Raw genomic sequence first — 54,814 nt, forward strand, 5'->3', positions numbered from 1 at the left:
GTGACGGATGACCATTTCTTTCTGGTGCCGAAGGTCGTCGAATAACAGGTCGTGAGCCCATGTGTCTGCTGTGTAACGATGAGAAGGTCTATCGGACCTATATGGATCACCTCGACGCGTTGAAGCGACGGGGGGAGACTGTGGATCCCGACAAGGTATTGGACGCCGTCTTCGAGCAGCTTCAGGCGGAAGAAAAGGTTCGCGCCACCGATCCCCGAAACGACAGGACGCTGTCGCCATTTTTTTGCAGCGCGGTTGATAAATGACGGATTTGACGTCGCTTACGCTGGCCGAGGCCCGTGATGGTCTCGCGACCAGGTCGTTCACTGCGATTGAGTTGACCGACGCGCATCTGGCGGCAATGGAGGGCGCGCGCGCCCTCAATGCCTATGTGCTCGAGATGCCGGAGCGGGCGAGGGCGATGGCGCGCGAGGCTGACGCGCGGATTGGCAAAGGCGAGGGCGGGCCGCTCAACGGCATTCCGCTCGGCGTCAAGGATCTGTTCGCGACCGAAGGAACGCGGACCACGGCATGCTCGCAAATTCTCGACGATTTCAAGCCGCCCTACGAATCCACCGTGACGTCGCAACTCTGGCGCGACGGCGCCGTGATGCTTGGAAAACTCAATAACGACGAATTCGCGATGGGGTCGTCGAACGAGACCTCGCGCTTCGGTCCCGTCATCAATCCGTGGCGGCGGCAGGGGTCTGATGCGAAGCTGGTCCCCGGCGGTTCGTCGGGCGGGTCGGCTGCGGCGGTGGCGGCCCGACTGTGTCTTGGCGCGACTGCGACCGACACCGGCGGTTCGATTCGCCAGCCCGCCGCCTTCACCGGCACCGTGGGCCTCAAGCCGACCTATGGACGCTGCTCGCGCTGGGGCATCGTCGCGTTTGCATCGTCGCTCGATCAGGCTGGGCCGATCGCGCGCACCGTGCGCGACGCGGCTATCCTGATGCGCTCGATGGCCGGCCACGATCCGAAGGATACGACCTCGGTCGATCGCGAAGTTCCCGACTACGAAGCTGCGGTCGGCAGATCCGTGAAAGGAATGAAGATCGGCCTTCCCAGGGAATATCGGCTCGACGGCATGCCCGCGGAGATCGGGAGACTGTGGACGCAGGGCGCCGAGTGGCTGAAAGCCGCGGGCGCCGAACTGGTCGAGGTCTCGTTGCCGCATACGAAATACGCGCTGCCCGCTTATTACATCGTGGCGCCCGCAGAGGCGTCGTCGAACCTCGCGCGTTACGATGGCGTTCGTTACGGCGCGCGCGTCGACGGCCGCAATCTCGTCGAAATGTATGAGAATACGCGCGGGAAGGGCTTTGGCGCGGAGGTCCGCCGTCGTATCATGATCGGCACCTATGTCTTGTCCGCAGGTTACTACGACGCCTATTACCTTCGTGCGCAAAAGGTCCGGACCTTGATCAAGAAGGATTTCGAGGATTGCTATGCGGCGGGGGTCGATGCGATCCTGACACCCGCGACGCCATCTGCCGCCTTCGGCATCGGCGAGAAGGCTGGCGCCGATCCTATCGAGATGTATCTTAATGACATCTTCACCGTGACGGCGAACATGGCGGGCCTGCCGGGCATCGCCGTACCTGCGGGCAGGGATGCTCATGGACTGCCGCTTGCATTGCAACTGATCGGCCGTCCGTTCGACGAGGAGACGCTCCTTTCGCTTGGCGAGATCGTCGAGCAGGCGGCAGGGCGCTTTATGCCGGAGGTGTGGTGGTGACGCCGGAAGCTTTCAAGGCCAGCCTGACAAACGCCGAGCCACCGCCGGGCGTTTCGGCACCGCTTGCGGCATTGTGGTGGGCCGCCAAGGGTGACTGGAACAAGGCGCACGTCACCGTGCAAAACAAGCTGGGCACGGACGCCGCCTGGGTGCACGCCTATTTGCATCGGCTCGACGGACGCGAGATCAGCAATGCCGCGTACTGGTATCGCCGCGCGGACAAGCCGTTCGCGAAAAGTTCGTCCGAGGACGAGTGGAACCAGATTGTCGTGGAATTACTGGGCGGCGAGGGCGGCTAGACAGACGGGGCGGGCCGGGACAGCATGAGCGAGACTGTCCGGCTCTGCGCATCAATGGCGACATCGGCGGGGACGATTGCACGGCCATGCGTTCAGCATTTGCGATCATTGGATTTTGCGCGGTGCTGCTTGGCTGCGCGTCGATCCAGAACACGCCGGTCAACCAGCCGGGCAGCAGCGCCGAGCTCGCGGGCCAGCTTCACGAAAACTTCGAGGAGCGCGCCGCTTCCGACGATGACCTGGTCGGGCTGTCGTTCTCGGGCGGCGGAACGCGGGCCGCGGCCTTTTCCTTCGGCGTGCTGGAGGAGTTGGCGCAAATACCGGCGCGCGGTGGCGGAGGCGTGTCGATGCTTGATCGCATCGATTTCATTTCCGGCGTGTCTGGCGGCTCGGTTACGGCGGCATATTTCGGGCTGCGCAAACGCGCGGCGCTTGCCGACTTCCGTGAAAGATTTCTGCTGCGCAACGCGGAGGAAGGGCTTCAGACCGACCTCAATCTTGCCACGCTCGGCAAGGCGTTTGCCGGCGGCATCAATGACTCCAGCGGCCTGCCGCGCTGGCTCGATGCCAACCTGTTTCATGGCGCGACCTTCGCCGATCTTCGCAAGACGGTGCGCCCGCGAGTCTGGATCAACGCCTCCGACATCTACAATCGCACGCCCTTTGTTTTCGGTGTGACCGCGTTCAGCGCGATGTGCAGCGATCTCGGATCCTATCCGCTGGCGAACGCGGTGGCCGCGTCGGCAGCGGTGCCTGTTGCGTTCGCGCCGGTGGTGATCCAGACCTTTCCGGGCCGGTGCAAGGATCCGCTGCCGGCCTGGATCGTGAAGGCGCGCGACAACCGCAACGCGCCCCCGATGCTGAGCGCGTTTGCGAAAGCGGTCAGTCGCTATCACGATGGCGAAATTCCCTATATCAAGCTGCTCGACGGCGGCTTGGTCGACAACTACGGCTTGGCCGGTTTCACCATTGCGCGGCTGTCGGCGAGCACGCCCTATGGACCGCTGTCGCCCGATCAGGCCGTCAAGATACGGCGCGCGCTGTTTCTGGTGATCGATGCGAAGACCGGCCTCGCCGGCAACTGGATCAATACCATTGAAGGCCCGAGCGGCGTCGACCTGGTCAAGGCCGCCGCGGACACCGCGATCGATGCCAGCGTCGGCGCGGGCTATACCGCCTTCGAGCGAACCATGGGCGACTGGCAGACGGCGCTGATCCGCTGGCGCTGCGGCCTGTCGGCCGCCGATCGCGCCCGTTACGGCGCGCGCCCGGGTTGGAATTGCCACGATTTGAAATTGTTCGTGGGACGGATCGGCTTCGATCAACTTGATCCCGCGCGTGCCGCGAGCCTGGAGACCGTTCCGACCCGCTTCCATCTGCCGCCGCAACAGGTCGATGACGTGATCGCCGCCGGGCGCGACGCGTTGCGGGCGAGCCCCACCTTCCGCGCGTTTGCCGGCAGCAGGTGAGCGGGCGCAAGCGGCCGACTCAATTGATTTGGACGGGGGTTTTCCCGTCGCAACCTCCGGGGTAAAAGCCGCGCATGAACGCACCTGTCAAACCGTCGAACCTGATCAAGGGCGCCACCGGCGAGTGGGAGATCGTGATCGGGCTCGAAGTCCACGCCCAGGTCACATCCAACGCAAAGCTGTTCTCCGGCGCGTCGACTGCCTTCGGCGGCGATCCCAACAGCCACGTCTCGCTGGTCGACGCCGCGATGCCCGGAATGCTGCCTGTCATCAACGAGGAATGCGTCCGGCAGGCGGTGCGGACCGGATTGGGACTGAACGCCCGGATCAATCTGCGCTCGGTGTTCGACCGCAAGAACTATTTCTATCCCGACCTGCCGCAGGGCTATCAGATCAGCCAGTACAAGTCGCCGATCGTCGGCGAGGGCGAGGTCGTGGTCGATCTCGCCGATGGCACGAGCATCACGGTTGGGATCGAGCGGCTGCATCTCGAACAGGACGCGGGCAAGTCGCTGCACGACCAGCATGCCGACATGAGCGCGATCGATCTGAACCGCTCCGGCGTGGCGCTGATGGAAATCGTCTCCAAGCCGGATATGCGCTCGTCGGAACAGGCCAGAGCCTATGTGACGAAACTGCGGTCGATCCTGCGCTATCTCGGCACCTGCGACGGCGACATGGAGAAGGGCAGCCTGCGCGCCGACGTCAACGTCTCGGTGCGCCGGCTAGGGCAGCCCTTCGGCACCCGCTGCGAGATCAAGAACGTCAATTCCATCCGCTTCATCGGTCAGGCGATCGAACACGAGGCGCGACGCCAGATCAGCATCCTCGAGGATGGTGGCAGCATCGACCAGGAAACCCGGCTGTTCGATCCGGACAAGGGCGAGACCCGCGCGATGCGCTCCAAGGAAGAGGCGCACGACTACCGCTACTTTCCGGATCCCGACCTGCTGCCGCTGGAATTTTCGCAAGACTTCGTCGATGCGCTGAAGGTCGACCTGCCGGAATTGCCCGACCAGAAGAAGACGCGCTTCATCGGCGACTTCGGTCTGACGCCCTACGACGCCGCCGTGCTGGTCAGCGAACACGAGAGCGCCAACTTCTATGAGGCGGTGCTGGCGGGGCTTGCGAATGCGCGCCGCGACGGAAAGCTGGCTGCCAACTGGGTGATCAACGAACTGTTCGGGCGGCTCAACAGGGAAAGCCGGGGAATTGCGGAATCGCCGGTATCGGCATCGCAGCTCGCCGCGATCCTAGACCTGATCGGCGAAGGCACCATTTCCGGCAAGATCGCCAAGGATCTGTTCGAGATCGTCTGGACCGAGGGCGGCGACCCGCGGGCGCTGGTCGAAGCGCGCGGGATGAAGCAGGTCACCGACATGGGTGCGATCGAGAAGGCGGTGGATGACATCGTCGCCGCCAATCCGGACAAGGCCGCGCAGGTCCGCGACAAGCCGCAGATGATCGGCTGGTTCGTCGGTCAGGTGATGAAGGCGTCCGGCGGCAAGGCCAACCCGCAAGCCGTGAACGATCTGCTCAAGACCAAGCTCGGTCTGTAGTCGTCATCCGCCCCGCTGCCGTCGATCGGTGCTTCAACATTGCGTTCGTCTGCATGTGCGCAGTCTGTCGGCGATGCGATGCATGCTGGTCCGGCGCGTGGCCGCATTGTCCGAAGGATGCAGGATGCGGAGCGAGACGTTGGGCGATGCTACGCTCCGTCTGCTCGCCGAAATTGCAGTCGTGTGTGCGCGCGTTGTACGCCGGCATCACACCGTGATGACGTGACGATAGCTGCTCTGGTTTTGCGAATCGGATTTCACGATTCGCAAAAAGCGCAGCTTCACGGGCACCGAATGGCAATTTCCCGGATTGGCGTGAAAATATTTTTGTTGCCAAAAGTTGCGACTCGGAGTCCGCGCTACGACGATCGTCACGGGCGCAGCGACTCGGCGTCGTGGGTCACACGCGTCTGTCGTTACGTTGCGAAGTGCAGAATGATGCTGCGGCACAGCCACTTCCTGAAATGTCGACATTTGTCGATGCAGGTTTTTCGCTGGTTGAGCTCGCTGCTCATCGCCGAATATGCGCAGCATTCTAAAATGCGTCGTCGCTGCGGCGGCATTTGTCTGTCAACACTTCCTTAAGTGGGACACTGTTTTTTTCAATGTGTTGGTGTATTCGAAGGATGTGCATTTCGATTCCCGAGTGCACGCAGCGACTAAGCCATCTCACTAACCCCTGGAGGGCAACATGGCCAAGAAGGCGAAGAAGGCAAAAGCTAAGAAGGTCAAGAAGGCGAAGAGCGCGGTGAAGAAGACTGCGAAGAAGACCCGCAAGGTCGCCAAGAAGAAGAAGTAAGCTCGCGTGATGGAATCGCCGGCGGATGCCGGCGACGTCGCAAGAGCCGAAGAGAGTTTGCCTCCAAGAGCAGATTTTCAATCCAGGCTCCGGTCGACGAGAGAGGGTGTCGGCGAGACATCAGGTCAAACGGTCGGATCGTCTGTCCCGGGAGCTCCCCGTGACAACCGGTCCGAGGGAAGATCACGGTGAGTTCACCTGGGGTCTTCGTTCGATGCGGATGTCAATGTCCGCAGTCACCAGCGGCCTCGGCTGCGGTGAGAGTTGGTCCTGACGTGTTCACCGACGCCCTCGTCCTGCCGCCGGCGTGGCTCAGCCCCGGTGTTGCTGTTTCCCCATTGTTTGAATCGTTGCCGCCACCGCGGTGACCGCGGTTTCACCGCGATGCGCGTTCAGCGCTGCCGGACCGGGCTCGGCTCTGGCGATGGTTACCGGTTTGCCAAGCACGACAGTAAACCGAATTCCGCGGAATCAGGAAAGTCTCCGAAAAACAAAGACTTTTTCGATTCCACCGGGTGGTCCTCGCACTGAGCGTTCACGTTCGATTCATCGCAATGCTTAAACTGCTCTTCAAATTTTACCGCCATGGTCTGCGCGTCTGGACGGCACGCCGGTGAACGGCGGTCGGGACCAGCGGGGACGACGACAAGTGGATGGGGCCGCGCTCGAAGCAGGGCGGTTATAAAAAGGAACAGAGGAATGTTTCAGGGGCATATCGATTTCGAGACGGCAGCGCCGGTAGGCGCTGACACCATTCAGAATATTCTGTTCGAACGCGGTTTGTACTGGGCGAGCGGCCGGGCCGGTCTGGTCGACCTGGTGGCCGCGCACAAGTGGTTCAATCTCGCAGCGCTCAAGGGCCATACCGAAGCGATCGCGATGCGTCGGGAAATCGCGGCGCTCATGTCCGAGGCCGAGATTGTCGCAGCACAGCGCGAGGCGAGGGCCTGGATGACCGTGCATTGATCCGCTCTCAGGCGCAACTTCCGGCAAGCCTCACGGACGGTTCGGCTTGGTCCTGGCTATAACGCGGCGCCATGCTTCGTCCCCGTCGCTATCGCGACAAGGGACTCGCGTTATTCGTGCGGTTTGCGAAATCCGTTTTGAATTGGAAATCAGCGAGCCGTTTTGAGTCGCATCTTTTAAGCGGGGCAGGCGCCCTGCAGGACGCCGTTCGCCTGACCATAGAAGCCGGCGGCTCCTGCGGAGTTCCCCAGCGAGTTCAGGATGTCGCCGACCGATATGTAAATCTTGCTGACGGCAATCGCAGTCCGGCAGTCCATGCCGCCGGCAACTGCTTCGAGATTGGTGTCGTTCAGTTCGCGCATCTCGGTGTGCATGTCTCTCTCCTGTTTTGAAGGAGAGGCCGTCCCCTCGTGATCAACGTCGCAGGAGTACGACGCGCCGGTCTTCGTCGCTGTGACGGATGTCACAAAGCGGACAGGGCACCCGCGAGTTTGAACCGCGAGGTCGATCGTTGCTGACCTGAAATCTGACCTAGCCGTCGCTCTATATATAGATGCCGAACGAGTGGCCGAGAGCTCTCGCCAACGAGAAGCCGGCACGGGTCAATGTCCCGTTGTTGTAATTCTGATCCCACTGGTTGATCACAACCAGCGCGACTGCCAGCGCGAAAATCATCTTCATGATGGTACATTGACACCAGAGTCTTAAGATTAAATTAGGACTGGCGGCTGTTGGGTCCGGGTGCTGTTTTCGAACATTCCCGGCAGAGAAGGTGCCTGGTCGAAGTAGGGCCAATACCGGCAGAGAAGGTGCTGTCCTAATGCTGACGTCAAAATGAAAAAGGCCGCCCACTGAGGCGCCTTGCGGGTTCCAAAATGGGTGAACGATCAAGGGCTCCAGAGACGGACGAAGACGCCGCAAAGCTCTCCTTGAATGAGCTTAATGAATGGATCAGCCGCGCTGAGTTTCGCGCATGTCGTCTCAGTCTGTCAGCTTCGCTCAAGAAGTCTGCAATGAAACGACTCGTCTGGCTGGAATCTCGGCGCGAAACGTTGCATGGCGTCCCGGCTCCTAAACGTGGACGTTTTTGAACTTAGGACACTTTCCAAATCAACTTAGGACACTGAGGGTCAAATACGGACAGTACCGTAGAGAAGAAAAGAACATATTGCGAACTTAGAACAAATAGGGTACATGTGGTTTCACCTCATCATCCACGGCCATTCGTTGTCCCGTCTGCGAATCCCGTTCATAAGGAGCCCGGCCCATGTCCCAAGCTGCCCTGCGTATCGTCGAAGGATCTTCCATGGATAAGTCGAAGGCCCTATCCGCCGCGCTCTCCCAGATCGAGCGCCAGTTCGGCAAGGGCTCGGTGATGAAGCTCGGCAAGAACGACAAGTCGATGGACGTCGAGGTGATTTCCTCGGGTTCGCTCGGCCTCGACATCGCGCTCGGCGTCGGCGGCCTGCCCAAGGGACGCATCGTGGAAGTCTACGGTCCGGAGTCCTCGGGCAAGACCACGCTGGCGCTGCATGCGGTCGCCGAGGCGCAAAAAAAGGGCGGCATCTGCGCCTTCATCGACGCCGAGCACGCGCTTGACCCGGTCTATGCCCGCAAGTTGGGCGTCAATGTCGACGATCTCCTGATTTCGCAGCCCGATCACGGCGAGCAGGCGCTGGAAATCGCCGATACGCTGGTGCGCTCCGGCGCGGTGGACGTGCTCATCATCGATTCGGTCGCAGCGCTGGTGCCGCGCGCCGAACTCGAGGGTGAGATGGGTGACGCGCTGCCCGGCCTGCAGGCGCGGCTGATGAGTCAGGCGCTGCGCAAGCTCACCGCCTCCATCAACAAGTCCAATACCATGGTGATCTTCATCAACCAGATCCGCATGAAGATCGGGGTGATGTACGGATCGCCGGAAACCACCACGGGCGGCAACGCGCTGAAGTTCTATGCGTCCGTGCGCCTCGACATTCGCCGCATCGGCGCGATCAAGGAACGCGACGAGGTCGTCGGCAACCAGACCCGCGTCAAGGTGGTGAAGAACAAGCTCGCGCCGCCCTTCAAGCAGGTCGAGTTCGACATCATGTACGGTGAAGGCATCTCCAAAATGGGAGAGATCCTCGATCTCGGCGTCAAGGCGGGCATCGTCGAAAAATCCGGCGCCTGGTTCTCCTATGATAGCCAGCGCATGGGGCAGGGACGCGAGAACGCGAAGGCGTTTTTGCGGTCCAATCCCGACATCACCGCCAAGATCGAAATGGCGATCCGGCAGAATTCAGGGCTTATCGCCGAGCAGATTCTGGCCGGCAGCCCCGAGCGTGATGATGACGAGGAGGAGCCGGCCGAGGACTGAGGTTGGTCGGTTGGGTATTTCCGGGACGCGGGCTGGTGCAGCCCGGGTACGGTGCGATCCGCAAAGACGGGAATCCTTTGTGGAAGCGTCTCGCGCCTCTCGGAAGCAACGGGCGCTGTGGATGTTGAGTTGCCGACATCCCCAGCGTCCGTTTTTGTTTTTCATCCCTCGGGAGACATCTTCAGCACGCAACGGCTTTGCTTACGCAACTCCGTGGTCGAGCGGAAAGCACATGCGAGCGGAGGCGAAACACAAAAGTCGTCATCGCCGCGAAAGCGGAATACCCGGTAATCATATTGGGCTTGAGGTCGACCGGGCACGCTTTGGTTACGGGACCGCTCGCCGGAGCCTGTCATCGGACCGGCGAAGCCGGCTCCTTCGAGGCGACGTCGCCTCGATTTCAGCCATAGCATTTCAGCCATGGCGTTTCGAGCGAAGCCTCCGGCCTGGCCCGAGGATAGATGCCGGCTTGCGTCAAGAAAACGCGTCAAAACAAAATCATGAGCCTGGCTTCTGATTTCGTCAGAAGCCAACTCTTGGATGGCGATGACCTTGTTACTCCGCAGCCTGGGCGTAGTCTTCCAGCGGCGGACATGAGCAGACCAGGTTGCGGTCGCCGTAGGCATTGTCGACCCGTCCGACCGGTGGCCAGTATTTGTCCGAGCGCGATGTGCCGGCCGGAAAGCAGCCCTGGGCGCGGCTGTAGGGCCGCGACCAGTTATCCTCGGCGATGTCGTGCACCGTATGCGGCGCATGGCGCAGTGGCGAGGACTCGACGCTCCAGTGTCCGGCCTCGATCTCGGCGATCTCGTTCCGGATCGCGATCATGGCGTCACAGAATCGATCGAGCTCTGCTTTTGCCTCCGATTCGGTCGGCTCGATCATCAGCGTTCCCGGCACCGGAAAACTCATGGTCGGGGCGTGGAAGCCGTAGTCGATCAGCCGTTTGGCGATATCGTCGACGGTCACGCCGGTTTTAGCCTTCAGCGGGCGGGTATCGATGATGCATTCATGCGCGACGCGGCCCTTCACGTTGCGGTACAGCACCGGAAAGTGCGGATCGAGGCGCTGCGCAATATAGTTGGCGTTGAGGATGGCGACTTCGGTGGCCCGCGTCAGGCCTTCGCCACCCATCATCAAAATGTAGATGTAGGAGATGGTCAGGATCGAGGCCGAGCCGAACGGCGCGGCCGAGACCGGTCCGACCGCGGACGGTGTTGCGCCGTCGGTTACGGGATGGCCGGGAAGGAAGGGCGCGAGGTGCGCCTTCACGCCGATCGGGCCCATGCCCGGGCCGCCGCCGCCATGTGGAATGCAGAAGGTCTTGTGCAGGTTGAGGTGGCTGACGTCGGCGCCGTAATCGCCGGGCCGCGACAGGCCGACCTGCGCGTTCATGTTGGCGCCATCGAGATAGACCTGACCGCCATGGCCGTGCACGATGTCGCAGATGTCGCGGATATGCTCTTCGAACACGCCGTGGGTCGAGGGATAGGTGATCATGATCGCGGCGAGCCGGTCGGCATGCTGCGCCGCCTTAGCCTTGAGATCGTCGACATCGACGTCGCCCCGCGCATCGCAGGCCACCACCACGACCTCCATCCCCGCCATGTTGGCGGAGGCCGGATTGGTGCCGTGCGCGGAAGAGGGGATCAGGCACACCGTGCGGTGGCTGTCGCCGCGCGCCGCGTGATAGCCGCGGATCGCCAGAAGCCCGGCATATTCGCCCTGTGCGCCGGAGTTCGGCTGCAGCGAAATCGCATCATAGCCGGTGATGTCGAGCAGCCATCGTTCGAGTTGTTCGAACAGCGCATAATAACCCTCCGCCTGCTCGGGCGGCGCGAACGGATGCAAACTCGCGAATGCAGGCCACGTCAGCGGAATCATTTCCGTGGTGGCGTTGAGCTTCATCGTGCAGGATCCGAGCGGGATCATCGCGCGATCGAGCGCGAGATCGCGGTCGCTGAGCTTTCGCATGTAGCGCAGCATCTCGGTTTCAGAGCGGTGCGCGTGAAACACCGGATGGGTCAGATAGGATGTCCTGCGCCCGAGCTCGGCAGGCAGCAGGTCGGAGGCGTGGGGTTCGACGTCGGCATAAGACAGCGCGCCGCCGAATGCGCGCCACACCGCTTCGACGATCTCCGGCGTGGTGAGCTCGTCGAGCGCGATGCCGAGCGTACGGTCGGCGTTGATCCGCAGGTTGATGCCCTGGCTGAGCGCACGGATGACGATCTCGTCCTGTCGGTCGTCCGCCTTCACGATGAGCGTATCGAAGGTTGCGCCGTTGAGCGGCGCGAAGCCGAGCCGCGTCAGGCCGGCCGCCAGCGTCGCGGTATGATGATGCACGGTGCGCGCGATCTGCGCCAGCCCTTCGGGACCGTGATAGACCGCGTACATCGACGAGATCACCGCCAGCAGGACCTGCGCGGTGCAGATGTTGGAGGTGGCTTTCTCCCGGCGGATGTGCTGTTCGCGGGTCTGCAGAGCGAGTCGATAGGCCGGCGCTCCGCGGGAATCCACGGAGAGGCCGACGATGCGGCCGGGCAGCAATCGCTTCAGCGCGTCGCGCACCGCCATGTAGGCCGCGTGCGGCCCGCCATAGCCCATCGGCACGCCGAAGCGTTGCGCCGATCCGACTGCGATGTCGGCGCCCAGTTCGCCGGGCGAGGCCAGCAGCGTCAGCGCCAGCAAGTCGGCCGCGATCACGGCGAGACCGCCCTTGGCCTTGATCGCGGCGATAGCCGGACGCAGGTCGCGCACCACGCCCGATGTGCCGGGATATTGCAGCACCGCGCCGAACACGTCCGCTTTGTCGAGATCGTGCAGCGGATCGCCAGTGACGAGCGTCCAGCCGAGAGGTTCCGCGCGGGTCCGCAGCACCGCGAGCGTCTGCGGATGCACCTCGTGATCGACGAAGAACGCTTTCGTTTTCACCGTTGATGCGCGCTCGGCCAGCGCCATTGCTTCCGCCACCGCGGTCGCCTCATCGAGAAGCGAGGCGTTGGCGACGTCGAGCCCGGTGAGGTCGCAGATCATGGTCTGGAAGTTGAACAGCGCTTCCAGCCGGCCCTGGCTGATTTCCGCCTGATAAGGCGTGTACGCCGTATACCACGCCGGATTTTCCAGGATATTGCGCTGGATCACCGTCGGCAGGATCGTGCCGGAATAACCTTGCCCGATCAGCGAAGTGAAGGCCTGGTTGCCTGCGGCGAGCTCCCGCATGTGCGCCAGCACTTCGATTTCGCTCAGGCCCTCGCTCAAGCCTTCGCCGAGATCGAGCGGAGTGCTCTGCCGGATCGCGGGAGGCAGCGCCTCGTCGATCAGCGCCGCGAGGCTCTTCGCGCCGACTGTGCCCAGCATCGCGTCGATGTCGCGCGGCGAGGGGCCAATGTGGCGGCGCGCGAAAGTGGTAGCGGGCTCTTCACGGACGGTCATCGAAATGCTCCTCGATGCAAATTGCAAATATTGAATAGCCGGGCTTGACGAAAAGGTTCACGCCGTATGCGCCTTGTAGGCGTCCTCATTCATCAGGCCCTTGAGCTCGCTCTTGTCGGCGATTCTGAGCTTGAAAATCCACGCCTTGCCGCCGGCATCGGAATTGATCAGCGCCGGCTCCGCGCTGAGTGTGTCGTTGACTTCGAGAACTTCACCCGTGATCGGCGCGTAAACATCCGAGGCCGCCTTGACCGATTCCACGACCGCCGCGGGTTCGGCCTTCTTCAACTGGCGTCCGACTTTCGGCAGTTCGATGAACACGACGTCGCCAAGCTGCGACTGCGCATGATCGGTGATGCCGACGGTCGCGGTGTCGCCATCGATACGGAGCCATTCGTGGTCGGCAGTATACAAAACGGTCATGACAAATCCTCAACGCTTGTAATTATGTGGAACGAAAGGCATCGCGGACACCCGCAGCGGTAGCCGCTGTCCGCGTACGTCAGCAAAGACCAGACCGCCGACTGCGGCGTGCGAGGTCGGCAGATAACCCATCGCCACCGGCGCGTTCAGGCTCGGTCCGAAACCGCCCGATGTCACGGCGCCGATCGGGTCGGCGGAATTCGCGTCGGCAAACAGTCGTGCGCCTTCGCGCACCGGCGTGCGGCCTTCCGGCAGAAGTCCGATGCGGCGGCGGGCGGCGCCCTGCTCGAATTGGGAAAGGATCACGTCGGCTCCGGGAAAGCCGCCCGCGCGCGCTCCGCCGCTGCGACGGCTTTTCTGCACCGACCATTCCAGCGCGGCTTCGACCGGCGTCGTCGTGGTGTCGATGTCATGGCCGTAAAGGCAGAGCCCGGCCTCGAGCCGCAGGCTGTCGCGGGCGCCGAGGCCGATCGGCATCACGTCCGGATCATCGAGCAATGCCGTTGCCACCGCTTCGGCCTGCGCTGCGGAAATCGAGATCTCGAAGCCGTCTTCGCCGGTATAGCCGGAACGCGAGATGAAGCAGTCGGCGGTGCCGCCGGCTATTCTGATCGGATGCGGCCCGGCTTCCATGAAGCGCATCGCGGGCGCCTCAGGGCAAAGCTTCGCCAGCACGGCCGCCGCTTTCGGGCCCTGCAGCGCGACCAGCGCACGGTCGGACAGCACGTCGATGGAGCAGGCGTCGGCAAGTTGCTCGCGCAGATGCGTCTCGTCGGCAGCCTTGCACGCGCCGTTGACCACCAGGAACAGGTGGTCGCCGAAATTGGCCACCATCAGGTCGTCCAGCAGTCCGCCGGCTGCATTGGTGAATTGGGCATAACGCTGCCGTCCCGGCGCGACCGCCACGATGTCCTGCGGCACCAGGCGTTCCAGCGCGAGCGCGGCATCCTCGACTTTTCCGGATTTTGGCCGCAGTGCGACCTGGCCCATATGCGAGACGTCGAACAGGCCGGCGGCGGCGCGGGTGTGGAGATGTTCCTTCAGCACGCCGGCAGCGTACTGCACCGGCATGTCATAGCCCGCGAACGGCACCATCTTCCCGCCGCGCGCCAGATGCAGGGCGTGCAGGGGGGTTCTTTGCAGGGTCGGCGCTTCGGAGACGTGCGTCGCCATCAGGGGTCCTTGCGGTTGAAAGGGACGATTCCCTGAAAACCCGTAAAAACCCCATCTGTCGCTGTGCCTGAGAGTATTATCCCGTCGGCGGACCCTGACCGCACACGGTCGAGGGTCTCTTTCCAGATGTTAACGAGTCGCGCGGTCCGTTTGCCTGAGAGTTTCCGGGGCGGTTGCTCCTTCGGCGCCGGCCTGCTTCCATTCCAGGAAGCGGCCGATCTCTCCCGGCGCGACTTCAAAACAGATAGGACGAAAACACGCCTTCAACAAGACTGTCAACGCGGATGCAGCATTTTCAACGGATGTTATATTTAATGCGGCCAAGTCACTGATCCTCCTGCACACTTTCTGGACAGCCCGGCCACCCCCGTCTAAAAGCGGTCGCTGGACAAGATGCGACTGCTAATTCGCGCCTATTCTGCTTGCAAAGCCGGTATTGCCTTTGCGGAATATGCGCTCAGGGCCGCGAGCCCTTAAATTTGCGATGGAACACAATGAGCGGCGTTAACGACATCAGGTCGGCGTTTCTGAATTACTTCGCGGCCAACGGCCACGAGATCGTGCCCTCGTCGCCGCTGGTTCCGCGCAACGATCCCACATTGATGTTCACCAATGCGGGCATGGTGCAGTTCAAGAACGTTTTCACCGGCGTCGAGAAGCGGCCTTATCATCGCGCGACCACCTCGCAGAAATGCGTCCGCGCCGGCGGCAAGCACAACGACCTCGACAATGTCGGCTACACCGCGCGCCACCACACCTTCTTCGAGATGCTCGGCAACTTCTCGTTCGGCGATTATTTCAAGGATCGCGCCATCGAACTGGCATGGAAGCTGGTAACCGAGGAGTTCGGCCTGCCGAAGGACCGGCTGACCGCCACCGTCTATATCGACGACGACGAGGCGTTCGGTCTTTGGAAAAAGATCGCGGGTTTGCCGGACTCGCGCATCATCCGCATCAGTGGCGCGGATAATTTCTGGCAGATGGGCGATACCGGTCCGTGCGGTCCGTGTTCGGAGATCTTCTACGATCACGGCGACAAGATTCCCGGAGGGCCTCCGGGATCGCCGGACGAGGACGGCGACCGCTTCGTCGAAATCTGGAACCTCGTGTTCATGCAATACGAGAAGCTGCCGGACGGCAGCCGTCTCGATCTGCCCAAGCCCTCGATCGACACCGGCGCGGGGCTCGAACGCGTCGCCGCCGTGCTTCAGGGCAAGCACGACAATTACGACATCGACCTGTTCGTTGCGCTGATCCGCGCTGCGGCCGATCTCACCGGCACGGACCCGCACGGTCCGATGAAGGCGTCGCTGCGCGTGATCGCCGATCACCTGCGCGCATCGTCGTTCCTGATCGCCGATGGCGTGCTGCCGTCGAACGAGGGGCGCGGCTATGTGCTGCGCCGGATCATGCGGCGCGCGATGCGCCACGCGCAACTGCTCGGGGCGAGGGAGCCGTTGATGTGGCGCCTGGTCGGGGTACTGGTGCGCGAGATGGGCGAGGCCTATCCCGAATTGCAGCGCGCGCGGGCCCTGATCGAGGAAACGTTGCGGCTGGAGGAGACGCGCTTCCGCAAGACGCTGGAGCGCGGGCTCTCCATTCTGGATGAGAAAAGCGCGTCGCTGAAGAAGGGCGACATGTTCGACGGCGAGACCGCGTTCACGCTGTACGATACCTACGGCTTCCCGCTCGACCTGACGCAGGACGCGCTGAAATCACGCGGCATCGGCGTCGATCTGGCGTCGTTCACCGATGCGATGGAGCGGCAGAAGGCCAAGGCGCGGGCGTCGTGGTCGGGCTCGGGCGAGGCGGCGACCGAGGCGATCTGGTTCCCATTGCGCGAAAGATTCGGCGCCACCGAATTTCTCGGCTACGAGACCGAAACCGCAGAAGGCGTGATCGCTGCGCTGGTGAAGGACGGCAGGGAAATCGACAGCCTCAAGGCCGGCGAGAGCGGTGCGATCGTTCTGAATCAGACGCCGTTCTACGGCGAGTCCGGCGGCCAGGTCGGCGACACCGGCATTCTGACCGGCGAGGGCGTTCGCGTCCGCATCACGGACACGCAGAAAAAAGCGGGCGATCTGTTCGTGCATCTCGGCGCCGTCGAGCAGGGCACGCTCACGCCAGGCATGGCGCTGACGCTGGAGGTCGATCACGCACGGCGCTCCGCGATCCGCGCCAACCATTCCGCGACCCATCTGCTGCACGAGGCGCTGCGTCAGGTGCTCGGCGATCACATCGCGCAGCGTGGCTCGCTGGTCGCGCCCGAGCGGCTGCGCTTCGACTTCGCCCACAACAAGCCGATCAGCGCGGATGAACTGCGCCGCATCGAGGACATCGCCAACGACGTCGTGCTGGAAAACGGCGAGGTGACGACGCGGCTGATGGCGGTGGATGACGCCCGCGAGGCGGGCGCGCGGGCGCTGTTCGGCGAGAAGTATGGCGACGAGGTGCGTGTGGTGTCCATGGGCGGCACGGGACGGCAGGGCGCGGCGAGCAATGCGCTCGGCTGGTCGGTCGAGCTTTGCGGCGGCACCCATGTGAAACGCACCGGCGATATCGGCCTGATCTCGGTGATCGGCGAAAGCGCGGTGGCGTCGGGCGTGCGCCGCATCGAGGCGCTGACCGGGCATCATGCGCGCCGCCATGCCAACGACGCCATCCAGCTTGCGAAAACCGCCGCCGGCGAGTTGCGCACCACGCTCGACGACATGCCGGCGCGGATCGCCTCGCTGATGGAAGAGCGCAAGAAGCTCGAGCGCGAACTGTCCGAGGCGCGCAAGAAAATCGCCATGGGCGCCGGGACTGCGAGCGCGTCGTCCGGCACGGCGGGCGTGCGAGACGTCGGCGGCATCAAGCTGATGGCGCGTTCGGTCGAAGGCATCGAGATCAAGGATCTCAAGAACCTCGCTGATCAGGGCAAGAAGCAGATCGGCTCGGGCGTCGTTGCGTTGGTCGCGACCAGCGACGACGGCAAGGCGAGCGTCGTGGTCGGCGTGACGCCCGATCTGGTGACGCGGTTCTCGGCGGTCGATCTTGTCCGCAAGGCGTCCGAAGTGCTCGGCGGCAAGGGCGGCGGCGGCAAACCTGATATGGCGCAGGCTGGCGGTCCCGACGGCGCCAAGGCGGGCGCGGCGCTCGACGCCATCGCCGCTGCAATGGGTGGGTAATTCGGTTCCGATCCAGAGGCGTTCGGATCGGTGCGGCGATGGGTAGCCGATAACCGTGTGGCATCCTGCTCGCATATGCAACAATATGCCCCATGCAACACAACACGCCCCTGATCTCCACCGTCGTGATCGGCCTCGTGCTGGCGTTCGTTCTCGGCGCGCTGGTGCAGCGTGCCAAGGTATCGCCGCTGGTCGGTTATCTGCTGGCGGGCGTCCTGATGGGACCATTCACGCCGGGATTCGTCGCCGACCAGAACATCGCCAATGAACTCGCCGAGATCGGCATCATCCTGCTGATGTTCGGCGTCGGGCTGCACTTCTCGCTGAAGGATCTGTGGTCGGTGCGGGCGATCGCCTTGCCCGGCGCGGTGGTGCAGATCACGGCGGCGACGGTGATGGGCTGGGCGCTGGGCTGGGTGCTCGGATGGAGCACGGGCAAGGGCATCATGTTCGGTATCGCCCTCTCCACCGCGTCCACCGTGGTGCTGCTGCGCGCCATGCAGGAGCGGCGGCTGATCGACACCGAACGCGGACGCATCGCAGTCGGCTGGCTGATCGTCGAGGACATCGCCATGGTGCTGACGCTGGTGCTGTTGCCGCCGCTCGCCGGGCTGATGAACGGCGAGGCCGCGACAACCGTGGCGCTGTCGGCGCTGGCCTGGCCGATGGCGTTGACGCTCGGAAAGGTCGCCGCTTTCGTCGCGCTGATGCTGGTGGTCGGCCGCCGCGTCATCCCGTGGATCCTGCACTATGTGGCGCACACCGGCTCGCGCGAACTGTTCAGGCTTGCGGTGTTCGCCATTTCGCTCGGCGTGGCGTTCGGCGCGGCGACGCTGTTCGACGTATCGTTCGCGCTCGGCGCATTCTTCGCCGGCATGATCCTCAGCGAGTCCGAACTGAGCCAGCGCGCCGCCAGCGAGACGCTACCGCTGCGCGATGCGTTCGCGGTGCTGTTCTTCGTTTCGGTCGGGATGCTGTTCGATCCGTTGATCATTATGAAGGAGCCGCTGCCGCTGCTGGCGACGCTGTTCATCATCCTGTTCGGCAAGTCGCTGGCGGCCTATGCGATCGTGCGTGTGTTCGGTTATTCCAACTCGACCGCGCTGACGATCTCCGCCAGCCTGGCGCAGATCGGCGAATTCTCGTTCATTCTGGTCAGCCTCGGCGTCAGCCTGTCGCTGATGACCGATCGCGGGCGCGATCTGGTTCTGGCAGGCGCCATCATCACCATCATGCTCAATCCGTTGTGGTTCGCGGTGCTCGACCGCGTGATGGCGCGTGTCGAGAAAAAGAATGGCGAAAAACCTTCGAATGATTCCGAGGAAGAAGCGCCGCATGTGCCGCTGCCGGTGTCGGCGTTGACGGGCCATGTCGTGCTGGTGGGACATGGCCGCGTCGGCAGCGTCGTCAGCCGCGCGCTGCGCGAGGCGGGGACGCCGCTCCTCGTCATCGAGGACAACCCCGGCACCGTCGAGCGGCTCAAGCAGGAAGGCGTGGAAGTCATAACCGGCAACGCCGCGGCGCCCGGCATGCTGCAGGGGGCCAATGTCGGCGCTGCGCGGGGTCTTCTGGTCGCTATCCCGGACGGTTTCGAGGGAGGCCAGATCGTCGCCAAGGCGCGCGCCATCAGTGAAAGCCTGCCGATCATCGCCCGAGCCCATTCCGAAGAGGAAGTCGCTCATCTCAAGTTTCACGGCGCGACATCGGTCATCATGGGCGAAACCGAAATCGCCCGCGCGATGCTGGCGCAGACCGCCAATGCTGCGATCCTGCCGGAGAGCCGCCCTGCCGCCGATGCGGCTACCCCTCCCGACAGCAATCCGAATTCGGCAGAGGGGAGCGCGCCTTCGGCGGCGTGAACGTTTGATTCTGATCCATCAGATCGATGCGAATGCTGTGTTCGGCCTGTTTTCTCTCCCACGAGGGAGAGGATTGGGGAGGCGACGCGTTACGATTCCGCCATCGCCCTGGTCAGGTTGTCCGCCACCTTGTCGAGGAAGCCGGTGGTGGACAGCCAGCGCTGGTCGGCGCCGACCAGAAGCGCGAGGTCCTTGGTCATGAAGCCGGACTCGACGGTCTCGACGCAGACCCTTTCGAGCGTGGTCGCGAAATCCGCCAGCGCCGCGTTGTCATCGAGCTTGGCGCGATGCGACAGGCCGCGGGTCCAGGCGAAGATCGAGGCGATCGAGTTGGTGGACGTCTCCTTGCCTTTCTGGTGTTCGCGGTAGTGCCGCGTCACGGTGCCGTGGGCGGCTTCCGCCTCGACGGTCTGGCCGTCCGGGGTCAGCAGCACCGAGGTCATCAGCCCGAGCGAGCCGTAGCCCTGCGCCACCGTGTCCGACTGCACATCGCCGTCGTAGTTCTTGCAGGCCCAGACATAGCCGCCGGACCATTTCAGCGCGGAAGCGACCATGTCGTCGATCAGGCGGTGCTCGTAGGTCAGCTTGCGGGCCTCGAACTGCGTCTTGAACTCGCGGTCGTAGATGTCCTGGAAGATGTCCTTGAAGCGGCCGTCATAGACCTTGAGGATGGTGTTCTTGGTCGAGAGATAGACGGGGTAGCCGCGCAGCAGGCCGTAGTTCAACGAGGCGCGGGCGAAATCGACGATCGAATCGTCGAGGTTGTACATCTCCATCGCGACTCCGGGGCCGGGCGCCTTGAACACCTCGCGCTCGATCACCGTGCCGTCCTCGCCGACGAACTTCATGCTCAGCGTGCCCTTGCCGGGGAACCTGATGTCGGTGGCGCGATACTGGTCGCCGTAGGCGTGGCGGCCGATGATGATCGGCTTGGTCCAGCCGGGGACGAGGCGGGGCACGTTCTTGCAGATGATCGGCTCGCGGAAGATCACGCCGCCGAGGATGTTGCGGATGGTGCCGTTCGGCGACTTCCACATGTGCTTGAGGCCGAATTCCTTCACCCGGGCCTCGTCGGGGGTGATGGTCGCGCACTTCACGCCGACGCCGACCTTCTTGATGGCGTTCGCCGCGTCGATCGTGATCTGGTCGTCGGTCTTGTCGCGGGATTCCATTCCCAGGTCGAAATACATCAGGTCGATATCCAGGAACGGATAGATCAACTTCTCTTTGATGTATTTCCAGATGATCCGGGTCATCTCGTCGCCGTCGAGATCGACGACCGGATTGGTCACCTTGATTTTTGCCATTTGGGAATCGGGCCGTTTCGGGAGGGAAGCCTGCAAGTGTCCCGGCTATAGCATCAGGGCGGCGCAGGCGAAAGCCGAATGGGCGGCATTACCGCACTGATTTTCCAGATGTTCTGACGTTTTCGCGGCAATTCCGACTGAAACTTGGCCGTCCGCATTCATCCTTCGCTGCAAGTTCAACTCGATTCCATAAGTGCGTTATTTGACTTGAGAAAAATCCGGAAAGGCGCAATCGAGAGCGCGGCGACCACGCCCTTGAACCAGAATCTCAGGCTTGAACGGAAAGACGAGGCGAGATGTCGGGCACCGACAGGACGAAAACCGGCATCGCCGAGACCGGCTTCACCGTTATTCTGGTCGAGCCGCAGCTCGGCGAGAACATCGGCATGGCGGCGCGCGCCATGGGCAATTTCGGTTTGACACGGCTCCGCATCGTCAACCCGCGCGACGGCTGGCCGAATGTCGCGGCGCAGCGCGCGGCGGCGGGCGCCGATCACATCATCGGCAAGGTGGAGCTGTTCGATACGGTCGCTGACGCCGTGGCCGATTGCACGCTGCTGTTCGCGACCACCGCGCGCGCCCACGATCAGGCCAAGCCGATCGTCGCGCCGGAGGCGGCCGCCCTTGAGGCCAACGCGCAGATCGCGGCAGGTGGTCATGTCGGCATCTTGTTCGGGCGCGAGCGCGCCGGCCTTCTGAACGAGGAAGTGGCGATGGCCGATCGCATCATCACCTATCCCGTCAATCCGGGCTTCGCCTCGCTCAACCTGGCGCAGGCCGTGCTGCTGATGGGCTACGAATGGTTCAAGCTGGTGACGAAGGGCGAACTGCCGTTCGCGATGCCGGAGCGTTCGGAGCGGGCCTCGCAACATCAGATGGAGGCGTTCTTCGACAATCTCGTCACTGAGCTCGACAAGGTGGAATTCCTCCGCCCGCCGGAAAAGCGCGACACCATGCTGGTGAACCTGCGCAACATCTTCACCCGCATGGAGCCGACCAAGCAGGACATGCACACGCTCCATGGCGTCGTCATGGCGATCGCGGAAGGGCGCAAGGGACCGGCCAAGGGCGGCGTGCTCGACGGCGCGCAGGCGACGCGGCTGCGGGCGCTCTTGGCCGAGCAGGGGCCGGGGGGAGCATCCGCCGACAGCAGCAGCACGGTACGCGGGCTGGCGCGGTTGCTCAGACGAAATCCCACCGATGCCGAGCGCATCCTGTGGCAAGCGTTGACGCGCGACCGCCGCTTCGCCGGCCTGTTCAAGCGACAGACACCCGTGGGGCGGCACATTCCGGATTTCGTGTCATTCGCCGAGCGCATTGCGATCGAACTGGTCAATGCGAACGAGAGCGACGCCATCGTCCGTGACCGCGCCACGCGTGCTGCGTGGCTGGCCGAACGCGGCTATCGCGTCGTGGAGATCGAGGCTGTGGCGGTGGAGGCGGATTTGGCGGGTGTGTTGGATGATCTGGCGGTAAGGGTAGTGACTGGTGAGGGCGCAAAGTTTTAGGCACGATCGATATGGACATGGACATCGCGCATCACTGATGCCGTTCGTTTTGCGAATTGAAATTTTCCACGAACTGAGCCGCCTGTTGAGGATGCGAAGGCAAATCGAAAAATTGCTTTAAGCTGCGCACTCGGATCAGCGTCGGTGAGTCGCCCTAGAAATTTTCCGCTGCATTTCTGAAGAAAAGCCAATTCTTGCTCTTCAAATGTGGATAGCAGAACGGTATCGGCACAGGGAATTAGACCCTTGATCGCTGCCTTGCAATGAATAGCAAAATTAATGGAAGAATTATCAATTCTTTGGTGCACGATGAGTAGGTCGACATCACGAGGCGAAGAATTCTGATCAGAAAAGAATGATCCAAATCCATAAAGGTCGGCTATCTCCATCACAACCAGCCATTCGTTTTAAATATCTCATGTTCTGCTTCGGTTAAGTAATCCCATAGGTTGGCTTTATTGAGCGCTGACATGAAACCTCCAATCGTGAACAAACCCACCTTCTCGCTCCGGGTGAGGCGTTTAGCGACCATCGTGTAACCGCACCAAGCCGAGTTAATTACGATTGCGTCGAGTCTGCCCAAAGCTTGGGTGCTTTCTACGTATTCAGCGGCACCAAAACTGTAACATTCGCAGATGAATATTCTGAGCGTCTTTCCAAGGCCGGTAGTAATATCATAGATTCCGTCACCGTGCGCCTTGAGGCTGGCGATCCTACTATGTGCATTCATGCGTTGTTCGAAAAACGCGAAGTGACCGTAGTATGGTGGCCACGGAAATTTGTCGCTATACCCGGACATCGGCCAATCTTGTAATCATAGCGTCAAATTCTTCTGGAAAGCGGACAACTCCCTCATACGACACCTCATCTGTGACCCATCCTTCATAGCTACGAGCATGAAGGGAGAACTTCTTTAGAACCACTTGCTCTGCGGCCGCAAATAACCGGCTATTGGCTTCAATGATTTTCACGATCTTCCGGTTGTTAGGAGTAATCGTCGAGAGCCTTTCAGACATCCACACGCCATGAGCGTCACTATCGGGATTTCTGCGAGCGACCTCTGATCCGGGGCCAAATGACAAAAACACGTTGTGATTTTCTTTTAGAAGAGGATACACGTAAGCAGCAACCTCTTGCTTGTTCTGGAAGCTACGGATCTCCAATCGCCCGTTTACGTAACCCTCGTGGTGTGATTTCATTTTGTGAAGTGTTTCGACTGAATATTTTTTCAGATTCTCTGGCCTGTCGATCAATGTGTGATGGTTAGGACAGAGCAGAATAAGATTCGTGTAATCGTTCCTTTGTTTCTCGGTCTGCGATCCATCATAGCGGTTGGCACCGGGCTTTTCGCCACAGATGTGAGCCATTTCTCCAATGGTGTATTGCGCAGCCTTTGCTGCTTCGTCAGTGCAAAGGCGGCATTGGCAGCCTGGGAACGCACACCGTCCGGCACCATTCGCCCATAGGATTTTCATGCTCTTCTGCGTTATTGACATAGGTTTCGACAATTTTTGGTGACTTGTTAAATCTCTCAACTCGGGTCGCGAAGCGCAATCCATTCCGCAACGCCTTGCATGCAACCTCCTACGAAGCCGCAGCGGCGCATCTCAGTGTGGCACGGAGTGCGCGTCTCATCTAAGGCACGCCCAATATTTTTCCAAAAATCACGTATGCTCCCGATTGCGCCGGGGCTGCCGCCTCTTCTTCCTCTCTCTCAACGCCGGGTGATCCTTTTCCACCGGCAGATTCGCTTCGATCACCAAATCCAGCGCCTCCTTTGGCGCGCGGTGGAGGTCGACGCCGCCGCGGCGCATCTCCTTCAGCGCGGCGCGGATCGCCGCGTCTTCTTCCATCACCTCGAAGCCGGTGCGGGCCCGCCCGATCAGCAGCTTGCGGCGCCGGTTGCCCTGCAGCGTGACGCGCGCCATTCGCACGGCCTGCAGCGCCTGCATCAATTTGTCGATGTCCGTGTCCGGGTTTTCCTCCAGCTCGCGCGTCATCCGTTCGGCGATCGCCACGAGCCGGCCGGTCAGGAGACTCAGTTTCATGGCCGGGCCAACGCGCCAGAGCGAGGCGATCGCGGGATTGAGCGGCGCGCCGAGCGGCCGAAACCAGCGATTATGCCGCTGCCAGACGGAGATGGTCGCCTGCTTCACGCCCGTCCGGCGCGCGATCTCCATCTGCGAGAGCGTCGTCGTCTCGAGCAGGTGGCGCACCCGCCGGACGGTTTCATCCGGATAGGGCCGGCCCCTGCCGCGCCTGCCGCGTTTTGCAACGGCGGGCGGACCTGCAACGGTCGAGCCCTCGGCGGGTTCGTCCGGCGTGACGCGGAAGCGGTTGAGGGCGGGAGGGGTGCGAGGCAGGACCATGATGCGGAATATAATCCTATAACCCGGCGACGGCAAGGGCTGGTTCGGCTTGAGGATGCGCGTCCCGTCTCGGGCGCATTTGCGCGCGCGACGGGCGTGCCCGCTCATGCGGCATTCGTTGCGCAAATTCTGGTCAGTCGCTCGCCGCCCGCGCCGATTTTTCAGGTCAATCGCTGCCTCGTCCATGGCACGGGCATTGCTTGGCCATTGTCCCAGACGTTTTCAGACGGGAGGACATGATGAAGCGTTCCGACCTCACCGAAAAGATTCTCGACATCAAGCGCGAGAAGGAATGGAGCTGGAAATACATCGCCGGCGAGATCGGCGGGTTTTCGGAAATCCTGATCGTCAGCGCGCTGCTCGGCCACATGAAGCTGACCAGGCCACAGGCTGCGGCGGCCGGAAAGCTGTTCGGCCTCTCCAAGACGGAAATCGCGATGCTCAACGAGGTGCCGATGCGAGGGCAGGGCACGTCGATGCCGCCGACCGATCCCTTGATCTATCGGTTGTACGAACTGGTCATGATCAACGGACCGGCGCTGAAGGCGCTGATCGAGGAGGAGTTCGGCGACGGCATCATGTCGGCGATCGACTTCGACCTGGATATCGCGCGCGTCGCCAATCCCAAGGGCGATCGCGTCAAGATCGGCATGTCCGGCAAGTTCCTGCCGTTCAAGTATTACGGCGCGACCGGGAATACCCTCGAATACGGTTTCAAGGAGGAGTGACAGCGCCGGTCGTTGCCGTGACGGACGGATCAGTGTGATGCAGGCGCCTTCGGTTAACATGCCCTGAACACGAGGCCGGCATTTCCGCTGGCCGGGTTGTTCAAATGACAAGCTCCGGTCGTTATTCCCGCGTACGGAACATTGCACGCGAGGAAAGCCATATGACACGCCGTAGTCTGCTTGCCGTTGTTGCCGGCACGTTGCTGGTGGGGACAGCCGCCGCAGCGCAATCGCCAGTGCTCGACAAACTCGCGCGGCGGAGTGCCGAGCAGATCGAAGTGCAGCATCGTCAGGATGGCTTTGTGCGCGTCCAGAGCACGGTGAGCTTTTTTGTGCCCGGTCCGTCCGGCGAAAGTAGCGAGGCGGAAAAGTTGCGGGAAAAAGCCCGGCAGTCGATTTATGCGACAGCCGCGCGGGAATGCGATCTGTTGAAGGCGACGCTGGCCAGCGACTGCCGGCTGGAATCGGTCAACAGCAACATCAATTCCAGCCGTCAATATGGCCCGGCCCAGCAGGAAGGTTTTACGATCAACGGAACGATGACGTTCCGGATTACCCTGAAATAGCGCAAAAATCCCGCGCCGCTATGTCCCTGCCTTCACTTGCGCGATGGCCTCGGCCATCAGGGCGTCCATCTGGACCCGGAGTTGCTGCTCGGTGAGCGCGACGCCCTTGGCGGAGAGGTCGCGCATCACCTTGTGAACGACGTCGTTGTCGCCCGGCTGCTCGAAGTCGGCGGCGATGACCTCCCTGGCATAGGCGCCGGCGGCGTCGCCCGAGATGCCGAGCTTTTCCGCAACCCACAATCCCAGCAGTTTGTTGCGGCGGGCCTCGGCCTTGAATTTCTGCTCCTCGTCGAGGGCGAATTTCTTCTCAAAACCTTCTTCGCGTTTGTCGAATGTGGTCATGGCCAGGCTCCGGGTTCCGTTGCCGATGAAGAAGCCGTGAGCGGCCACGTTGCCGCAGCCGGTTCAACAACCTAGATAAAGATTGGTCGATCCGGGAACAACGGGCGCAAGGTCGCAGGGGGAGCGGGGTAAAACTTCCCGGTAAAGGCCTGAATTGATTGTGCGGGGTGGTTCAATCGGCTAGGTTGCGGGCAGGCTCGGTTCTTGTTCTGTTTCCTGTGTAATTCAAGATCCCGGCCTTCGCGGCAGCTCCGCCACGGGTCACATCGAATGCTCGGAGCACACCAACTTCATGGATTTCAACAACACACGGTACATCCCAATGAGCCGTCGGCGTCGCATTTACGAAGGCAAGGCCAAGGTGCTTTATGAAGGACCGGAGCCGGGCACACTGATCCAGCATTTCAAGGACGACGCGACCGCGTTCAATGCCAAGAAACACCAGGTGATCGAGGGCAAGGGCGTCCTCAACAACCGGATTTCGGAATACCTGTTCCAGCACCTCAACGACATCGGGGTGCCGACCCATTTCATCCGCCGTCTCAACATGCGTGAGCAGTTAATCCGCGAGGTGGAGATCGTGCCGCTCGAGGTCGTGGTCCGCAACGTCGCGGCGGGGTCGCTGTCGCAACGTCTCGGCATCGAGGAAGGCACCCAACTGCCGCGCTCCATCATCGAGTTCTATTACAAGAACGACCAGCTCAACGATCCCATGGTCTCCGAGGAACATGTCACGGCGTTCGGCTGGGCGACCCCGCAGGAGATCGACGACATCATGGCGCTGGCGATCCGAGTCAACGATTTCCTCACCGGGCTGTTTCTCGGCATCGGCATCCGTCTGGTCGATTTCAAGATGGAATGCGGCCGGCTGTTCGAGAACGAGATGATGCGGATTGTCGTCGCCGATGAAATCTCGCCCGACTCCTGCCGGCTGTGGGACATCAAGTCGAACGAGAAGCTCGACAAGGACCGCTTCCGCCGCGATCTCGGCGGGCTGGTGGAAGCCTACACCGAGGTTGCGAAGCGGCTCGGCATCCTGATGGAAAACGAGCGGCCGGTTGGCGCCGGCCCGGTGCTGGTGAAGGGTTGATCCCGTCGGTCATTGGGGGCGACGCGGAGCGTCGAACCCGGATCCGGACGTTGGGGCAGATTCCGGATTGATCCGCTGTGCGGATCGTCCGGAATGACGAGGGTGGGATGAAAGCGCGCGTCACCGTTACTTTGAAAACCGGCATTCTCGATCCGCAGGGCAAGGCGATCGAGGGCGCGCTGAAGTCGCTCGGCGTCGACGGCATCGCTAGCGTGCGGCAGGGCAAGGTGTTCGACATCGAGCTCGCCGGCGCTGACAAAGCGAAGGCGGAGGCCGTGCTCAAGGCCGCCGCCGACAAGTTGCTGGCGAATACCGTAATCGAGAATTATCGCGTCGAGGTTCTCGGCTAGGCGACGCACGACATGAAGTCCGCAATCCTCGTCTTTCCCGGCATCAATCGCGAGCGCGACATGGCGCGCGCGTTGCGGCTCGTGTCCGGGCGCGAACCCGCCATGGTCTGGCACGCGGAAACCTCGCTGCCTGAGGGTACCGATCTCGTCGTGGTGCCCGGCGGGTTTTCCTATGGCGATTATCTTCGCTGCGGCGCCATCGCCGCGCGCGCGCCGGTGATGGACGCGGTGCGCGCCTTTGCTTCTCGAGGCGGACTGGTGCTCGGCGTCTGCAACGGTTTTCAGATTTTGTGCGAGTCAGGACTTCTTCCGGGAATCCTGATGCGCAACGCGGGGCTGAAGTTCATCTGCCACGATGTGCACCTGCGGGTCGAGCGCTCCGATACGCCGTTCACGCGCGGCTACAATGCCGGGCAGGTGATCCGCGTGCCGGTCGCCCATGGCGAGGGTAATTACGCCGCCGATGAAGAGACCGTCCGCCGCCTCGAAGGCGAGGGCCGCGTGCTCTATCGTTATTGCTCGCCGTCGGCCGAGGTCGGCGATACGCATAATATCAACGGCGCAGCGCAATCGATCGCCGGCATCATCGATGAGCGCGGCAACGTGCTCGGCATGATGCCGCATCCGGAAAATCACGTCGAAGACATCATGGGCTGCACCGACGGGCGCGGGTTGTTCGCCGGGCTGGTGGCGCATCTGGAGCGGGTGGCGTGAATAAGCCTTTGCGTAGTAACGAACCCTCGATCACACCCGAACTCGTCGCCTCGCACGGTCTCAAACCGGACGAATACGAGCGCATTCTCAAGCTGCTCGGCCGGACGCCGACATTCACCGAACTCGGCATCTTCTCCGCGATGTGGAACGAGCATTGCTCCTACAAATCCTCGCGCATCCATCTGCGCGGACTGCCGACGAAAGCGCCGTGGGTGATCCAGGGGCCGGGCGAGAACGCCGGCGTCATCGACATCGGCGACGGGCAGGCGGTGGTATTCAAGATGGAGAGCCATAACCACCCGAGCTATATCGAGCCCTATCAGGGCGCGACCACGGGCGTCGGCGGCATCCTGCGCGACGTCTTCACCATGGGCGCGCGCCCGATCGCCTGCCTCAACGCGCTGAGTTTCGGCGATCCGTCACATCCGAAGACACGGCATCTGGTCTCGGGCGTTGTGGCCGGCGTCGGCGGTTACGGCAACTCGTTTGGGGTGCCGACCGTCGGCGGGCAGGTGCGTTTCCACACCCGTTATGACGGCAACATCCTCGTCAACGCCATGGCGGTCGGCCTCGCTGACGCCGACAAGATCTTTTATGCCGCTGCGTCCGGCGTGAACATGCCGATCGTCTATCTCGGCTCCAAGACCGGCCGCGACGGCATTCACGGCGCGACCATGGCGTCGGCCGAATTCGACGACGACAGCGAGGAGAAGCGCCCCACCGTTCAGGTCGGCGATCCCTTTGCCGAAAAGCTGCTGCTGGAAGCCTGCCTTGAGATCATGGATGCGGGATGCGTTGTCGCGATCCAGGACATGGGCGCGGCGGGGCTGACCTGTTCGGCGGTGGAAATGGGAGCCAAGGGCGACCTCGGGGTCGACCTCGATCTCGACAGCGTGCCGACGCGCGAGATCGGCATGAGCGCCTACGAGATGATGCTCTCGGAAAGCCAGGAGCGCATGCTCATGGTGCTCAAGCCCGAGAAGGAGAAGGAAGCGGAGGCGATCTTCCGCAAGTGGGGCCTCGATTTCGCTATCGTTGGCACCACCACGCCGAGCAAGCGTTTCGTGGTGAAGCATGGCGGCGACGTGATGGCCGACCTGCCGATCAAGGAGCTTGAATCGGAAGCGCCCTTGTACGATCGGCCGCACGTTCCTTCTCCGCAACTGCCCGTCGTTCATGCCCGTGATGTCGCGCCGCCTTTGCCGGTCACCGACGCGCTGGAGAAACTGATCGCGACGCCGGAACTCTGCTCGAAGCGCTGGGTGTGGGAGCAGTACGATCACGTCATCGGCGGCAATACCGTGCAGCGCCCGGGTGGCGACGCGGCCGTCGTGCGTGTGCTGGACGGGCCGAAGGGGCTTGCGCTCACGGTCGACGTGACGCCGCGCTATTGCGAGGCCGATCCTTATCAAGGCGGGAAGCAGGCAGTCGCGGAAGCGTGGCGCAACATCACCGCGGTGGGTGGGCGGCCGCTGGCGATCACCGACAACCTAAACTTCGGCAACCCGGAACGGCCAGAGAACATGGGCCAGTTCGTCGGCTGCCTGAAGGGTATTTCGGATGCCTGCACTGCGCTGGACTTTCCCGTCGTGTCCGGAAACGTCTCCCTTTATAATGAGACGAACGGCCGCGGCATTCTGCCGACGCCATCGATCGGCGGCGTCGGCCTGCTCGACGACTTCACCAAATCCGCGTCGCTCGCCTTCAAGGCCGAGGGACATCCGATCCTGTTGATCGGCGAGACGCAAGGCTGGCTTGGCCAGTCGGTGTATTTGCGTGACGTCTGCGGCCGCGAGGAGGGTGCGCCGCCGCCGGTCGACCTCGTAGCGGAAAGGCGCAATGGCGATGTGGTGCGCGGCATGATCCACGCCGGCACCGCCACGGCCGTGCATGATGTCTCCGACGGCGGACTCCTGGTGGCGCTGGCTGAAATGGCGATGGCGAGCGGGATCGGTGCTGTTCTCGATGCCGCGCCGGAAGCGATCGTGCCGCATGCCTGGTGGTTCGGTGAGGATCAGGCGCGCTACATCGTCACCGTGCATGAAAGGGATCTGCTAAGCGTGTTCACCAAGCTCAGGGCGGTCGGGGTGCCGTGCGTCCAGATCGGCCTGACCGGCGGACGCGAGATCGCCATCGCCGCCGAGCGCGCCGTCGCCGTCAAGGCCTTGCAGCACGGTTTTGAAAGCTGGCTGCCGGACTATATGGCCGGAAAAGGGTGACCGCAGCTCGCAACACGCAGTACGTGCCATAAACCGGTGCTGCGTCTCGCGGTTACCTTCGCTCTTGCGATTGGCAAAGTTCGTGCGAGTATGGGATCGATCTGCGTGACGTGACGAGATAGCCATATTAAGTTGAACTGCCGTCGCGGCGATTCCGGTATGTGGCGGATTTGGGAGACACTCTGATGCCGATGGAAGCGCGGGAAATCGAATCGATGATCAAGGAGGCTATTCCGGACGCCCAGGTGACGATCCAGGATCTTGCCGGCGACGGCAACCATTACTCGGCCACCGTGATCTCCGAGTCGTTTCGCGGCAAGTCCCGCGTGCAGCAGCATCAGATCGTCTATCAATCCCTGAAGGGACAGATGGGCGGCGTGCTCCACGCACTGGCGTTGCAGACCGGCGTTCCGGAGTAGTTCCCGACGCGCCGTCGCAGAGGGGTTGATGCCGCGCGCCAACGACGATGGAAGGCTTCTGCGGGAACGCAGCCCTCATCAGCACAATCGTGTGACCTACGTCGAACTGTTCTTCGACCTGGTATTCGTCTTCGCGATCACGCAAATCTCCCACACACTGCTCACGCACTTCACGCCGCTCGGCGTGCTGCAAGTGACCATGCTGATGCTGGCGGTGTGGTGGGTTTGGGTCTTCACGTCCTGGACCACCAACTGGCTCGATCCCGACCGCGCGCCGGTGCGGATCATGCTGTTCGGGTTGATGCTCGCCGGCCTCTTGCTGTCGACCTCGATCCCGAAAGCTTTCGAAAATCGCGGTCTGATATTCGCGGCCGCCTATTCCGTGATGCAGGTCGGGCGTACGCTGTTCTTTCTCTGGTCGGTGCCGACGACCGCGGTCGGCCAGCGCAACAACTTCATTCGCATCCTGATCTGGCTCGTCGCGAGCGCGGTATTCTGGATCGCGGGCGGACTGGTCGAGGGCAATATCCGGATCGCATTATGGCTGGTTGCGCTCGCGATCGAATATGCCGGTCCGGCGATGCGGTTTCACACGCCACGCCTCGGCGCCTCGACCACGCAGGACTGGGAGGTCGAGGGCGGCCACATGGCCGAACGCTGCGCGTTGTTCATCATTATCGCGCTCGGCGAGTCCATCGTCGTCACCGGGGCAACCTTCGCCGAAGCGGCATGGACGGTGACCACGGTTAGCGCCTTCGTGGTGGCGCTCGTCGGCAGCATCGCGATGTGGTGGGTCTACTTCCATCTCGGAGCCGAAGCCGGATCGGAACACATTTCGCAATCGTCGGATTCGGGGCGACTGGCGCGGCTGGCCTATACCTATCTGCATCTTCCGGTCATGGCCGGGATCATCGTCTCCGCCGTCGGCGACGAGTTGCTGCTGGCGCATCCGGGCGGGCATGTCGGGGCCAAGGAAACGCTCAGCATCGTCGGCGGCCCGCTGCTCTACCTGATCGGAACGATCCTGTTCAAGCATGCGATCCGCGGCATCTATCAGCTTTCCCACCTGGTCGGTATCGGCCTGTTCGTCGCGCTGATACCGTTCGCCTCGCGGTTCACGCCGCTGTCGCTCGCGGCAATCGCGGCGGCGGTCCTGATGATCGTGGCGGCGTGGGAGGCGATCTCGCTGGGATCCGATTCGCATCGGGACGCGGCGTAGGACGCGACGCCTGGGTTCAGCATACCAGCGCGTGAACCGAAAACATTCCGTCGGGATCGGTCCATGATGCGATCGGCGTCCAGCCCGCGCCCTTCGCCAGCGCGGTGAAGCGATCGATGCTGTATTTGTAGCTGCTTTCGGTGTGAATGCTCTCGCCGGTGCGGAACGGGATGCTGCGGCCCTGCAAACGGACGGTCTGCGGCCTTTTGCTGATGAGATACATTTCGATCCGGTGGCGTTCGCGATTGTAGATCGCGCGATGGGTGAATGCGGACAGGTCGAAATTGCCGCCGAGTTCGCGGTTGATGCGAGCCAGCATGTTCAGATTGAAGCGCGCCGTGACCCCGGCGGCATCGTTATAGGCGTCGTACAGCACCCGTTCGTTCTTCTCGAGGTCGACGCCGATCAGCATATGCGCCCCTTCGCCGAGAATCCTGCAGGCTCCGCGCAGAAAGCGGCTGGCTTCGTGGGGCTCGAAGTTGCCGAGCGTCGAGCCGGGGAAGAAGCCCACCTTGGGCATCGCCCGGACCTGATCGGGCAGAACGAACGGCGCGGTGAAATCTGCGGTCACCGGATGGATTTGCAGGTGCGGGACGTCCTTTCGCAGTCCTCGCGCCTGCGCGTTGAGAAAGTCTCCCGAGATGTCCACCGGCACGTAGGCGGCGAATTCACATGCCTCCAGCAGCAGCCGCGCCTTGGTGGGGGCGCCGGCGCCGAACTCCACCAGCGCCGCGTGCTTGGGCAGGATCGCAGCGATCTCCGCTGCACGCTCGCGCAGGATGCCAAGCTCGGTGCGGGTCGGATAGTATTCCGGCAGCCGCGTGATCTGCTCGAACAGTTCGGAGCCCGTGGCGTCATAAAAATATTTCGGCGGAATCTGTTTCGGATGTTGCGTCAGCCCTGCGATGGCGTCGCTTGCGAATGCCGGTCTCGTCTGGTCGGGAACTGTCCCGGCCGAAGCGGCAGCGTGCAGATTCATGACAGCCTCCTTGGCGCGCCGCGACGCATTTCGGGTTTGACGATGATCAGGTGTCGTAATCCGCGAGGCGCAGACCGGTGAATTGCCAGCGGTGGTGCGGATAGAAGAAGTTTCGGTAGGTGACACGGCTGTGCTCCTCCGGTGTCGCCAGCGAAGAGCCGCGCAGCACGAACTGGTTGACCATGAACTTGCCGTTGTATTCGCCGAGCGCGCCCCGGTCCGCGCGATATCCGGGGTAGGGCGCGTATGGACTTCGCGTCCATTGCCACACGGTGCCGAACGCGTCGTCGAGTTGTCCCGCGCGCGCGGCGACCTCCCATTCCATCTCGGTCGGCAAATGCTTGCCGCTCCAGCGCGCGAACGCATCGGCCTCGTAGTAGCTGACATGGCAGACCGGCGCGTCGGGATCGACCGGCCGCAAGCCCGCAAGGGTCATGGCCTGCCAGCCGCCGCCGGTCTTGTGCCAGTAGCCCGGCGCCTCCCACTCCTGCTCGGTGGCTGCGGCGAAACCGTCCATCAGCCACAACGTCGCGGTGCGATAGCCGCCGTCGTCCATGAAGGCGAGCCAGTCGGCGTTGGTGACGAGATTGCGCGCGAGCTTCACCGGCCCCACGAGGGCGCGGTGGGCCGGTTTCTCATTGTCGAAATGAAAGCCGCCGCCTTGATGTCCGACGGTGTGGATGCCCTCGTTCAGCGTGATCCATCCTCCGGCGCCTGCGACAGGCGTCGGGAAACGCCACGCCGCATTGTAAGACGGTGATGTCGGATTTTGCGCGAACGCGTGCAGAATATCCGTCAGCATCAGTTCCTGATGCTGCTGTTCATGGTTGAGGCCGGCTTCGACGAGCGGGGCCAGCCCCGCCAGCATCTTGTCGTTCGCGTCGTGGAAGAATTTGACGACCGCGGCATCGACGTGCCGGCGATAGGCGGTGATCTCCTCGGCGCCCGGCCGCGTGATGTGGCCGCGCTGGGCGCGGGCATATCTCGGGCCGGCGCTGACGTAATAGGAATTGAACAGGAAGGCGTAATCAGGATGGAACGGCACGTAGCCGGGACTGTGCTGGCCGAGCAGGAATTGTTCCCAGAACCATGTCGTATGGGCGCGGTGCCATTTCGCCGGGCTGGCGTCCGGCATTGACTGCACCATCTGATCTTCCGGCGACAGCGGCTCCGCGCGCCGCTCAGTTTCGCCCCGAACCGCGAGAAAGGCTTCCGTCAATCGGCTGGCCAGCGTTCCGGAACTGGAAAATAGCGGCAGGTTCGAAATGGCCGTCACGGTCGCGGCAGACGCTGGTTTCGTCACGGACATCTCCGGTTTCGGAGAGAACGTTACTCCGGAGGATGGGTTCCGCAGAACAGTCAACTCCGCAACCTATATGAGGTTTTACGCCGGAGCGAACGACACGGGCCGACTTATGATTTGAAGCAATGAGAGAAAACGGCAGGACCGCGCATGGCAGCTCCCCGGCAATTTACTTTATTACACAACGGTTTCGGGTTATAGCTATGCTAACTGGAGGGTCGCCCGCGGCCCTCTGAACGTGCGGCTATATGCTTACGGCTATAAGGATGTGATGATGGGCATTAAGGAATTCATCGAGACCGAACTGAAGTCGAACGACGTCGTGCTGTTCATGAAGGGCACGCCGCAATTTCCGCAGTGCGGTTTTTCGGGGCAGGTGGTTCAGATTCTCGACCACGTCGGCGTCGGCTACAAAGGCCTGAACGTGCTCGAATCTCCGGACCTTCGCGACGGCATCAAGGCCTATTCGAGCTGGCCGACGATTCCGCAGTTATACGTCAAGGGTGAGTTCGTCGGCGGCTGCGACATCGTCCGCGAGATGTTCCAGGCCGGCGAATTGCAGAAGCTGTTCTCCGACAAGGGCATCACCTTCAACGCCCCGGCGTCGGCCTGACGACTGGGCCAGACACCCTCCTGATCCCTGCGCTCGGGATTATCGCGGCGGACGTCATGGTGCTGAATCATGGCGTTGAATACTGACGCGATCGTCGAGGCAGCGAATGGGTCTGATCGGCGGTGATGGCGCGATCCATCGCCGCGGCGAGGATTCGGATTGCTCGCGGCGCATGACGTCAGCGTGCGGTTCCCTGTGTCGCTCCATCTGTGATCGCTCGCGGCGCTGAGGCGTGACGTCGCAGCATGAGGAACCCTGACGACGAACGGCTGTTCTCGTGCAAGCCAATTCGTTGCAGGGAGATCATGGGATGAAAATACGATATGTCGCTATCGCGACGGCCATGGCGGCTGCCGGCCTTGCCCATGCCGACCAGCCGGGGGCAGATTGGATCCCCGCGGATCAGGTCATCCAGAAGCTGACGGCCAAGGGATACACCAACTTCGGCAAGGTCGAGGCCGACGACGGCCATTGGGAACTTGAGGCCGATCTCAAGGGCGTCCGTTACGATCTTCATGTCGACCCGAAGAGCGGTGAAATCACCAAGAGCGAACGGGACGACGACTAGAGTCTTTTCCGCTTGATAATCGGAAGCAGGCTCCATGATTTTGATTTGGACGCGTTCTCTCACGCGAGCCACTATTCATCCTCGGGTCGAGCCCGAGGATATGCTTCGCTCGAGAACGCCCTCATCCGCAGCTCCCTGTGACAAGAAAAAAGCCCCGGACATCCGGGGCTTTTTTGAATCGCGGCAGCAGAAATCAGCGCGAATAGAATTCGACGATCAGATGCGGCTCCATCTGCACCGCGAACGGCACGTCCGTCAGGTGCGGGATGCGAACGAACTTCGCGACCTGCTTGTTGTGGTCGGCGTCGATGAAGTCGGGCACGTCGCGTTCGGCGAGTTGGTTGGCTTCCAGCACCAGCGCGAGCTGCTTCGAGGCGTCCTTGACCTCGATGACGTCGCCGACCTTGAGCTTATAGCTCGGGATATTGACGCGGCGGCCGTTCACCTTGACGTGGCCGTGATTGACGAACTGGCGGGCGGCGAACATCGTCGGCACGAATTTCGCGCGATAGACCACGGTGTCGAGGCGGCGCTCGAGCAGGCCGATCAGGTTCTCGCCGGAGTCGCCCTTCATGCGGGTCGCCTCGACGTAGATCGCGTAGAACTGGCGTTCGGAAATATTGGCGTAGTAGCCCTTGAGCTTCTGCTTGGCGCGGAGCTGGGTGCCGAAGTCGGAGAGCTTGCCCTTGCGGCGCTGGCCATGCTGGCCGGGGCCGTATTCGCGTTTGTTGACGGGGCTCTTCGGGCGGCCCCAGATGTTCTGGCCCATACGGCGATCGATCTTGTACTTCGCCTCACTGCGCTTAGTCATCGCGTCCTCTTGTCAAGTTACGGTTGAGGAGACGCGCCCTCCTGTGCGGATGATCCGGGCATGATCGCAAAATCGGAAAACCGCTTTCGGGATCGTGCCAAATCTGCCGCCGACAGATCCGGCCCATAAGCTTGATGGACAGGACCACGGGTCGCGAAACGCAACGCGGGCCGAAATCGGCCCGCGCGCAGGTGTCTTCTAGGTATAAACCGGAGTTCTGTCAAACCAAAGCGGAAGCGATTTAAAGTCGAAAATGTCCGTTTCGGGCCGTTTCGGACGATCGTGCACGAACACCGCGGAGCAGGGGTGTTCAGTGAGAGAACCTGGTGCTTGGCCCAGCTTGGCTTGCTATGTGATCCATATCACAGCGGTACCTTTGCCCCGTCGGCATAGTCAGCTCACATCAACGGTGCACAGCGCCAGAGCAACGGAGCGGGACTATGATCTCAGTGTTGAACGATGCTGATCTCGAAATGGTGAGCGGTGGCAGTAAGATTGGCGAAACCGCTCAACAAGTTTCTGGCTTGTTCAAGGCGGCTTCGGATATCGGAAAAGCCGCCGGACAAGCGGCTACCCAACCGCTTGGTGACCTCATCCGGACGATTGGAACCCATCAAAAGTAACGCACTTCAACCCAGTCACGTCGTCTGCACTGTAACCGGGTTGGCAGGTGTTTGCTTCAGCTTCCTGGTTTGATGCGTCATTTGGCGGGTGAGGCCAGCGGCCTGGCTTTGTCCACGATGTAAACCCCAAGGACCTTCAGCGGTTTGTCGCCTGTGACCTTGGCGTCATGGATGGCCCCGGCCGGAATCGAATAGGAATCGCCGGCCTTCAGATGCAGCGGCGGTTTGCCGTCGATCAGGAGGTCGGTTTCGCCCTCGAGGATATATCCGGTCTCGATTCCGGGATGGGTGTGGCGCCCGGCCGAGCCGCCGGGGCCGATTTCAGCGAGACCGGTGACGGTCAGATAGCCTTCGGGAAATTCGATCTTTTGCAGTGGCGTGCGCTTGATGCCCTGTGCAAGCGCCGCGCTCGCGCACAGCAGTGCGGCGATGCTCAGTCCAGCCAGTATCTTTTTGCTCATGGCAGTTCTCCCTGTCCGGTAAAGCTAGTAGGCACACGGAAAAACCGAAAGCGTACTTAGGCCGGAACGCGACCCCCGAAGAACGGCGCCAGCGCGTCGGTCAGCGGGTGAGAGCGGCCCGAGGTAAAGATCAATTCGGGCGACAGTTCGCGACCGCCGTCGTCGCCCGGACCGAGCAGATCGACGACGCGCCGGGCAATCGCCGGGGCCGGGTCGATCCAGGCTACCGGCCAGGGCGCAAGCCTTATCAGCCGATCCAGCAGCAGCGGGTAATGCGTGCAGGCGAGCACGATGGCGTCCGTGCGCAACTCTCCACCGTCAGCGGCGGTAACGAAACACGGCGCGATCTCGCTCAGGATATCGGCGTCGGCGACGGTTTTGCCGCGCAGGGCGTCCTCCGCAAGCGCGGCGAGGTTTGCCGCGCCGACCAGCGTCACAGTGCAGTCCTGTGCGTGATTGCGGATCAACGCCTGGGTGTATTCGCGCTGCACGGTCGCCCGGGTGCCGAGCACCGAAACGCGCTTGGTCTTCGATGCCGCGCAGGCCGGCTTGATCGCAGGAACCGTGCCGACGAACGGCACGGAATAGGCGGCGCGCAACGGTCCCAGCACCGAGACCGACATCGTGTTGCAGGCGATCACCGCGATGTCGGGGGCGTGGGCGGCGATCAGTTCGCCGACCAGCGGCACCACGCGGGCGATGATCTCGTCTTCGCTGTGATGGCCATAGGGAAAGAAGGCGTCATCGGCGACATACACGTAGCGCGCGCCGGGCAGAACCTTGACGATCTCCCGCAGCACGGTGAGACCGCCGAGGCCGGAATCCAGGACGAGAACGGTAGGGATGTGTGCCACGCGAAAATTCGGGACGGTCGAGTCGCCACCGAGTTTTGACCGATTGGATCGATTTGTCCATTGCGGACCGGCCCGCTGGCGATACTTTCAGGCGGTGAGCGCGGCGGTTGCCAACTATCGCGATCGGGCTGACGGTTTCGTGCCGTTAAGTGCGACACTCCGGAACGCCTTTACCAGAGCGCCTTCCAGCTTGCCGTCCATGCCGCAGAGGATCTTGTAGGCATCCGGCCGCGACATCGCCGGCCGATAGGGCCTGAGTTCGATCAGCGCCGCGAAAATGTCCGAGATCGTCAACAGCCGGACGAGATCGCTGATCTCGGACCCCGCAAGGCCATCCGGATAGCCGGAGCCATCGAGATACTCGTGGTGGTGCCTGACGCCGTCGAGTGCCTCGCTGCTGATCTTGGGTATGCCTTTCAGCAGGTCGTATCCGATCACGGGGTGGCACCGCATGATCTCTTCTTCGGCCGGCGTCAGTTCTCCCCGCTTGTCGAGTACGGCGAGGGGAATGCGTGCCTTGCCGATGTCGTGAAGCGTTGCCGCAAGTCCGAGCCGTTTCACGTCGACCTCGCAAAAGCCGAGGTCAAGGGCAAAGCCCACCGCTATTCCCGTCACCAGCAGACAATGCTGAAACGTGCCTTCGTGGTGACGGCGGATTTCATCGAGCCACCGGTTGAAACCGTTTCGCGCGATATTCGTGATGATCTGCGACGTGGCATATTCGGCATCCGCCAGATTAACCGGGTTGCCCTCCTGTGCTGTCGAGAACATCGACGCAAAGGCCATCGCGCTGTTCTTTGTCTCCGGCGAGGCGCTATCGGCGTCGTTGTGGTCCGCCTTTTCGTCATTCGCGAACTGGATCAGTTTCGAAATGATTTCGCGCGGGCGCGACACCACGGTGGTGGCGCCGAGCGCGTAGGCCTGTGCGATCATGACCTGAAGATGGGCAGGAACGACGAACATCTTTTCAGGGTTCGTCCGCTTGACTCGCAGGACGCGTTTGATCCGTTCGACGCAGTCCTTCTTGCGCAGGTCGGCATCGACCATCAGCATGCCGCTGGCGCCGGTCTGCGTGTCGTCGCTTTGCAGAACTTGCGGCACAATGTGGAATTGCGGCTCCAGCATCGCGCGGATCGCCGGTATCTTCCCAGGTTCGTCAGTGACATAATTCACGAGCATGACGATGTTCTGGCTCTGGCGACACGGACAGCACCGCTCGCATGGTACGAGCAACGGTAACAAAATCCCTTTCTACTCGGAAAACCCCTAACGCAAGTATAATAATACCCCGACAGCTCAGCACAACCCTGGATCGGTCCGGGTCAGCGCAGCCCTTCGTAGACCATGAAGCCGCGGGCGATCGCGAGCTTCTTTAGCGCGCGGGGGATGAAGCGCTGCGGGGGATGGTTCATGTAACGCCACGAGGTGAGGGCGAACTCGCCGAGCGGCTGCCCGTTGTGCTGGACCGGCGCCAAAAGCCCGGTCATGCTCATGGGCGAGTGGGTGCGATTATTGAAGGGAAGCAGCAGCAGTTCGAGATGCGCGATCGATCCGTCCCGCGCTGTTGCGGTTACGCCGGCGACGGCGGCGAGGAGTTCTTCGGATACGATGCCGAGCATATCGGTGATCTCGGCGCGGCTTGCAGCGTCAAACAGGGCGGCAAAGTCCTGCCCTTTGAGGTCGCGGTCGAGCAGGGCGCAGACTCGTGTTCCCGCGACACGGAACGGATAGCTGAGCTTCGGTTCACAGGAGAGCACGAAGATGTCTCCGAGCAGTTCGCGGATCGCGGCCGGCTCGATCTCGCGCCGGTCGGGAGCCCGCTCGCCGTCACGCTTTTCGTCCCAGTAGGCATAGAACGCCCGGTTCGATGGGTGCTTCATGGCTTAACCGTCCTGACTCAGCGCCATACGGACATCTCTGTCCGGTTTGAGGGCACTGCTGTTCCGTTTCTGTTGTGCAGGAGGGGTGTTGCAGCGTCCATGCCGCAGGCGGTTCTGGACGACCTCAACGCGGGTCTTTGTGTCGTTAACGTTAAATTAACTATCGGCGTGGGGAGATCTTAAAAGCGGATATGATCCGGCCGCTGGTTTTCCGCCGTTTTTTCTCCAGGTTGCGGCGGCGACGTGTCGAACTGCTCCGGTCTTGCCGGCACACGCGGTATTTGCGGATTTCGGCCTCACCGAAATTCGTGCGGCGGAATCCTCCCGCGAAACAATCGAGACATAAGGGAGGGTTTCTCAGACCCTCCCTTTAATTTTTTGATCCACGCGGTGGACGCCTGCAGGCTTCGTCATCGCCGTCGCCAAGATCGACAGCAAGGGCAGGATTGAGGTATTGGTGGCGTCGATCCGGCACCAATGCCGGCCGAAATGGTAATGGCATGAGACGGATAGAGCATAATTCGGCGCTTATCCCGTACTCGATGATGGCAGAGGCAAACGCTGGATGAGACAGGCGGGGAAAGTCTTGCGCTTTTGGATGTCCGTTCTAGGGGTAGTGATCGGCCTTCAATCGGCCTGTCTCGCGGCTGGTTCCGGTGGCTCCGCCACTCCGGATCAGGCTGTTGAAGGAGAAAAAGCGGCCGTCCCGAGCAAGGACGCCGCCCCGGCTTCCGAGGCCGTCGACCCGCCCGCCGCTCAGCCGAGCGAGGCCTCCACGGAAAAGGAAGAGGTCGTCCCTACGGGGAAGGAAAGAGACAGGGATCACAGCGCCCGAAGTCTGCAGGAAATGTTGATCCTGTTCCTGAAAGGCGCGGCGGCCCTGACCGCTTTGGTGCTCTTTTACAAAGGACTGAAACGCGTTTTCGGCCCCAAGCAACAGAGCGAGTGATGTTGCAGCACCGTCCGGCGGTATTGTTCGTCAGTCCGATTACATCGTTTGCCTGCTCCGCCCGAGCCGCCGGTTGCGGCCCATCGCCCGCTTGAGCCGACAGGTCGCAGCCCTTGGACTCTCCGCCAAACTTTCCCTCAGATATCCCGCCCGAACCGCGGCGTGAGCCGATTCTGACTCTGCCGGGACCGCTGACCGCCTATATCTGCCTGCTTGCGATCGTTCATGTCGTTTGGTCGGCGCTTCCGCCCGAACTGGAATACTGGACCATCGAGGCGTTCGGCTTTATCCCGAAGCGATACGATTCCAGTCTTTTGCCGACGGCATTCCCGGGAGGAAGCGGCGCCAAGGTCTGGACTTTCGTGACCTATTCGCTGCTGCACGCCAACCTCAGTCACATCGGCTTCAACGTGCTGTGGCTGCTGCCGTTCGGCAGCGCGGTGGCGCGTCGTTTCGGCGGCCTCAGGTTTTTTCTTTTCATGGCGGTGACTGCCGTCGCCGGCGCGATCGCACATCTTTTGAGCCACGAGCACAGCATAGCGCCGATGATCGGTGCATCGGCATCGGTGTCCGGTGCGATGGCGGCGGCGATCCGCTTTGCTTTCGTGCGCGGCAGCTTCCTGTCGTTCCGCAGTGACGATGCCGTCGCTGCTGCCCAGGTGCCGGCGCTGTCGCTGATGCGCGCGCTGCAGAATCCGCGTGTGCTGGCGTTTCTCGCGATCTGGTTCGGCATCAACATCATCTTCGGGATGGGATCGGTCGCAATCGGCGCCGAGCCGGGCTCCGTCGCCTGGCAAGCCCATATCGGAGGCTTTCTGGCGGGCCTCGTGCTGTTTTCGCTGTTCGATCCCGTGCCGCGTCCACCGCATGATGCGGCGAGTGAGCCGTCCGGCGGGGCGGATCGGGTCCCGTAACGCGCACTTGCGACTAACAGCCTGCTTGCGGTGCTGAGAGATTTCATCCATCATCGCTGTTTATTCAGGCGAAGTGAAATTCGTTTCGCGTGAAGAAAACGTTTCGCCGTTTCGCGCGCGAAAAATCGAACGTTCGACTGTCGCCTGAGAGCGACGATTGCGCATCGCTACCGCGCGATCTCCTCCGCAGGAGGCGACAATGACAGTATGTGCCATTCTCAGCGCCAAGGGTCACCAGGTCGTCAGCGTCGAGCCCGACGTCAAGCTCTCGGCTGCGGTGAAAATTCTGTCGGACCAGCAGATCGGTTCCGTCCTCGTCATGACGGGAGGGTGCATCGACGGCATCCTGTCCGAGCGTGACATCGTACATGCGCTCCACGCGCGCGGCGCCGCTGCGCTCGACGAACCGGTCAGTGCCGCCATGACCCGCAAGGTGGTCAGTTGCCGGTTGTCGGATACGGTCGCTCACCTCATGGAAGTCATGACGGCGGAAAAATTCCGGCATCTGCCGGTGGTGGAGAACGACAGGGTGGTCGGTCTGGTGTCCATCGGAGACGTCGTCAAGCTGCGCGTTCAGGAATTCGAAGTCGAGCAGGAGGCCCTGCGCGACTACATCAAGACCGCCTGAGCACTCGCAATATCAGATGTCGGCGCCGGCATCCGCCTCTGGACTTGGAGACGGCGGGGCCAGAGTCTCGATCGCCTCGACGATCGCTTCGATGGCACGATCCGCGGCGCGTGTGCCGTGTGTGATCAGGTCGTTGGCGCGATGGAAATCGAACCATCCAATCTGACCGACCCGAGGCTGGATCAGCAGGTCCGGCGGATCGCCGGCGAGCCGCGCGCGGGTGATGCGGTCCTGCATGATGTTGAAGGCGTCGGTCATGACCGTCATGACACCGGGGCGGCCGCCGCCTCCGAACAGTTCGCGCTTGACGGTTCGCTCGGCGGAAAAGAACTTGCCGAAGCCACGTTTTGGCGGAACAGCTTCGACGATATTCTCCCGCGGCTCGCTCTTCGCACCGTGAGAGAAGATCGTGATGCTGTGACCGAAGACGTCGTTGGAAAGGTTGGCGGCGATCACGATCTCGGCGCCCAGAGCGCGGGCAGTCGAGACCGGCACCGGATTGACCAGCGCGCCATCGACCAGCCAGCGATCGCCCACAAGCATCGGCGCAAAGATTCCAGGCAGCGCATAGGATGCGCGCATCGCATCGACCAGCCGGCCGTGCGTGAGCCATATTTCATGGCCGGTGCGGACTTCAGTGGCGACGCTTGCAAACTTGAGAGGCAGTTCCTCGATCCGAATCTGGCCAAGCGACGCCTCGAGCCGGGCCGTCAGCTTGGCGCCGCCGATCAGTCCGGAGCCGTTCAGCCGGATGTCGAGATAGCTGAAGATGTTCCGAGGCTGCAGGCTGCGGGCCCATTCCTCCAGCGTGTCGAGGCGACCGGCGGCATAGGCACCGCCGACCACGGCGCCGATCGAGGTGCCGACCACGACGTCGGGCTCGATGCCATGCGCGATCAGGGAGCGGAGAATGCCAATATGGGCGAAGCCGCGCGCGGCGCCGCCGCCGAGAGCGAGCCCGATTATCGGCCGCTTGACGGCGTCCAACCCCACCTTTTGGCCATTCGACCCGTTGCGGTCGCGGCTGTTCGGATCCTCAAGCACATCGGTTTTCTCTAGGCGCGACATCGGTTTTCCGTTCCTTCCGGGATACCGCGAACGCATGAAGGACATGGCCTTGCCGGAGAAATTATCACCGGTCAAAGACGTTTCAACCGGAAGGGGCGGGTTTTATGCATTCCACAGCGGGATGCAGTCATGAGTGAATGGTGAGGCTTGAATTTGCCGTGTTTTCCGGGAAAAACCGGCGCCATGGTATTCGGGGGCAATCATCGATTCATGTCGGGCTGGCGCGCGTGGCTTTTGCTCGTCGCGCTCCTTGTGACATTTCCGCACGCGGCCCCCGCACAACTCTTCGGCGAACAGCCGCCGCCGGTGCCGCCGGCTCCCGTTCCCGAAGCGCCGTCGGGGCCTGCGATCAGCCTGGCGCCGTCTTCCGGTCCTGCTTCCATGCCGAACCTGCCTGCGCCGTTAACCCAGGTGCCGGCCGCCGCGGTGCCGCTGACAGCCCCGCTGCCCAGCCTCGCCGCTCCGGCGCAGGGTGTTCTGTCGTTGACGGCGCGCTATGGCAAGGATCTGCCGGTCATCAACAGCGGACTTGTCTGGCGAGTCTACACCGATCACCCCGATGAGACCGGCGTCTTCAAGCTGATGCGCGAGGACCATGGCGCGACTCCCAACATCGTACTGCCTCCGGGAAACTATGTGGTGTACGTCTCGCTGGGATTGGTCAGCGCGGCGCGTCCCGTGACGCTGAAACCGGATACCGACCGCGAGTCGTTCGTGTTGCCGGCGGGGGGCCTGCGGATCGAGGGCCGCGTCGGCACCTCGATGATTCCGCCGAACCAGATTTCCTTCAGCATCTACAAGGGCAGTCAGTTCGAAGGCTCCGAGCGCGCGCCGCTCGTGCCTAACGCCACCGCGGGCGACGTGCTGATCTTGCCGGAGGGCACCTATTACATCGTCTCCAACTACGGCGATGCCAACTCGGTGGTGCGATCGGACATCCGCGTGCAGGCGTCGAAGCTGACCGACGTGACGATTTCGCATCGTGCCGCGGTCATCACGTTGAAACTGGTCAGCGACAAGGGTGGCGAGGCGCTCGCCAACACCGCGTGGTCGGTGTTGACGCCCGGCGGCGACGTCATCAAGGAATCGATCGGCGCATTTCCCCGCGTGATCCTCGCCGAGGGCGAATATCGTGTGATCGCCAAGAACGAAGGCAAGGTCTTCGAACGCGGCTTCGATGTCGTCAACGGCGTCGACGGCGAGATCGAAGTCGTCGCGCATTAGATCCTCCCGATCAAAGCAAAAATGCTCTAATCGGAAATCTCGCCGTCGATGTTTTCCGGACCGTTCACGCCTCGCCAGCGGCCGTAACGCCATGGCCGATACCAGGCGGCCCCGGACGGTTTCGCTGGCGGAACGTTGTCGATTCCGGATGTTCCCCAGGGATGACAGCGTAACAGCCGCGCCAGCGTCATCCAGCCGCCGCCCCATAATCCGAAACGCTCGATCGCTTCGTCACCGTAAGCCGAACACGTCGGCAAGTGCCGGCAGTTGAAGCCCACGAGCGGCGAGAGGGTGTGGCGATAAATCCAGATCAGCATCCGTCCGGCATTGCGAGGCAGCCGCATCGCGGCTCCCGCGCACTCCGGACAAAACCTTGAACTCGTCGGCGTCGGCTTCATGACTCTTGCGGGTTCCGAGGTTGGAACCGTTCAACTTGGTAATTTCGCCACGGTGCCAAGATATCGCATACTCTCCCTGCTACACGTAGCAAAGGTTGTATGGACGCTGACGAATAGCGCAGCTAGTTTTTCGAATGGCCTGATGCCAGAATCACCCGCGCGATCTTTGGCGCGAGCATCGGGCAGCGCATGGGAATTGGGGAAGATCGGAGCACGGGGAAGAACCGAATTGAGGCGCGCGGAATCATCTGGGGTCTACGGACGGGCGCTCCTGTGCGTCGCGTTTTTATGTTTCGCCTCGCCTGGCCTGGCGGCGCCGCTCGATAATCCGGCTTCACCGGGCACCACGGTCGAAGCCCGAAAGCAGCCGATGCGATTCACCTGGATCGCCTGCGAGCCGCACTGTCGGGACTGGATCAGCGCGGTCGGCATCGTCACTGCGGAAACCCCGAAAGCCTTCGAAGATTTCAGCGCCGGACGTGACATTGCCGGCATGACGGTCGTGCTGGACTCCGGCGGCGGTTCGGTCAACGACGCCATCGCGTTGGGACGGCGCTGGCGTGACCTCGGCTTGCGCACGACGGTCGGGACCAGCGTGGTTGCCAAGACCGTCGCCGGCGATCGCGCCGCGGTGCTGCCGGACGCCTATTGCGAGTCCATGTGCGCGTTCATGTTGTTGTCAGGCAAAGCCCGCTATGTCCCTGATGGCGCGCATGTTCGTGTCCATCAGATCTGGATGGGTGATCGCGCCGACGATGCCAGGGCCGCCAGCTACTCCGCCGACGATCTGATGATCGTGGAGCGCGATATCGGCCGCCTCGCCAAATACACCTTCGATATGGGGGGCGGCGGCGATCTGCTTTATCTCGCGCTCAGCATTCCTCCGTGGGAGAAACTCCACGAGTTGTCGGGAGCGGAATTGCGTTCGACCAATCTGGTGACGACGGACAACGTCGCGGATGTGTTGCCGGGCGGCGGGACCACGGATGCTCCCGTTGCTGGCCTCGTCACGAAACCGGTGCAGGATCGCTTTCCGGCAAGCGTTGCGAATACGGCTGCGGCTGGAACGATCGTCAGCAAACAGACCAAGACCGCCGAAGCAGTTCCGACCGGCGGTGTAGCGGTGGCAACTCCGCCGGCTCAGAATCCGTAAGAGTGTTCAGGTGGAACGGCTTGATCCGTTTCAGCTTCGCGGGGGAGCTACAGCGCTTTCGAGCGAAGCATGTCCTCGGGCATGATCCGGGGATGGATATCGTTCGCGGGAAGAAAACGCGTCAAATCAAATCATAGAGCCCGTTTCAGATTCTGTCAGAGTCGGGAAGGCTCCAACGCGGTCGATTTGGCCTCGATCTGGCCGATGGCGTCGACCACGGCGTCAAACGTCAGCATGGTGGACGCGTGTCGCGCCTTGTAGTCGCGTACCGGTTCGAGCAGCGCGATGTCGGCCCATTTGCCCTCTGGAGGCGCGCCGTTTTCCTTCAGCATTCTGCGCACGGTCTCGCGCAGTTCGCGTAACTCCGTGGCGGTCGATCCGACCACATGGCGGGCCATGATCGAAGAGGAGGCCTGGCCGAGCGCACAGGCCTTCACGTCGTGGGCGAAGTCGGTGACGACGGGCCCGTCCATCTTGAGATCGATCCTGACGGTGGATCCGCACAGCTTCGAGTGGGCCGTGGCGCTGGCGTCCGGCGCCGGAAGGCGGCCCAGGCGGGGAATATTGCCGGCCAGTTCGATGATGCTCTTGTTGTAAACGTCGTTCAGCATCAGATTCCAAAACTTTGAATTCGCTGAAGAGGAAGGCGATGCTCTTGGCGTCGGGAACCTCGGGGCCTATATATGTATCTATTGCCGGGAAACGCAATCCGGCGATTTTCCGTCGCACCCGGATTGAAGTTGAATTCGGGCGTCGCAATGTTCAATATCAAGGGACTCAGGCGTCCGGTAGCCGCAACGCTGCCCCGTCTGCCCGGTGACACTCCGGTCTCAAGCGAGGCCGGTCGAACGGAGTAAAGATGGACGCTTTGATCAAGCCGCTGCGCGGCGTCAAACCTGTTGAAGCCAAATCCAATAACGCCAAACCTGCCGGGTTCGCTCCCGCTGAACTGGATCCGTCCGAGTTTCTGGCGGCCGCCGCTCAGCCGGACCGGTCGCGGCCGTCGCGGCACGAGGCGGAGCACGCGGTCAGGACTCTCCTGTCCTATATCGGCGAGAATCCCAACCGGGAAGGGTTGCTCGATACGCCGCGCCGTGTGGTTGAGGCCTATGACGAGATCTATCAGGGCTATCATCAGTGCCCGGCCGAGGTGCTGAACCGCACCTTTGGCGAGACCGCCGGCTACGACGATTTCGTGCTGGTGCGTGACATCGCGTTCACCTCGCAATGCGAGCATCACATGATGCCGTTCTATGGCAAGGCGCATATCGCCTACACGCCGGTCGAGCGCGTGGTCGGGCTGTCCAAGCTCGCGCGCCTGACCGATATCTTCGCCCGGCGTCTCCAGACCCAGGAGCACATGACCGCGCAGATCGCCGCCGCTGTCGACGAGGTGCTCAAACCCCGCGGCGTCGCCGTGATGATCGAGGCGGAGCACACCTGCATGTCGGTGCGCGGTGTCGCCAAGCATGGTGCGATGACCTTCACCAGCCGCTTCACCGGTGTGTTCCGCGACAATCCGGCGGAGCAGGCGCGCTTCCTGTCGATGGTGCGAGGGAGCGGCCGCTAGAGATTTTCCCGCTTCTGACGACATCAGAAGCGGGCACTCCGCTTTGCGCCACATCGCGGCGTCCACCCTCGAGGGTTTTTCTGAGGGATTCCCTGTGTCTTCACCCGTATCTTCATCTCAGGCCGGAATCGAGGAGGACCTCACGTTCCGGCCCCGCTTCGATGCGTCGGGCCTCGTCACATGCGTCGCGACCGATGCCACGACCGGCGACGTGCTGATGGTCGCGCACATGAACGAGGAGGCGCTGCGGCGGACCGTCGAGACCGGCGATGCCTGGTATTACAGCCGTTCGCGCAAAGCGTTATGGCGAAAGGGCGAGAGTTCGGGTCAGGTCCAGCGGGTGGTCGAGATGCGGACGGACTGCGATCAGGACGCCATCTGGATCAAGGTCGAGCAGCGCGGCGCCGCCTGCCATACCGGACGGCGCTCGTGCTTCTACCGGGCGGTGACAAAAGGCGAGAACGGCGAAGCGTGCGTGAGGTTTGTCGATGCCGACAGACTGTTCGATCCGGCCGAGGTCTATAAAAAGTCCTGAGCGCTTCCGCGCCACTGCTGCGCTGGGCCCGTTAAGACGCTGTTAACCATAATCTTCCACCTTGCTCCCAGGGAAAGCCGTGCGCTGCCGGTGGGAGTCGGCGTGGACGGCGAATTGCCGAGATCGCGTTGAAATGCGAGCGGTCGTTTCGCGGGGAGCGAGAGACCAACCATGACCGTCGATGCCGCCAACGCCGCAGCCGATCCGTCGCGCGCCGGACTGACCGGCCTTTTCAGCGGGATCGCGACCGCCATCCGGAAGGCGGCCGATGTCACCGGGGCGAGCTTCGAATACCTTCTCGCAACCGCCAAGATGGAATCCAATTTCAACCCTCAAGCCGCCGCGCCCACCTCGTCAGCCAAGGGGCTTTTCCAGTTCATCGAACAGACCTGGCTCGGCACGGTGAAAGAGGCGGGTCCCGCGCTCGGCTACAACGGCTATGCCGACGCCATCACCCGGTCCCCGTCAGGCAGCTATTCCGTCAGCGATCCCGCCACGCGCGCCGCCATCCTCAAGCTGCGGGACGATCCGGCCATCGCATCCGCCATGGCCGGCGTGCTGACGCAATCCAACAGCTTCAAGCTGACCGGCCTGATCGGCCGCCGGCCGACCGACAGCGAACTTTATATGGCGCATTTCATGGGCGTCGGCGGAGCCGCGAAGCTGATCGCGAACGCGGAGGACAATCCGCAAGCATCCGGCGCGCGGCTGTTTCCGAATGCCGCCGCAGCCAACCGCCCGATCTTCTTTGATCCCGACGGCCGCGCGCGCAGCGTGTCGGAAGTCTACGCCGATCTGGACCGGCGCTACGCCGTCGCGGCCAACTCGCCCGCAAGCCGTGCGGCGATGGCCTCACTCGGCGTCACTGCGCCGGTGGCGGTCGCGTCCGCGGCCCAGTTCTCGGCGTCGTCCGATAACGCGCTTTACCTGTCGCGTCTGCCCGACACGCGCGGCGTGACGCCAATTGCGGCATCATCGGCGGCGACCGCCTCCGCCGCGCCGAGCCAGCCGGTATTCCGCTCGCTGTTTCAGGTCGGCGAACGCACGCAGCCGGTCTCGCCGGCGGTTCAGGAATTGTGGGGCACGCGATCCGTCGCGACCGGCCCGGAGGCTCAGACGCCGTCCGGGTCCGATTCACGCCAGCCTTTCGATCTGTTCAGCGACCGCAGCGGCGCTTACAGCGGCTAGAGCTTCGCTTCTCATTGAATTAAAAGCGAAGCTCCAGATTATTGTTTTAATGCGTTTTCTTCACGCGAACCGGTATCCGCTTCGCTCGGAACGCTTACAGGCTTCCCGCTCCGGCGAAACGCGCTCATTCATCGCTCATTGCGATTTTGCGACAAACTCCGGCCGTCTGTTCGTAAAGCGAGACCATCCGCTCGCGCCTTCCGACGCATTCCGCGTTAACGAAACGTCAACGAAGGCAAACCGTTATGGTGAACCCTTTGTTAAGCGTCATGGTTTATTTTCTATGACAGTGGCATCGGATCACGATGTCGTCTCAAGTTGTGTAAGCCGGAAAGACCATGATCGTTCGGCAATTCATCAGTTGGGTGCGCACCGCTCCCGCAGGCGAGCGGGCGGAAGCGACACGAGCGCTGGCTCGCGCCTGGCTCATCTCCGATCTCTCCGATGACGATCGCGCGGCCGCCGAGGGCGCGCTCCTGATGCAACTCGACGACTCCTCGCCGCTGGTTCGCCAGGCGATGGCGGAGGTCTTCGCGCGCAGCGCGATCGCGCCCGCAGCCATCGTCCGGGCGCTTTCGGTCGATCAACCTTCGGTTTCCATCCCGGTTCTCGAACATTCGCCGCTCCTGATCGATGCGGATCTGGTCGACATCGTCGCGACAGGCAACAACGACGTGCAGTGCGCCGTCGCCCGCCGTGCCCGCATTCCGGTGTCGGTCTGCGCGGCCATCGCCGAGGTGGGCTCGGCGGCGGCGGCCCTTGAGCTGATCAAGAATCCGGGCGCCAATATCGCGCCGATGTCATGGGACCGCATCGTCGAACGGCACGGCCACCACGCTGCCATCCGGGAATCGATGCTGGCGCTCGACGATCTGCCAGCGGCGACGCGGTTCGCGCTGATCGGAAAGCTGTCGGATACGCTGGCGCAGTTCGTCGTCGCGAAGAACTGGCTCAGTGCCGATCGTGCCGGTCGCGCTGTTGGCGACGCGCGCGATCGTTCCGTCGTCAATCTCGCAGCTCAAGCGCGAGACGACGATATGCGCGGTCTGGTCGCGCACCTTCGCGCCACCGGGCAACTCAACGCCGGGTTGATCCTGCGCGCGCTGCTGTCGGGCAATCACGATCTGTTCGACCATGCGCTGGTGGAATTATCGGGCCTGCCATTGAACCGCGTCGTCGCATTGGTTCACGATCGCGGCGCCGCGAGCCTTCCTGCGCTGCTGACGCGGGCAGGGCTGCCGGGATCCACGTTCCCCGCGTTTCGCGCCGCGCTTGAAGCGCGCGACGAGATCGGCTTCGTCGGAACGGTCGATGGCGCGACGCGATTGCGCCGCCGCATGGTGGAGCGCGTTCTGACGATGTGCGAAACCGCGCCGACTGAGGTTTCGGAGCCTCTGCTGATTTTGCTGCGGCGTTTCGCGACGGAATCGGCCCGAGAGGAAGCGCGTGTGTTCTGCGACGAGCTGGTTGCGGAACGAGCCGCGGAGCGTACGTTTGCGGAGGCTCCGGTTTGCGAGCCACCGTTATCCGAACCCGAATGGTATGAGTCGGATTTCCGCGAAGAATATCGCGAACCTGTGTCTGACAGGCCGCGCTTCTTCGATCGCTTCAGGTTCAAAGTTCGGGTCGATGATCGCCAGCCGGATGAAGCCGTGTTTGACGATGCGGAATCTTGCGAAGCGGAGCCTTGGGAAGCGCAGCCTTGGGAAGCGCAGCCTTGGGAAACGCAGTCCTGGGAAACGGAGCCTTGCGAAGCTGAGCCTTATGAAGCCGAACCTTGTGCGGTTGTGTCTTATGAACCTGAGCGCATCGAACCGAGGTTTGACGAGTCGGCGCTTTGCGAATCCGCTTTCGGTAAGCCGAGCCTTGACGAATCCAGAGATCCGCCGCGACCGTATCGCGAACCGCTGCTTAGCGATCTGCTCGCGGCTGCGTAACTGTACGACATCCTCGTCGTCCTTTGGACGCAGGATCCGCCTCGCGGATTCGGCGGCACGAAACCAGGGATGACTTGGCGTTTTCGCGCGAAGCATCTCCGCGGGCTTGACCGGAGGATGAAATCCGGTTCGTGTGAAGACACGCGTGAAATCAAGAAAGCAGAGTCTTTCATCGTTCCGTGAAACGGGGAAAGACCCGACCAGCGAATTTTGCGAATTGGATTCCCGAGTTCGCAGGGACGACTCGATGCTATTCCACCGGCGCGAGGCTTGGCGCGAGGATGGCTTCGAGGTGCTCGGGCCGGTCGCGGTTGACGGCGGCGAGATACTCGTCGGCGACGAGGCGAAGTTTGCGATTGATTTCTTTAGCCATGGCCTCGGTGCCCGGGCTCGTATGCTCGCGCACGATCGCCTGGATCGCGTTGATGTGATAGGCGATCAGTTCCGCAGGCACGCGCTCGAGGGCCGGCGAATGTTCGATGATGCGGCAGAGGCTTTCGGCGCCGGCTGCGGCGAAGGGATAGCCGAAAGTCGCGGCGTCGCCCTTGATGTCGTGCGCTGCGCGAAACAGTTCGTCGCGCGCGGCCGGGGTAAATCCGTCCTTGACGATAGCCGCGTGGGCGGCGGCAAGACGGTCCCGCTCGATTGCCATCCAGGTTGAGAATTCGTTGGACAATCCCGCCAGCGCCTTCTCCGCGCGTGCGACCGGATCCTCGAAAGTTTTCTCGTCGACAAGACGCACCACTTTGCGCAGCCGATTGGGCGGCGTGATGACGTGATGGTCGGCGAATGCCTCGACCTTCAGCTCTGGAGAATCTTCCTTCTGCATGGCGCGGCTCGTCAACCCGGGGTCCGGGCTTTATCCAGAAGCGATGGATGCGGAATGACTTCCGGCTCCTTGGTGCCGCGGCGCTCCGGGCCGATATAGGCATTGCTGGTGTTGCGCCGGCGGTCGGGACCGAAATAATTCTTGGTCTTGATGAAAGGCCGCGGCGAGACCACGACGTTGAGGATCCGCTGATAGAGCCCCTTGGCCGAAATCGGCTTCGCCAGAAATTCGGTAACGCCCGCATCGCGCGCAACGGTGACGCGCCGCTTCTCCGAATGGCCGGTCAGCATAATGATCGGCGCGAACGGATTTCCTTTCGATTCCGGCTGACGGATCATCTGCGCAAGCTCGATGCCGTCAAAGATCGGCATCGCCCAGTCGGTGATGACGATATCGGGAACGTAATGGGTATACATTTCGAGCGCGGTGGCGCCGTCTTCGGCCTCGTAGACTTCGCGTGCGCCGAATGAATGCAGCAGGGTGCGCAGGATGCGGCGCATGTGCGCATTGTCGTCGCAGACGAGAAATCGCAGCTTGTTGAAATCGATGCCGTACATGGTGGGATGCGGACCCGGTATACCCACCATTAACTATATGCCGACGCCGTTAACGAATGGTTGCCGGCTTTGTCCGGTCGGGGCAGGAACGGCGCGTCAGTAGCCGAACTGCTCGCGCAGGATTCGTTCCTCCAGGCTGTGGCCGGGGTCGAACAGCATGCGCATCGCAATCGTCTTGTCGGACAGGATCTCGACGCGGCGGACGTTGCGGGCTTCGTCGTGGTCGGCGACGGCGGCCACGGGGCGTTTTTCCTCTTCGAGCACCTCGATCGCCACGACCGCGGTGTCCGGCAGCAGCGCGCCGCGCCAGCGCCGCGGGCGGAAGGGGCTGATCGGGGTCAGCGCCAGCAACGCAGCGTTGATCGGCAGGATCGGCCCCTGCGCCGACAGGTTGTAGGCGGTGGAGCCTGCCGGTGTCGCGACCATGACGCCATCGGCGATGAGTTCGGCCATGCGCTCGCGCTCATCGATCAGGATGCGCAGCCGCGCGGCCTGATGGGCCTGACGAAACAGCGACACTTCGTTGATGGCGTGATGGATGTGAACGGCACCGTGGACATCGGTCGCGCGCATCAGGAGCGGGTGGATCACGGTGTCGGTCGCGGCAGCGAGGCGGGCGTGCAGATCCTGCCGGCTGTATTCGTTCATCAGAAATCCGACGGTGCCCCGGTGCATGCCGTAGATCGGCTTGCCCGATCGCATGTTCCGATGCAGCGTTTGCAGCATCAACCCGTCGCCGCCGAGCGCAACCAGCACATCGGCGTCTGCGGGATCGTGATTGCCGTAAATCGCGACCAGTTCGGTCAGCGCCTGCTGGGCTTCGGGGCTGGCGCCCGCGACAAAGGCGATCCGGTCGTACGGTGGGGATGAGATCATGATGTTTCGAAGGCTGAGTGTCGTATCCGGCCACGCCGGTTGTCGAGGCCGCACTTAATCGCGCTTTGAGGTCGCGTGTCGAGGCCCGGGTCTGCCCATGGTTAGCGAAAGGGCAGGGCTCGGCCGGTCGCGTGTTCTCTTAGGGCAGATGACATGCATTCCGTCGCAAAATGAGCAAACGTTCATCAAGGTGAACAAAGACCCCCGCCGCGCTTCAGCCCGCGTTCAGTGGCGCGGTCTCATGGTGGTCCCTGATCGAAGAGCCCGGCCATCCGGACGGCGACCTCGGCGATCCACGCTTCAAGGAGACCAGTCCATGCTCAAGACCATTTCCGCCGCGCTGCTCGCGGCCTCCGTGCTTGTTGCGCCCGCGATGGCCGGCACCGTCCACACAAGCCAGACCCCGGCGGCCAAGACGACAACCCTCAAATCGAAAGTGCTGAACGCCAACGCCAAGATGGGACATCATCATCGTTCCAGCCGGCATGTCCGTCACCACCAACATCGCCATCATCATCACGCCCATACCCGCACGCATCGCTGATGATCTCGGAAGCCGATCGCGGCCTGCGGTCATCGTTTCCGGTGTCGGCAGGCCCGATCTTCTTTCCCACATTCATTTGTGTCGATAACTGAATTGCGAATTTCATTCCGCCTCGAGGCAGGCTAGTCATCGGTGAAGTCATGAACCTGAAGACGGACCGGTGTTGGGGGCATCTGCAAAATTCATGGCGATCGCGCTGCTGGCGGGATCGCTCGCGGCCTGCGTGACCGATGGCGGTGACCAGGGCAGCGATCAGGGCGGCATGGTCTATACCGATG

Annotated in this window: 57 protein-coding genes and 1 riboswitch (1 of these 58 cut by a window edge); of the genes, 32 read left to right on the forward strand and 25 right to left on the reverse strand. The window is 62.3% G+C overall.

Features of this window, described 5'->3' with window-relative positions; translation table 11 throughout:
- Nucleotides 1-59: 59 nt before the first annotated feature.
- From ACS3WB_RS12745 to gatB, 5 genes are all read left to right on the forward strand, one after another.
- On the forward strand, nt 60-266 hold the full coding sequence (locus ACS3WB_RS12745) for a hypothetical protein (protein ID WP_438275876.1): 207 nt from the start codon (nt 60-62) through the stop codon (nt 264-266).
- A complete protein-coding gene (gatA, locus tag ACS3WB_RS12750) occupies nt 263-1,738 on the forward strand; it encodes an Asp-tRNA(Asn)/Glu-tRNA(Gln) amidotransferase subunit GatA (protein ID WP_438275877.1) in 1,476 nt (491 codons plus the stop codon). Before ACS3WB_RS12745 ends, gatA begins: the two co-directional genes overlap by 4 nt.
- Nucleotides 1,729-2,037: a hypothetical protein gene (locus tag ACS3WB_RS12755; RefSeq protein WP_438275878.1), complete on the forward strand. Its 309-nt coding sequence runs from the start codon at nt 1,729-1,731 to the stop codon at nt 2,035-2,037. The genes gatA and ACS3WB_RS12755 overlap by 10 nt, the downstream gene beginning before the upstream one ends.
- 86 nt (nt 2,038-2,123) lie before the next feature.
- Complete coding sequence (locus ACS3WB_RS12760; RefSeq protein WP_438275879.1) at nt 2,124-3,506, forward strand: patatin-like phospholipase family protein; 1,383 nt, start codon at nt 2,124-2,126, stop codon at nt 3,504-3,506.
- A 74-nt stretch (nt 3,507-3,580) separates the two neighbouring features.
- On the forward strand, nt 3,581-5,065 hold the full coding sequence (gene gatB / locus ACS3WB_RS12765; protein WP_438275880.1) for an Asp-tRNA(Asn)/Glu-tRNA(Gln) amidotransferase subunit GatB: 1,485 nt from the start codon (nt 3,581-3,583) through the stop codon (nt 5,063-5,065).
- Between the two features lie 207 nt (nt 5,066-5,272).
- On the opposite strand, the gene ACS3WB_RS12770 is transcribed toward gatB, so the two are convergent.
- Nucleotides 5,273-5,599, reverse strand: coding sequence for a hypothetical protein (locus ACS3WB_RS12770; RefSeq protein WP_438275881.1), 327 nt, complete (start codon nt 5,597-5,599; stop codon nt 5,273-5,275).
- Nucleotides 5,600-6,563: 964 nt separating this feature from the next.
- On the opposite strand from ACS3WB_RS12770, the gene ACS3WB_RS12775 reads away from it, so the two are divergent.
- Complete coding sequence (locus tag ACS3WB_RS12775; protein ID WP_438275882.1) at nt 6,564-6,830, forward strand: hypothetical protein; 267 nt, start codon at nt 6,564-6,566, stop codon at nt 6,828-6,830.
- 176 nt (nt 6,831-7,006) lie between these two features.
- Here the strand turns inward: ACS3WB_RS12775 and ACS3WB_RS12780 are convergent, their stop codons facing one another.
- Nucleotides 7,007-7,204, reverse strand: coding sequence for a hypothetical protein (locus ACS3WB_RS12780; RefSeq protein WP_438275883.1), 198 nt, complete (start codon nt 7,202-7,204; stop codon nt 7,007-7,009).
- Nucleotides 7,205-7,373: 169 nt separating this feature from the next.
- Nucleotides 7,374-7,511: a hypothetical protein gene (locus ACS3WB_RS12785; protein WP_438275884.1), complete on the reverse strand. Its 138-nt coding sequence runs from the start codon at nt 7,509-7,511 to the stop codon at nt 7,374-7,376.
- Nucleotides 7,512-8,097: 586 nt separating this feature from the next.
- Here ACS3WB_RS12785 and recA point away from each other — a divergent pair.
- Complete coding sequence (recA, locus tag ACS3WB_RS12790; protein WP_438275885.1) at nt 8,098-9,186, forward strand: recombinase RecA; 1,089 nt, start codon at nt 8,098-8,100, stop codon at nt 9,184-9,186.
- Between the two features lie 555 nt (nt 9,187-9,741).
- Here the strand turns inward: recA and gcvP are convergent.
- Genes gcvP through gcvT form a run of 3 tightly spaced genes read right to left on the reverse strand, consistent with a single transcriptional unit; the run spans nt 9,742 to nt 14,214 of the window.
- On the reverse strand, nt 9,742-12,618 hold the full coding sequence (gene gcvP, locus ACS3WB_RS12795) for an aminomethyl-transferring glycine dehydrogenase (protein WP_438275886.1): 2,877 nt from the start codon (nt 12,616-12,618) through the stop codon (nt 9,742-9,744).
- A gap of 57 nt (nt 12,619-12,675) precedes the next feature.
- Nucleotides 12,676-13,041 (reverse strand): glycine cleavage system protein GcvH, encoded by a 366-nt coding sequence (gene gcvH / locus ACS3WB_RS12800; RefSeq protein ID WP_438275887.1) that lies wholly within the window; start codon nt 13,039-13,041, stop codon nt 12,676-12,678.
- Nucleotides 13,042-13,050: 9 nt separating this feature from the next.
- Complete coding sequence (gene gcvT, locus ACS3WB_RS12805; protein ID WP_438275888.1) at nt 13,051-14,214, reverse strand: glycine cleavage system aminomethyltransferase GcvT; 1,164 nt, start codon at nt 14,212-14,214, stop codon at nt 13,051-13,053.
- Between the two features lie 132 nt (nt 14,215-14,346).
- Nucleotides 14,347-14,452: riboswitch (glycine riboswitch) on the reverse strand.
- 256 nt (nt 14,453-14,708) lie between these two features.
- Between gcvT and alaS the strand changes: the two genes are divergently transcribed.
- Nucleotides 14,709-17,384 (forward strand): alanine--tRNA ligase, encoded by a 2,676-nt coding sequence (gene alaS / locus ACS3WB_RS12810; RefSeq protein WP_438275889.1) that lies wholly within the window; start codon nt 14,709-14,711, stop codon nt 17,382-17,384.
- A 92-nt stretch (nt 17,385-17,476) separates the two neighbouring features.
- Complete coding sequence (gene ybaL, locus ACS3WB_RS12815; protein ID WP_438275890.1) at nt 17,477-19,243, forward strand: YbaL family putative K(+) efflux transporter; 1,767 nt, start codon at nt 17,477-17,479, stop codon at nt 19,241-19,243.
- 89 nt (nt 19,244-19,332) lie between these two features.
- On the opposite strand, the gene ACS3WB_RS12820 is transcribed toward ybaL, so the two are convergent.
- Complete coding sequence (locus tag ACS3WB_RS12820; RefSeq protein ID WP_292617024.1) at nt 19,333-20,550, reverse strand: NADP-dependent isocitrate dehydrogenase; 1,218 nt, start codon at nt 20,548-20,550, stop codon at nt 19,333-19,335.
- A gap of 296 nt (nt 20,551-20,846) precedes the next feature.
- Here ACS3WB_RS12820 and ACS3WB_RS12825 point away from each other — a divergent pair, with 296 nt between their 5' ends.
- Nucleotides 20,847-22,058 (forward strand): TrmJ/YjtD family RNA methyltransferase, encoded by a 1,212-nt coding sequence (locus ACS3WB_RS12825; RefSeq protein ID WP_438275891.1) that lies wholly within the window; start codon nt 20,847-20,849, stop codon nt 22,056-22,058.
- On the opposite strand, the gene ACS3WB_RS12830 is transcribed toward ACS3WB_RS12825, so the two are convergent.
- The 4 genes from ACS3WB_RS12830 to ACS3WB_RS12845 form a co-directional block, all read right to left on the reverse strand.
- Nucleotides 22,055-22,447 carry a hypothetical protein gene (locus tag ACS3WB_RS12830; protein ID WP_438275892.1) on the reverse strand — a complete coding sequence of 131 codons (393 nt, stop codon included), beginning with the start codon at nt 22,445-22,447 and terminating at the stop codon, nt 22,055-22,057. The two genes, ACS3WB_RS12825 and ACS3WB_RS12830, sit on opposite strands and share 4 nt — an antisense overlap.
- The gene (locus ACS3WB_RS12835; protein ID WP_438275893.1) at nt 22,447-22,788 is read right to left on the reverse strand and encodes a hypothetical protein; all 342 of its coding nucleotides are present in this window, start codon (nt 22,786-22,788) and stop codon (nt 22,447-22,449) included. Before ACS3WB_RS12835 ends, ACS3WB_RS12830 begins: the two co-directional genes overlap by 1 nt.
- A gap of 55 nt (nt 22,789-22,843) precedes the next feature.
- The gene (locus ACS3WB_RS12840) at nt 22,844-23,533 is read right to left on the reverse strand and encodes an HNH endonuclease (RefSeq protein WP_438275894.1); all 690 of its coding nucleotides are present in this window, start codon (nt 23,531-23,533) and stop codon (nt 22,844-22,846) included.
- A gap of 189 nt (nt 23,534-23,722) precedes the next feature.
- A complete protein-coding gene (locus tag ACS3WB_RS12845) occupies nt 23,723-24,613 on the reverse strand; it encodes a hypothetical protein (protein WP_438275895.1) in 891 nt (296 codons plus the stop codon).
- Between the two features lie 53 nt (nt 24,614-24,666).
- Between ACS3WB_RS12845 and cynS the strand changes: the two genes are divergently transcribed.
- Nucleotides 24,667-25,155, forward strand: a complete 489-nt coding sequence (gene cynS, locus ACS3WB_RS12850; protein WP_438275896.1) for a cyanase — start codon at nt 24,667-24,669, stop codon at nt 25,153-25,155.
- 161 nt (nt 25,156-25,316) lie between these two features.
- Nucleotides 25,317-25,721: a hypothetical protein gene (locus tag ACS3WB_RS12855; protein ID WP_438275897.1), complete on the forward strand. Its 405-nt coding sequence runs from the start codon at nt 25,317-25,319 to the stop codon at nt 25,719-25,721.
- 18 nt (nt 25,722-25,739) lie between these two features.
- Here the strand turns inward: ACS3WB_RS12855 and ACS3WB_RS12860 are convergent, their stop codons facing one another.
- Entirely contained in the window at nt 25,740-26,063 is a 324-nt protein-coding gene (locus tag ACS3WB_RS12860; RefSeq protein ID WP_438275898.1) for a DUF1476 domain-containing protein, read from the reverse strand.
- Between the two features lie 322 nt (nt 26,064-26,385).
- On the opposite strand from ACS3WB_RS12860, the gene purC reads away from it, so the two are divergent.
- From purC to ACS3WB_RS12890, 6 genes are all read left to right on the forward strand, one after another.
- On the forward strand, nt 26,386-27,153 hold the full coding sequence (purC, locus tag ACS3WB_RS12865) for a phosphoribosylaminoimidazolesuccinocarboxamide synthase (RefSeq protein ID WP_438275899.1): 768 nt from the start codon (nt 26,386-26,388) through the stop codon (nt 27,151-27,153).
- Between the two features lie 107 nt (nt 27,154-27,260).
- Nucleotides 27,261-27,503: a phosphoribosylformylglycinamidine synthase subunit PurS gene (purS, locus tag ACS3WB_RS12870; RefSeq protein WP_292611714.1), complete on the forward strand. Its 243-nt coding sequence runs from the start codon at nt 27,261-27,263 to the stop codon at nt 27,501-27,503.
- Nucleotides 27,504-27,515: 12 nt separating this feature from the next.
- Nucleotides 27,516-28,217 carry a phosphoribosylformylglycinamidine synthase subunit PurQ gene (purQ, locus tag ACS3WB_RS12875; RefSeq protein WP_438275900.1) on the forward strand — a complete coding sequence of 234 codons (702 nt, stop codon included), beginning with the start codon at nt 27,516-27,518 and terminating at the stop codon, nt 28,215-28,217.
- Nucleotides 28,214-30,436: a phosphoribosylformylglycinamidine synthase subunit PurL gene (gene purL / locus ACS3WB_RS12880; RefSeq protein ID WP_438275901.1), complete on the forward strand. Its 2,223-nt coding sequence runs from the start codon at nt 28,214-28,216 to the stop codon at nt 30,434-30,436. Before purQ ends, purL begins: the two co-directional genes overlap by 4 nt.
- A gap of 185 nt (nt 30,437-30,621) precedes the next feature.
- Entirely contained in the window at nt 30,622-30,855 is a 234-nt protein-coding gene (locus ACS3WB_RS12885) for a BolA family protein (protein ID WP_292611719.1), read from the forward strand.
- Nucleotides 30,856-30,883: 28 nt separating this feature from the next.
- Nucleotides 30,884-32,074 (forward strand): low temperature requirement protein A, encoded by a 1,191-nt coding sequence (locus ACS3WB_RS12890; protein WP_438275902.1) that lies wholly within the window; start codon nt 30,884-30,886, stop codon nt 32,072-32,074.
- A 16-nt stretch (nt 32,075-32,090) separates the two neighbouring features.
- Here ACS3WB_RS12890 and egtD read toward each other — a convergent pair whose 3' ends face one another.
- Both egtD and egtB read right to left on the reverse strand, forming a co-directional pair.
- Nucleotides 32,091-33,053 (reverse strand): L-histidine N(alpha)-methyltransferase, encoded by a 963-nt coding sequence (egtD, locus tag ACS3WB_RS12895; RefSeq protein WP_438275903.1) that lies wholly within the window; start codon nt 33,051-33,053, stop codon nt 32,091-32,093.
- Nucleotides 33,054-33,099: 46 nt separating this feature from the next.
- Nucleotides 33,100-34,356 carry an ergothioneine biosynthesis protein EgtB gene (gene egtB / locus ACS3WB_RS12900; protein WP_438275904.1) on the reverse strand — a complete coding sequence of 419 codons (1,257 nt, stop codon included), beginning with the start codon at nt 34,354-34,356 and terminating at the stop codon, nt 33,100-33,102.
- A 274-nt stretch (nt 34,357-34,630) separates the two neighbouring features.
- On the opposite strand from egtB, the gene grxD reads away from it, so the two are divergent.
- Nucleotides 34,631-34,969: a Grx4 family monothiol glutaredoxin gene (gene grxD, locus ACS3WB_RS12905; RefSeq protein ID WP_438275905.1), complete on the forward strand. Its 339-nt coding sequence runs from the start codon at nt 34,631-34,633 to the stop codon at nt 34,967-34,969.
- 310 nt (nt 34,970-35,279) lie between these two features.
- On the forward strand, nt 35,280-35,537 hold the full coding sequence (locus tag ACS3WB_RS12910; protein WP_438275906.1) for a PepSY domain-containing protein: 258 nt from the start codon (nt 35,280-35,282) through the stop codon (nt 35,535-35,537).
- A 193-nt stretch (nt 35,538-35,730) separates the two neighbouring features.
- Here the strand turns inward: ACS3WB_RS12910 and rpsD are convergent, their stop codons facing one another.
- Nucleotides 35,731-36,348: a 30S ribosomal protein S4 gene (gene rpsD / locus ACS3WB_RS12915; protein ID WP_438275907.1), complete on the reverse strand. Its 618-nt coding sequence runs from the start codon at nt 36,346-36,348 to the stop codon at nt 35,731-35,733.
- Between the two features lie 440 nt (nt 36,349-36,788).
- Here rpsD and ACS3WB_RS12920 point away from each other — a divergent pair, with 440 nt between their 5' ends.
- Nucleotides 36,789-36,971: a hypothetical protein gene (locus ACS3WB_RS12920; RefSeq protein WP_438275908.1), complete on the forward strand. Its 183-nt coding sequence runs from the start codon at nt 36,789-36,791 to the stop codon at nt 36,969-36,971.
- Between the two features lie 77 nt (nt 36,972-37,048).
- On the opposite strand, the gene ACS3WB_RS12925 is transcribed toward ACS3WB_RS12920, so the two are convergent.
- The 4 genes from ACS3WB_RS12925 to ACS3WB_RS12940 form a co-directional block, all read right to left on the reverse strand.
- Entirely contained in the window at nt 37,049-37,432 is a 384-nt protein-coding gene (locus tag ACS3WB_RS12925) for a cupin domain-containing protein (RefSeq protein WP_438275909.1), read from the reverse strand.
- 56 nt (nt 37,433-37,488) lie between these two features.
- On the reverse strand, nt 37,489-38,286 hold the full coding sequence (gene murI / locus ACS3WB_RS12930) for a glutamate racemase (RefSeq protein WP_438275910.1): 798 nt from the start codon (nt 38,284-38,286) through the stop codon (nt 37,489-37,491).
- A gap of 114 nt (nt 38,287-38,400) precedes the next feature.
- Nucleotides 38,401-39,465, reverse strand: a complete 1,065-nt coding sequence (locus ACS3WB_RS12935) for an HD-GYP domain-containing protein (RefSeq protein ID WP_438275911.1) — start codon at nt 39,463-39,465, stop codon at nt 38,401-38,403.
- A 143-nt stretch (nt 39,466-39,608) separates the two neighbouring features.
- Nucleotides 39,609-40,166: a PAS domain-containing protein gene (locus tag ACS3WB_RS12940; RefSeq protein ID WP_438275912.1), complete on the reverse strand. Its 558-nt coding sequence runs from the start codon at nt 40,164-40,166 to the stop codon at nt 39,609-39,611.
- A 565-nt stretch (nt 40,167-40,731) separates the two neighbouring features.
- Here ACS3WB_RS12940 and ACS3WB_RS12945 point away from each other — a divergent pair.
- The 3 genes from ACS3WB_RS12945 (at nt 40,732) to ACS3WB_RS12955 (ending at nt 42,657) form a co-directional block, all read left to right on the forward strand.
- Nucleotides 40,732-41,115 (forward strand): hypothetical protein, encoded by a 384-nt coding sequence (locus ACS3WB_RS12945; RefSeq protein ID WP_438275913.1) that lies wholly within the window; start codon nt 40,732-40,734, stop codon nt 41,113-41,115.
- Between the two features lie 113 nt (nt 41,116-41,228).
- Nucleotides 41,229-42,029 (forward strand): rhomboid family intramembrane serine protease, encoded by an 801-nt coding sequence (locus ACS3WB_RS12950; protein ID WP_438275914.1) that lies wholly within the window; start codon nt 41,229-41,231, stop codon nt 42,027-42,029.
- Nucleotides 42,030-42,228: 199 nt separating this feature from the next.
- Complete coding sequence (locus ACS3WB_RS12955; RefSeq protein WP_438275915.1) at nt 42,229-42,657, forward strand: CBS domain-containing protein; 429 nt, start codon at nt 42,229-42,231, stop codon at nt 42,655-42,657.
- A 12-nt stretch (nt 42,658-42,669) separates the two neighbouring features.
- Here the strand turns inward: ACS3WB_RS12955 and ACS3WB_RS12960 are convergent, their stop codons facing one another.
- Nucleotides 42,670-43,725, reverse strand: coding sequence for a patatin-like phospholipase family protein (locus tag ACS3WB_RS12960; protein ID WP_438275916.1), 1,056 nt, complete (start codon nt 43,723-43,725; stop codon nt 42,670-42,672).
- Between the two features lie 183 nt (nt 43,726-43,908).
- Between ACS3WB_RS12960 and ACS3WB_RS12965 the strand changes: the two genes are divergently transcribed.
- Nucleotides 43,909-44,949 carry a hypothetical protein gene (locus tag ACS3WB_RS12965; RefSeq protein ID WP_438275917.1) on the forward strand — a complete coding sequence of 347 codons (1,041 nt, stop codon included), beginning with the start codon at nt 43,909-43,911 and terminating at the stop codon, nt 44,947-44,949.
- Nucleotides 44,950-44,975: 26 nt separating this feature from the next.
- On the opposite strand, the gene yidD is transcribed toward ACS3WB_RS12965, so the two are convergent.
- Nucleotides 44,976-45,347 carry a membrane protein insertion efficiency factor YidD gene (yidD, locus tag ACS3WB_RS12970; protein WP_438275918.1) on the reverse strand — a complete coding sequence of 124 codons (372 nt, stop codon included), beginning with the start codon at nt 45,345-45,347 and terminating at the stop codon, nt 44,976-44,978.
- Between the two features lie 229 nt (nt 45,348-45,576).
- Here yidD and ACS3WB_RS12975 point away from each other — a divergent pair, with 229 nt between their 5' ends.
- Nucleotides 45,577-46,500, forward strand: a complete 924-nt coding sequence (locus tag ACS3WB_RS12975; RefSeq protein WP_438275919.1) for a hypothetical protein — start codon at nt 45,577-45,579, stop codon at nt 46,498-46,500.
- A gap of 155 nt (nt 46,501-46,655) precedes the next feature.
- Here the strand turns inward: ACS3WB_RS12975 and ACS3WB_RS12980 are convergent, their stop codons facing one another.
- Nucleotides 46,656-47,111, reverse strand: a complete 456-nt coding sequence (locus ACS3WB_RS12980) for an iron-sulfur cluster assembly scaffold protein (protein ID WP_438275920.1) — start codon at nt 47,109-47,111, stop codon at nt 46,656-46,658.
- 248 nt (nt 47,112-47,359) lie between these two features.
- On the opposite strand from ACS3WB_RS12980, the gene folE reads away from it, so the two are divergent.
- From folE to ACS3WB_RS13000, 4 genes are all read left to right on the forward strand, one after another.
- On the forward strand, nt 47,360-48,070 hold the full coding sequence (folE, locus tag ACS3WB_RS12985; RefSeq protein WP_438275921.1) for a GTP cyclohydrolase I FolE: 711 nt from the start codon (nt 47,360-47,362) through the stop codon (nt 48,068-48,070).
- A 94-nt stretch (nt 48,071-48,164) separates the two neighbouring features.
- The gene (gene hisI, locus ACS3WB_RS12990) at nt 48,165-48,605 is read left to right on the forward strand and encodes a phosphoribosyl-AMP cyclohydrolase (RefSeq protein ID WP_438275922.1); all 441 of its coding nucleotides are present in this window, start codon (nt 48,165-48,167) and stop codon (nt 48,603-48,605) included.
- A 171-nt stretch (nt 48,606-48,776) separates the two neighbouring features.
- Entirely contained in the window at nt 48,777-49,793 is a 1,017-nt protein-coding gene (locus tag ACS3WB_RS12995; RefSeq protein WP_438275923.1) for a transglycosylase SLT domain-containing protein, read from the forward strand.
- A 338-nt stretch (nt 49,794-50,131) separates the two neighbouring features.
- A complete protein-coding gene (locus ACS3WB_RS13000; protein ID WP_438275924.1) occupies nt 50,132-51,730 on the forward strand; it encodes a DUF2336 domain-containing protein in 1,599 nt (532 codons plus the stop codon).
- A gap of 250 nt (nt 51,731-51,980) precedes the next feature.
- On the opposite strand, the gene ACS3WB_RS13005 is transcribed toward ACS3WB_RS13000, so the two are convergent.
- From ACS3WB_RS13005 to ACS3WB_RS13015, 3 genes are all read right to left on the reverse strand, one after another.
- A complete protein-coding gene (locus ACS3WB_RS13005; RefSeq protein WP_438275925.1) occupies nt 51,981-52,559 on the reverse strand; it encodes an Hpt domain-containing protein in 579 nt (192 codons plus the stop codon).
- Nucleotides 52,560-52,570: 11 nt separating this feature from the next.
- A complete protein-coding gene (locus ACS3WB_RS13010; RefSeq protein WP_438275944.1) occupies nt 52,571-53,116 on the reverse strand; it encodes a response regulator in 546 nt (181 codons plus the stop codon).
- A 96-nt stretch (nt 53,117-53,212) separates the two neighbouring features.
- Nucleotides 53,213-53,992 (reverse strand): NAD kinase, encoded by a 780-nt coding sequence (locus ACS3WB_RS13015; protein WP_438275926.1) that lies wholly within the window; start codon nt 53,990-53,992, stop codon nt 53,213-53,215.
- A gap of 316 nt (nt 53,993-54,308) precedes the next feature.
- Between ACS3WB_RS13015 and ACS3WB_RS13020 the strand changes: the two genes are divergently transcribed.
- Together ACS3WB_RS13020 and ACS3WB_RS13025 are read left to right on the forward strand one after the other, a co-directional pair.
- On the forward strand, nt 54,309-54,536 hold the full coding sequence (locus ACS3WB_RS13020) for a His-rich protein BRANT (protein WP_438275927.1): 228 nt from the start codon (nt 54,309-54,311) through the stop codon (nt 54,534-54,536).
- A gap of 160 nt (nt 54,537-54,696) precedes the next feature.
- On the forward strand, nt 54,697-54,814 hold the 5' end (the start) of the coding sequence (locus ACS3WB_RS13025) for a hypothetical protein (RefSeq protein ID WP_438275928.1). Its footprint extends 323 nt past the window's final position; 118 of the gene's 441 nt are visible here — the first part of the coding sequence; it begins with the start codon at nt 54,697-54,699; its stop codon lies off the right edge, out of view.

The sequence above is a fragment of the Nitrobacter sp. genome (assembly GCF_051535215.1).
GTDB lineage: Bacteria > Pseudomonadota > Alphaproteobacteria > Rhizobiales > Xanthobacteraceae > Nitrobacter.

Excerpts from the sequence above, each read along its gene's own strand:
- ACS3WB_RS12745 (WP_438275876.1), top strand. The coding sequence starts at position 60 with ATGTGTCTGCTGTGTAACGATGAGAAGGTCTATCGGACCTATATGGAT.
- gatA (WP_438275877.1), top strand. The coding sequence starts at position 263 with ATGACGGATTTGACGTCGCTTACGCTGGCCGAGGCCCGTGATGGTCTC.
- ACS3WB_RS12760 (WP_438275879.1), top strand. The coding sequence starts at position 2,124 with ATGCGTTCAGCATTTGCGATCATTGGATTTTGCGCGGTGCTGCTTGGC.
- gatB (WP_438275880.1), top strand. The coding sequence starts at position 3,581 with ATGAACGCACCTGTCAAACCGTCGAACCTGATCAAGGGCGCCACCGGC.
- ACS3WB_RS12770 (WP_438275881.1), bottom strand. The coding sequence starts at position 5,599 with ATGCTGCGCATATTCGGCGATGAGCAGCGAGCTCAACCAGCGAAAAAC.
- ACS3WB_RS12775 (WP_438275882.1), top strand. The coding sequence starts at position 6,564 with ATGTTTCAGGGGCATATCGATTTCGAGACGGCAGCGCCGGTAGGCGCT.
- ACS3WB_RS12780 (WP_438275883.1), bottom strand. The coding sequence starts at position 7,204 with ATGCACACCGAGATGCGCGAACTGAACGACACCAATCTCGAAGCAGTT.
- ACS3WB_RS12785 (WP_438275884.1), bottom strand. The coding sequence starts at position 7,511 with ATGAAGATGATTTTCGCGCTGGCAGTCGCGCTGGTTGTGATCAACCAG.
- recA (WP_438275885.1), top strand. The coding sequence starts at position 8,098 with ATGTCCCAAGCTGCCCTGCGTATCGTCGAAGGATCTTCCATGGATAAG.
- gcvP (WP_438275886.1), bottom strand. The coding sequence starts at position 12,618 with ATGACCGTCCGTGAAGAGCCCGCTACCACTTTCGCGCGCCGCCACATT.
- gcvH (WP_438275887.1), bottom strand. The coding sequence starts at position 13,041 with ATGACCGTTTTGTATACTGCCGACCACGAATGGCTCCGTATCGATGGC.
- gcvT (WP_438275888.1), bottom strand. The coding sequence starts at position 14,214 with ATGGCGACGCACGTCTCCGAAGCGCCGACCCTGCAAAGAACCCCCCTG.
- alaS (WP_438275889.1), top strand. The coding sequence starts at position 14,709 with ATGAGCGGCGTTAACGACATCAGGTCGGCGTTTCTGAATTACTTCGCG.
- ybaL (WP_438275890.1), top strand. The coding sequence starts at position 17,477 with ATGCAACACAACACGCCCCTGATCTCCACCGTCGTGATCGGCCTCGTG.
- ACS3WB_RS12820 (WP_292617024.1), bottom strand. The coding sequence starts at position 20,550 with ATGGCAAAAATCAAGGTGACCAATCCGGTCGTCGATCTCGACGGCGAC.
- ACS3WB_RS12825 (WP_438275891.1), top strand. The coding sequence starts at position 20,847 with ATGTCGGGCACCGACAGGACGAAAACCGGCATCGCCGAGACCGGCTTC.
- ACS3WB_RS12830 (WP_438275892.1), bottom strand. The coding sequence starts at position 22,447 with ATGGAGATAGCCGACCTTTATGGATTTGGATCATTCTTTTCTGATCAG.
- ACS3WB_RS12835 (WP_438275893.1), bottom strand. The coding sequence starts at position 22,788 with ATGAATGCACATAGTAGGATCGCCAGCCTCAAGGCGCACGGTGACGGA.
- ACS3WB_RS12840 (WP_438275894.1), bottom strand. The coding sequence starts at position 23,533 with ATGAAAATCCTATGGGCGAATGGTGCCGGACGGTGTGCGTTCCCAGGC.
- ACS3WB_RS12845 (WP_438275895.1), bottom strand. The coding sequence starts at position 24,613 with ATGGACGAGGCAGCGATTGACCTGAAAAATCGGCGCGGGCGGCGAGCG.
- cynS (WP_438275896.1), top strand. The coding sequence starts at position 24,667 with ATGAAGCGTTCCGACCTCACCGAAAAGATTCTCGACATCAAGCGCGAG.
- ACS3WB_RS12855 (WP_438275897.1), top strand. The coding sequence starts at position 25,317 with ATGACACGCCGTAGTCTGCTTGCCGTTGTTGCCGGCACGTTGCTGGTG.
- ACS3WB_RS12860 (WP_438275898.1), bottom strand. The coding sequence starts at position 26,063 with ATGACCACATTCGACAAACGCGAAGAAGGTTTTGAGAAGAAATTCGCC.
- purC (WP_438275899.1), top strand. The coding sequence starts at position 26,386 with ATGAGCCGTCGGCGTCGCATTTACGAAGGCAAGGCCAAGGTGCTTTAT.
- purS (WP_292611714.1), top strand. The coding sequence starts at position 27,261 with ATGAAAGCGCGCGTCACCGTTACTTTGAAAACCGGCATTCTCGATCCG.
- purQ (WP_438275900.1), top strand. The coding sequence starts at position 27,516 with ATGAAGTCCGCAATCCTCGTCTTTCCCGGCATCAATCGCGAGCGCGAC.
- ACS3WB_RS12885 (WP_292611719.1), top strand. The coding sequence starts at position 30,622 with ATGCCGATGGAAGCGCGGGAAATCGAATCGATGATCAAGGAGGCTATT.
- ACS3WB_RS12890 (WP_438275902.1), top strand. The coding sequence starts at position 30,884 with ATGCCGCGCGCCAACGACGATGGAAGGCTTCTGCGGGAACGCAGCCCT.
- egtD (WP_438275903.1), bottom strand. The coding sequence starts at position 33,053 with ATGAATCTGCACGCTGCCGCTTCGGCCGGGACAGTTCCCGACCAGACG.
- grxD (WP_438275905.1), top strand. The coding sequence starts at position 34,631 with ATGGGCATTAAGGAATTCATCGAGACCGAACTGAAGTCGAACGACGTC.
- ACS3WB_RS12910 (WP_438275906.1), top strand. The coding sequence starts at position 35,280 with ATGAAAATACGATATGTCGCTATCGCGACGGCCATGGCGGCTGCCGGC.
- rpsD (WP_438275907.1), bottom strand. The coding sequence starts at position 36,348 with ATGACTAAGCGCAGTGAGGCGAAGTACAAGATCGATCGCCGTATGGGC.
- ACS3WB_RS12920 (WP_438275908.1), top strand. The coding sequence starts at position 36,789 with ATGATCTCAGTGTTGAACGATGCTGATCTCGAAATGGTGAGCGGTGGC.
- ACS3WB_RS12925 (WP_438275909.1), bottom strand. The coding sequence starts at position 37,432 with ATGAGCAAAAAGATACTGGCTGGACTGAGCATCGCCGCACTGCTGTGC.
- ACS3WB_RS12935 (WP_438275911.1), bottom strand. The coding sequence starts at position 39,465 with ATGCTCGTGAATTATGTCACTGACGAACCTGGGAAGATACCGGCGATC.
- ACS3WB_RS12940 (WP_438275912.1), bottom strand. The coding sequence starts at position 40,166 with ATGAAGCACCCATCGAACCGGGCGTTCTATGCCTACTGGGACGAAAAG.
- ACS3WB_RS12945 (WP_438275913.1), top strand. The coding sequence starts at position 40,732 with ATGAGACAGGCGGGGAAAGTCTTGCGCTTTTGGATGTCCGTTCTAGGG.
- ACS3WB_RS12955 (WP_438275915.1), top strand. The coding sequence starts at position 42,229 with ATGACAGTATGTGCCATTCTCAGCGCCAAGGGTCACCAGGTCGTCAGC.
- ACS3WB_RS12960 (WP_438275916.1), bottom strand. The coding sequence starts at position 43,725 with ATGTCGCGCCTAGAGAAAACCGATGTGCTTGAGGATCCGAACAGCCGC.
- ACS3WB_RS12965 (WP_438275917.1), top strand. The coding sequence starts at position 43,909 with ATGGTATTCGGGGGCAATCATCGATTCATGTCGGGCTGGCGCGCGTGG.
- yidD (WP_438275918.1), bottom strand. The coding sequence starts at position 45,347 with ATGAAGCCGACGCCGACGAGTTCAAGGTTTTGTCCGGAGTGCGCGGGA.
- ACS3WB_RS12980 (WP_438275920.1), bottom strand. The coding sequence starts at position 47,111 with ATGCTGAACGACGTTTACAACAAGAGCATCATCGAACTGGCCGGCAAT.
- folE (WP_438275921.1), top strand. The coding sequence starts at position 47,360 with ATGGACGCTTTGATCAAGCCGCTGCGCGGCGTCAAACCTGTTGAAGCC.
- ACS3WB_RS12995 (WP_438275923.1), top strand. The coding sequence starts at position 48,777 with ATGACCGTCGATGCCGCCAACGCCGCAGCCGATCCGTCGCGCGCCGGA.
- ACS3WB_RS13000 (WP_438275924.1), top strand. The coding sequence starts at position 50,132 with ATGATCGTTCGGCAATTCATCAGTTGGGTGCGCACCGCTCCCGCAGGC.
- ACS3WB_RS13005 (WP_438275925.1), bottom strand. The coding sequence starts at position 52,559 with ATGCAGAAGGAAGATTCTCCAGAGCTGAAGGTCGAGGCATTCGCCGAC.
- ACS3WB_RS13010 (WP_438275944.1), bottom strand. The coding sequence starts at position 53,116 with ATGTACGGCATCGATTTCAACAAGCTGCGATTTCTCGTCTGCGACGAC.
- ACS3WB_RS13015 (WP_438275926.1), bottom strand. The coding sequence starts at position 53,992 with ATGATCTCATCCCCACCGTACGACCGGATCGCCTTTGTCGCGGGCGCC.
- ACS3WB_RS13020 (WP_438275927.1), top strand. The coding sequence starts at position 54,309 with ATGCTCAAGACCATTTCCGCCGCGCTGCTCGCGGCCTCCGTGCTTGTT.